This is a genomic window from Mycolicibacterium brisbanense (assembly GCF_001570425.1).
In the GTDB taxonomy this organism is placed as follows: domain Bacteria; phylum Actinomycetota; class Actinomycetes; order Mycobacteriales; family Mycobacteriaceae; genus Mycobacterium; species Mycobacterium brisbanense.
In genome coordinates, this window is the sequence record NZ_BCSX01000064.1 from 171,832 (window position 1) to 226,661 (window position 54,830).

Consider the following 54,830-nt stretch of genomic DNA (forward strand, 5'->3'; position numbering starts at 1 on the left):
TAGCCCTACGCCGGGTAGGCGATGGTCGACATGGTCGCATTCTCCGCCTGCCTGGTGTCGACTCTGGTGTGCTGCACGACAATTGGCAGATCACTGCTCACCACCACACAGTAGTCGACGCCGACCGGGATGACCTCAGGTTCGCGGAGATCGTTGATCCGTTGGTGCAGTGCACGTTGCGGCGCGATAGTCAGATGGAACGGGCCTGCCGGGTCTCGGTCGGTGAAATAGAACGTCAAGCGAAGATGCGCGGCTTCGGTGTTGGCATTCAGCATGCACAGGCTCTCGTGGCTCGTCATCGCCGGCTCGGGACCGGTACTCGTCGGTGGGATGAAACCGTCGCCGATCACCCAGCAGTGCGCGCCGGGTGAGGTGCGCACCACCGGGTTTGGTTGCGTAGCACTCATTTGGCCGGATCGGTGGTCGGGCCAACGTGATCTTCCGCGTCGTCGGGCTCCAGCTCGGCCATACTGGCGCCTGCGCGCTTGAGCCAATCCTCGCGTTTGAGCAGGCGCATCACGACCAGGATGCCGACTCCGACGACGGCCCAGATGGCGACCGCGACGGGCGCCCACCCAATCGGCTTGGCGGGCAGCGGAACCAGCGAGTAGTAGCCGACGGCGAGCAGTGCGATTGTGCTGACGACAGGCAGGATCACGTGAGTAAGGATTTTCCGGTCGGGACGTCGCCAGAAGAACCGGATCACGCCGATGTTGCCGAGGCTGTACACGAATACCATGACGACCGTCAGGGCCAGGCCGAAGAAGAAGAACTCGTTGTCCGGACCGATCAGCACGCCGACACCGGTGCCCACCACCAGCACCAGGACAGCCTGTAGGGCAACAGCATGGGTCGGTGTGCGGTATGTCTGATGAAGCTTGGCGAAGAACTGTGGCAGGGAACCCGACCTTGCCATTGCGTACCACATGCGGGTGGAGACGTTGTTGGCCGCGACGGCTACCGCCAACACCGAGTTGATCAAGGCGAACAGCACGATCACCCACGCGGGCCCCCAAAACCTCTGTGCCAACACCAGCGCGGGCGACTCCGCCGAGGAGCCGAAGCCGGCCGTGTCGTCGATACCCCAGCCGACCTGCAGACCCCAGGTGACGAACACGAAGAACATTCCGGTGACGACGACCGAGGCGACCAGTGCGCGTGGGATGTTGCGACGGGGGTCGATCGTCTCCTCCGCGGCCGGTGCGGCGCCCTCCCAACCGGTGATCGCGAAGATCGAGAAGATGATGCCGAGCAGAAGTGCGTTGGCCGAGGGTGCATGGGTCGGGGCGAGCGGCGCGAGGGAAAAGCCACCGCCGCCGGGAACGATCAGACCCCAGATGGCCAACGTGACCATGATCGTGATCTCGGCACCCGCAAGGATCATCAACGCCTTGGCGGACAGTTCGACGCCGCGCCACCCCATGAACAGTAGAAAGATGGCGCCGACGATGATGCCCAGCCACCACGGGAATCCGAATCCGAAGTGGGCTTTGAGCGTGTTGTCCAGGAGATAGCCGAGCACAGCAAGATTGAATGCGGGCGCAACCGGTGTGTAGAACAGCCACAGCCACGACACCAGGAATCCGAGGCGCGCACTCAGCGTCCGGCTGATGTAGGTGTAATAGCCTCCCGCCGATGGGATCTCTCGGGCCAACTGGCCCAGCGGGATCGCCGCAAGGAGCATCAGCAGGAAGCCGATCAGGAAAGCGAACGCGCCCGATGTGCCCGCAATGCCGACTATGAACGGGGTCGTCATAAGAGCGCCGATGGCGGGGCCGATGAGCCCGACGCTTTGTACGGTGACACCGACGACGGATACTGCGCCTGGCTTGAGTCCGCCCTGCTGGTCCGTCGTCGTCATGTGTTCGCCGTCCGAGCCGGCGCACGACGAGGTGAGATTGCTGGCCATCGACCTGTCCCTTCCCCTGCAACTTTGTCTGTGGTGGGTGAGTGGCGATAAACGCCTCAGGACGGGACGGTAACAATCAAAACTCCATCTGGCTAGACCAGTAAGGCCAAATCTGTCGGCAAAACACGACTAGCTAGTCCCAGTGTGTTCTGATCTCGTGCTTTCACGGGCACTTCTGGTATTACCAGTATTGCCGTACAGTGACGTCGGCCTGACTTCGAAAGGATCCCGCCATGATCGCGATAGACCTCGCAGGACGCTCCGCAATCGTCACCGGAGCCGCTGCCGGAATCGGAGAGGCCATTGCCCGTAGCCTCACAGAAGCGGGCGCCCGCGTGATCGGCATAGACCGCCAACCCTTTTCGACGTTCACGCCCGACGTTGCGGTCGTCGGGGACATCACGGATGCACATATCCGGGCTCAAGCCCTTGATCTCCTCGCTGAGGAGCCGCTGGCCGACGCCATCCTGGTCAACAACGCGGGCATCCAGTACGAGGAGCGGCTGTCGGTCACCTCAGAAGACCGCATGCGCGCGCTCTTCGAAGTCAACGTGTTCGCCGCACTGCGCATGACGGTGGAGTTCGCCGATCGCGTCGACCGAGCCGCGATAGTGAACACCGGGTCCATCCTCGGCTTCACCGGTGACCCATTCCTCGGGGTCTACAGCGTGTCCAAGGGTGCTGTCATCCAGCTGACCCGCTCCAGCGCGCTCGAATACGCTGGGCGCATTCGTGTAAACGCCATCTGCCCGGGTGCCATCCGCACTCCGCTGACAACGCGGGCATGGGAGGCTACCGGGGACCCTGCGGAGGCCGAGCGTCGGATGTCCGCCGTCTACCCGGCCGGTCGGATCGGGGAACCCTCCGAGGTCGGTCCACTCGCAGCCTTCCTCGCCAGTGACCTCGCTTCATTCATCACCGGCAGCTTCTTCCATGTCGACGGCGGCATCTTGGCTGCCAATCCGGAGTGGGCGCTCGAGCGGCTGTGAACCGCGTTGTACGAACGACTCACGCTCTCAACGCGAGGCTGTTCATCTCTTCAGCGCCGCCGGTGGGCTTGACGCATCTTGCCTCTCGGCGGGCTGGCCGAAGGGAAGAATCTCGATGAATGCAAGTCACGCAAGAGCATTCATCGACAACGAACAAGAAGCGAACGATGGAGAGCCGACGCCACCCGCGGGTCCAAGATCCGCGGTGACATCACCGGTAAGCTCAACGGCGCACCGAACATGCTGTCGACCCGCCAGATTGAGTGGTCGACACGCTAGAAACCAACGGCGCGAAAGGAAACGGCAACTTGGACACCGTATTCAATGCCGTGCTCGCGCACCCGCAGATCCTCCTCGGTGTTCTCGCCGGTGTCGTCATCACGGCCGTGATCCACGCCATCCGCCGCATCCGCCGGCTCATCACCACCGCGATCGTCCTGGCGGTCGCCGGAGGAGGCGCCACCGGAATCACCACCCACGCCGCTCTGCAGAATCTATTGCCCTGGCACTGAACGACCTGCCGCACGGCTCACATTGCTGTGGCCGTCACGAGGCGATGGAGCCTGTCGATTCTTCGCGAATAATCTGCCGAAGTGTCAATTCCCGGGATGCGGGCCGCCGCGCTGAGTAAACTTCGCGTGCCTGGTCTCGGCGATGGTAGGGGCGCGATGACACAAGTTCTGCCGCAAGCTCATCACGAACCGCAGCGGGTGAGCGTGGTGCGTGAAGACGGTGGCTCATGAGTCGTTGGTTGTTGACGAACGTCCCGTCGTGGTTGTTGTTGCTGGGGCTCGTTGTCCTCGTCGCGGGCGGAGCGCTGCTGCTGTTGTTCGTTGTCCGGCACCGGTTCCCGCGGCTGGAGGAGGGCGCGCACAACCATGTCACGTTGTTCGCCTTCAGCTTTATCGGATTCATGTTCGCGATCCTGGTCACCTTCTTCACCAACACGTTTTGGGGTCAGATCAACGATGCCGACTCCGAGGTGCGGACCGAGTCGGCGACCGGGCTGCAGCTGGCCGGGGACCTCGGCGTGTTCGACAAGGCCGACAGCGACCGGATTCGCGAGAGCCTTCTCGAATACCAACGCGCGGCTATAGCGGAGTGGCCAGAAGCCGCGGGTGGCAACTTCTCGCCGGAAGCCAACAGCGCTCTGGCACGGGTCTACACCGCGTATCGACAAGTCCAGCCGCACAACGATATTCAAACCAAATCGGTTGATACCTCCATAGCCAACCTGGACAGCATCCGCCTGTCGCGCACCGAGCGGATACTGCAAGCCCGGGTTGATGTCGGCCCACCCTGGTCGCTGTGGGTCGTCATCTTGCTGACCAGTGGCTTGGTCCTTGGCTGCGCGATCATCTATGGCGTCGAGAAACCCGGCATGCACTACGCAATGGTCGCGAGTTTGGGTGTGCTGATTGCTGCGGCACTGTTCATGGTCTTGGAGTTTTCGCATCCGTACATCGGCGAACTGGCGACGTCCCCGGAACCGCTGCACGAGGTCATCCAGGTGCTCTCGAACCCACCGGCGTAGTCGACGCACCGAGCGTCCACAGTGCGACGACGCGCCCGCGCTGTCCCGATTCCGCCATGGTCGGGAGCGCAGGGCAAACCCCGGTCACGTAGTTACCGGTGCGTCAGTTATGCCACACTCATCGAATGACGCACTCGGATCCGCGTACTGACGACTCGCTTCCCGCGAAGACGGCGAATCAGGATGCCAGCGAAGCGGCGGACCTGGTCGTGGCTGCCGCCGCGGGGGACCGGCAGATCAGCGCCACCGAACTCGGTCGGAGGCTCCTCGCGGTCAGCCGCACCGTCGCCGACGAGGACGAACTGCTCAGCTTGCTGCAGAATCTCGCCCAAATTGCCCAGCAGACGATTCCCGGCGCCGACAGCACCGGCGTGACCATCGATCTGGCCAGGCAAACCTACACAGCTGTGCACACCGACCAGCGCACTCTACGGGTCGACACCGAACAGTACGAATGTGGCGAGGGCCCTTGCCTGCAAGCGGCCCGCACCGGCCAGATCGTGCTCGTGGATTTCGGACAAGCCGCAGCAATATGGCCCCGGTTCGCCGCCGCCGCGCAAGCCGAGGGCATTCTCAGTTTTCTCGCCGCGCCGCTGATCACCAAGGATCAAACGCTCGGCTCCCTCAACTTGTATGGCCGGTCGCCGTCGGCGTTCGATAGCTTCGACGTCGAAATCCTGGATCTGTTGACCGAAGCGGTGTCTCGTGCGATCGGTGACTTCGCGCGCTTCCGTTCGGCCAGCGATGTGGCGACCGGACTCCAGCGCGCCTTGGAGACACGCGCGCCCATCGAACAGGCCAAGGGAATGTTGATGGCTATGCACGCAATCGATGCCGATGAGGCCTTCGCGCGGTTGCGTCGGGAAAGCCAGAATACGAACGTTCCGCTGCGCATTGTGGCCACTCGTCTCGTGCGACAGCTAACGTCGCCGCCCGTCCCGGAAACCGATGGTGAGGCCGTCTGAGCGTCCGTATCGCGCGATGTTGGCCCGCGTGCAGTGCCATGAGAATCGGGCTGTTGACAACCTCGGCGATGGAGTCGGCGACGCGGGATCGGCGCTGGGTTCTCAACGCCGAGGCTGCGGTCCTGAGCATCGCCTTGTGCAGGACCTCGATGCAGCCCGTCGTAGCCCTCACCGTCGCGTGGTGTGCCCGCTGAGCGGCTGACGCAAACGCCCGGGTGCGCTGATCGCACTGTTCGATCCAACGTGCGGCGCGATGCCGCGATCGCCCGAGACGGCTGGGCCACTGACCTGACGTACATTGCGCAACCAATGGAATCGAAGGCTTCTTGCGAACCGCCTTGTCTGCGTTGATGATCAGGACGCTCCGTTGCCGACCAGGGACCGGGCGGGTGGCATGACTGCTCAGACGCTGCAGCCCCTACGAAGTCACGATTGGCGGCATCCACGGAACTCCGGGTGAACCGACGCAGGTGAGTGGCTCAACCGAACCCCACTTGTTCCCTCTGTTCCGCTTCTGGCTGTCGTTATAGGTGGTGCCGCTCGCATAGCCGTTGTCATCGATGGTGCCGGTGTACTGGTTCCAGTCGCTCGATCCCGGGTGCGGGTCCCAATCGGCTTTGAAGTGAATAGTGTTGCCCTCAATCGCGCCGTCGGTCACCGTGCCTGTCGTCACGGCCGGTGGCTGGCCGAAGAGTGAGTAGTTCAACTTGTACTGAATGTGCTGCTGTGACGGAGCTGGTCCGTCCCACCCATCCATCTCCACCACGATGTCGTTGTCCTGGTTGATGACAAAACTTCCCGCAGGGAGCACCCACCCACCGCAGAAGGGGGCCAGTGGAACTGACGGCTTCGCGGACGCGGATGCCGGCATCGTGAGGGCCACCGTTAGACCCACTGCCGTGGCGACGGAAGCGATCCGAGTTTTGGTGAAAGTCATCAGCGCTCTCTCCTGTTATGCGGTCTCCCAACCCCCGTTCTGTCATGATCGGATGAGCTGCAGCTGGCGCATGCAGTAGTTGACTACTCCAATTGCGCCGTCACACGGTCGTCCGGCCAGACGCGTGCCCTTCGAGCCGTTCGGCGGCGCGGATTAGCGCTGCGCGGCACGCACGGTTCTGCTTGCTGGCCGACACGTACAAACGGGATCGAAAACACGATGCTCCGGTCCTAGCCCTTCGTGATCGGCGAGCTATGGCATCAGGAGTGGGGTATCGATTCGACGGCCACGCGAGGTTCTAATCGGCGCGCGAGCCTGCGATGCAAGTCGCCCTCCAGGAACCGCCGAAGCGGGCTGGCGGTCGACGTTTCCATCAGAACCCGAGTCGCGCCGCGTAGACGAACAATTCGCGTGATCGCACGGTCGGCGTGGCGGGTGACGACGATCTGACCGTCCACGTCGATACCCGCGCGACGCAGCCGGTCGACGGTCTTGGTGATCCCGGTGTTGGCCGCCGCCGATTCTCGCGCAGTGGGCATGAGACCAGGGTTGGGCATTCCGAGGGAATAACCGTGAATCTTCAGCGGCACAACAACTGTCGCGGTGCGGCCTGCGGCGCGAGCGGCTTTGAATAGTGCGTCGGACGCGGGGGCGCCGGGCCGTAGGACGACGACGACGTCGCGCGGTGATGTGGGTTGCTGATCGCCGCGGCGGCGTTTGAATAGCGTGGTCATACAGGTTCCGGTTCAGGTTCGGGCGCGATCGTTGTGATGAGTGCCTGTGCGGTCTGTGTGCGTCGGTCGGTGATGCGGCGCCACATGTGCAGGGGGACGTACGCGGCGAGGATCAGGACGCCAACGAAGAACAGGGTGTGGCTGGAGGTGCCGACGACGATGGAGGGGCTGTTCCAGCCGCCGAAGAGCCACAGCACGAGGACGAACAATCCGATGGCGAGGGAGAGCCAGCGCATGAAGCAGGGCAGTCGCACCGGGCGGTGCACCGATGGACGGGTTTGGCGGTGGGCGAAGTAGGCGAAGAACACGAGACCGGCGGAGAACAGATAGCCCATGTTGGAGAAGATGTAGATGCGCAGGGGGCTGCCGAACAACAGGACCAGGAACGAGCAGACCACGTTGAAGGCCATGGCACGGGCTGGCACGCCGTGGGTGTTGAGGCGGCCGAACCAGCGCGGCAGCATGCCGTCCTCGGACGCTTGATACAGCGAGCGGGCGCAGCCCATGATCGCGTTGAGTACCGAGAGCAGCAGGGCCACGATGAGGGGCAGGCCAAGGGCCCATTCCACCCAGCCGCCGGTGGTGCCGGTGACGCCGGTGATCAGCGCGGAGAAAATGGTGAGCGGGTCGGCGTCCTTCGCCACTCCGAGCACCGCAACCAAAGCGACAGCCATGAACACGAAGATGAAGAATCCGTAGATGCCTTCCATGGTCATGGCGATTTTTGCGTCGCGCGCCGGGTTGCGGCATTCACCGAGATAGCAGGCGGCGGCCTCCATGGCGAGCACCGACCAGGTCATGACGAACATCCAGGCGAGGATGAGGGTAGGGCTGCCGGTGACACCAGGGGCGAAGTGGAATCCGGCGAGGTTGCTGAGGTGTATCGAGCTCGGGTGGAACAGCGGCAGGAGGATGAGCAACGTCAGCGGCGCCATGGACACGATGCCCAGGATGGTGGCGAATTCCGCGCCGAGCTTGATGCCGAAGTAGGCGGGGACATACATGATGGCGATGGCGACCACGGAGATGATCAGGACCGCCAAGGAGATCGGACTACCCAATCCGCCGAACGGCAGAAACGACGGGCCCTGGGGTATGGAGAACAGTTGGGTGATGTAGGCCGACGCCAGAATCATGTTGATGGGCGCTACCGGGAACCAGCCGAGCCAGTAGGCCCAGGCCGACAGTCCGCCGAGGTGGGTGGCGGTGGTGGGGTGGACCAGTTCGAAAGATTCGGTGGTGTACGACGGCAGTCCGCCGGTGCGGTGCGGCATGACGGCGGCAAGTTCGGCGGCGAACAGACACAACAGCACGCCGATCGCGGTCGTGACGGCCAGTAAAGGTATCGCAGCGGCCCCTAGGGCCTGCACGGCCGGCGGATCGATCCCGGTGACCAGGATGGGGCCGGCCAAACCGATGACGAAGGCGCCCCACCAGTTGGTGCCTTTGTGCAGTTTGGGTTCTTGGCCAACGGGGGTCGACGTCATGTCGGAGTCCCTTCGCGGGCGCTGCGGCGTGCAGCGGACGAACGCACCTCAGCGGTGTGATGTGGAGCACAGTACCCATGTTTCGCAGCAAGAAACAGAATTTAATCTTGTGAAAAAGCTGTACGCCAGAGTCGCCCGAGATGCTGCGGCGCCCTGGCCGGCGGCGGCCGTCTTCGCCGAACCTTGACAAGGCAAAGACCTTACGTCGCAACAACCTCCAATCCGAGACCGCGGCGCGCATTCATCCCGGGCCCGCCTGGCGAGAAAAAGATGGTCGAGGTACCGGTTCTCGCTGCTACCGTTGATCGCATGTCTGTGACCCGCAACGACTATTTGCTGGCCGGGATGCATCGTGCATCTACGGCGGCTCTGTCATGTGCGGGGACGGTCGGCATTGGTGCCGACGTCCGGGTGGGCGAAAGCCTCCGCAACAGCGAAAGCCGCGCCAGGCACTTCCGGAAATCTCATAAATCTCTCACGCTGTCCGTTCGCCCTGCTAGGAACGTCGCCCGACATTCCTAGCCTTTGTTGTGCTCAATTGTGTTGCAGAGCAGCACTATTCGGTCAGAATATGGGTTTACAACCACGGCTATGCGTAGCATCATCAGAAGCCGCGCAACCCGGTGGCCGACATTGCCGACGTCGCGCAAAACTCGAAACATGCTGTCCAGCAACGTAAGCCGCGGACTGCTGTCCCGGGCAACCCACTTGCGTCCGCGACGATAACCAGAAAGGAGGCACGCGGCCATGCCGATTCAGGCCCCCAACCTGACCGTAGAGGTCTACAACGCCGACTACCGCGTGCTGTCCCGAATACCATGGCAGGACGCGATCCAGCTGATCCTGCGTGACGCCGTTTACGTCATCGATCGCCACAGCCCGGCCGTGCACATCCACGGCCCATCGCTGGTGATCGAGCTGCCCATGTCGGTTGCTTTGCGTGACTACGTGCACATTCCCTACCGGCCCAACGAACGTGCGACGCGCGAAGGGATCCTGCGCCGCGACCGCAGCACCTGTGTGTACTGCTCCGGAAGCGCTCAGACTGTCGATCATGTGCTGCCCAGAAGTCGCGGCGGATCTGACTCTTGGCTGAATTTGGTGGCTGCGTGCCAAGCATGCAACGGTCTCAAGGGCGACCGCACCCCGCAGGAAGCGGGAATGCGGATGATCAGGGAACCGTTCGAGCCTCGGCAGCGCGATAGGTTCAGGCGAGCTCCTGCACCGGTGTGAGGCTCGCACCCGGCGGGCGGGGCGGACGAGCCATGCTCAACTCCCCGCCCGCTCACCACACCACAATCATGGCGGCCGTGGTGTAACGGAAACACAGTGGCTTGTGGTGCCACAGTTGATGGGTTCAACTCCCTCTGGTCGCCCCAATACCCCTGTAGCTCAACGGATAGAGCGACAGCCTACGAAGCTGAGGATGGAAGTTCGATTCTTCTCAGGGGTACTTCCGCCGACACGTCCCGGTGGTCGTGCATTCGACGCGCGCACCGACACCACCAGCGATAGCGCTCAGACGTTGCCGAACGTCGTGACGGCGTCAGCGGTGGCGACAAACCCGTTGTACTCGTCTCCTGAGCCCATCCGGCAGGCCAGCGCGATGGTGTCGGTCCACACGCAGATCGCATCGTCGAATGCGTACGCGGTGTCCTTTGGCAGCAGATTGATCGGGTGTCCCTCGAACTGGGGAACGCCGGCCGATTGTGGTGCGTCACCGTGGCTGAATTTCACCGGGGTGACGATGTTGCCCGACTCGAAGAGGTTCACCCAGTTCGTCCCGTCAGGCGTACCGACCAGCGGCCCAGTGCAGTCCACCGCATACATCGCACGGTGATTCGACGACGTGCAATACAACCCGCTCGGCGTGCGGAATCCCCGCACCGAATACGCCACGCCGGGCCGCACCGTGTAATCGGCCTCGGCCACCTTGGGATAGGACGAGAAATCGGGAACGTCCGGCGCCGCGTGCGCGGGAACCGCGGACACCGCGCCGAGCACGACCAAACCTCCGGCCAACGCCGGCAGGATCCTATTCATACCGTCTATTCTCACTGCCTGTTCGGGCGGCGACTCGCACCAATTCGGCCGCTGACGGCGTCACACTCGAGTGGTTTCACCTCGTAGTAGCGTTCCGCGACGCTGAGCAGGCCATCGATGGCATCAACCCACACCGAGGGTGCGGCCCAGTCGCTCTCGCAACGTCGGCGCCAGATACTCCTGTGGGAAGAGCCCACGTCGTTGCAGGATGGGTACCACCTGCGTGGCGAAGTTCTCCAGGTCGACACTCGTATCGGCGGGCATGATCGTGAACCCGTCGGCGGCCCCGGCGGCGAGCCAGGCCTGCAGGTCGTCGGCGACGCGCTCGGCGGATCCCACGAGCAGCCGGTGACCGGATCCTCCGGCACTGCGGTGTACCAATTGCCTTGGAGAGTAGGGACGTTCGGCGATCAGCGCACGAGTGGATGCGTTGAATCCCGAGGAGAACGCGCGGCCCGGGGCCGCTTTCGGCAGATCGTACGCACTGATCGGATCATCTGGGCCGAAGGCGCCGTCGGGGAGGCCGAGGTTGGCAAGGAGTTCGGCGGTCAACCGTTCGATCGGCAGTGTCGCGTACAAGCGTTCAGCGCGCGCCGCGGCCTCGGCGTCGCTGTCGGCCACCAGCACGACGACACCCAGCGAGATCTTTATGTCGTCAGGATGGCGGCCTGCCCCGACGGCCCTGCGCCGGATGTCGTGGCGGAACTCGACGGCTTTGGAAGGCGTCTGGGCCACGGTGAACACGACATCGGCGAAATCGCCGGCCAGCTTGAGCCCCCCTTCGGAGCCGCCGGCCTGCACCAGGACCGGGCGCCCCTGCGGACCTGCCGGGACTGGTAGGGGCCCGGCGACCGAGAAGAACTCGCCACGGTGGGCGATCCCGTGGATCCGGGTTGGATCGGCGTACCGTCCGGAGTCCTTGTCAGCGATCAGCCAGTCCGGCTCCCAGCCGTCCCAGAGCCGGGTCACCACGTCGAGGAACTCCCACGCGCGCCGGTAGCGCGTGTCCTTATCAGGATGTTGAGGCAGACCGAAATTCGCGGCCGCCGCCGATGTCCCGGTGGTCACGATGTTGACCGCCGCGCGTCCCTTGGTGACGTGGTCGAGCGCCTGGAACCGCCGCGCCAGGTTGTACGGCGAGTTGTACGTGGTGGAGCTGGTGACGATGACGCCGAGATTGTCGGTGAGTGCCGCCACGTGGCCCAGCAGTACCAGGGGGTCGATTCCGGTTCCCGGCGCGTCGGCGATATCGCCGTGTACTGCGGGTCCGTCACCGAGAAACACCGCGTCGATGACAGCGTTCTCCGCGATACGTGCCAGCCGGGTGAAGTGGTCGATGTCGAGATGGGCCACTGGATCCGCGTGCGGTAGTCGCCAGGCGGTCCGGAAGTGTCCTGGCGTCATGAGCGACAGGTTCAGGTGCATGCGGCTGCCAGGGTTTCGGATGCCGCATGCCATCCCAATGCAGGCGCGATTTCGCGGGCTGCGGCTTCGAGCAGCCTGAGGTGTTCATCATGGTCCGGCACGCCGGGCACGAAGCTCACCAGCAAGTCGGTCGCATTCCGCAGCGCAGGATCGTCGGCGAGTTGGGCAGCCAGTTCCTCGCTGGGGCCGACAAGTGCCCGGTCGTTGTGCAGGTATTCCTCGACGGATCCGGGAGACGGGACGGCACCGGAGGTGGTCCAGCTCTGCCAACGCAGCACTCCCGGTGTGACGCGCCGGATTGCCTCTCGTCGGTCCGGGTGTGGATACACCGCGCGAGACACCTGCACTCTCGGTGCCCGCTCGGTATGCGCCCAGGCTTGCCGATAGGACTCGATGATCTCGGCCTGGTGTCGCTGTGCGTCAGCCGTCGTGCCGCCCTGCCACGCAGTGGCGCGTGAGAGCTGCAGCCCGTCACCGGCCCGCGCGGCGGCTTGCGCCGCAGGGTGCGCGTGTGTGGGATCGCTGGTGGTCGCCTGCCACAGACGTTCTCGAACTCCTGCACCCGACGGGTGCAGGACCTCGTCGAGATCGTTGACCGGTGCACCGTCGAGCACGGCGTGCAGACGACGGACCGACTCGGAGTACAGGCTGTGACGATCAGACAGTTTGCGGCCAAAGGCTTTCCACGCCCCGGCGAACGGCCCCGACCCGACACCGAGCTCCAGTCGGCCGGCGCTGAGGGCATCCAGCGTGGCGGCGTCTTCGGCAACTCTCAACGGGTCTTCCAACGGAAGCACCAGTACGCCAGTCCCCAGTCTGATCCGCCGGGTGTGCGCGGCGATGGCGGCCAGCACCACCAGTGGTGAAGCGATGTGTTCGTTGCCCTGGCGGAAATGCCGCTGGATGACCCAACCCGAGTCATATCCCAGTTGCTCGGCCGCCACGAACAATTCGATGGCCTCGCGATAGGCGGCATCCGGCGGGATGTCACGGTCCAGGTGCAGCAGGAAGCCGAGCCGGAAGGCTCGGCCGCCGGCGACACCGGCTCCGATCGTGGGCGTCCGGTCAGGCATCTCAGAGATTCGATCCGGTGCCGTGGATGCCGTGTTCATCGATGATCGCCAACTCGTCGGCCGTGAGTTCAGGAAAATCCAGCGCCTTGACGTTGTGGTCCAGCTGCCAGGTGGAGCTCGCGCCGATGAGCGCTGAAGTGACCGTCGAGCGGCGCAGCACCCACTGCAGCGCGAGTTGCGCCAATGACTGTCCGCGGGCCTCGGCGAGCTTGTTCAGCTCGGCGGTGCGCTGGCGGTAGGTGTCTGTGATCACCGAAGGATCGAGGAACGTGCTGTTGAGCGCGCGGGCTCCGTCGGGGATCGATTCGAGGTACTTGTTGGTCAGAAGACCTTGGGCAAGAGGCGAATAGACGACCAGCCCGAAGCCGTCGTCGTCGGCGAGTTGCAGGAGCCCGTTCTGTTCGATGCCGCGGTCGAAGATCGAATAGCGCGGCTGGTGGATCAGCAACGGGACGCCGGCTGCGCGCAGCAGCTCGGCGATCTGGTGAGTCTGTTCGGGCAGATAGTTGGAGATGCCGATGTAGAGCGCCTTGCCCTGCTGCACTGCTGAAGCCAACGCGCCGACCGTCTCCTCCAGCGGAGTGGAGGGGTCTGGGCGGTGGTGGTAGAAGATGTCGACGTAGTCGGTGCCGAGATCGCGCAGGCTGTGTTCCAGTGACCGCAGCAGCGATTTGCGGGACCCGCCCTTGAGGTACGGGCTGGGCCCGATGTCGTTGCCCGCCTTGGTTGACAAGACGAGTTCGTCGCGGTACGGCGCGAGATCCTTGGCCAGTACCCGGCCGAAGTTCTGTTGCGCGGCCCGATGCGGAGGGCCGTAGCGGTCGGCATTGTCGAAGTGGGTGATGCCGAGATCGAAAGCGTGAAGGATGATCTCGCGTTGTGTCTCGAACGGATAGTCGGTGCCGAACTTCTGCCACAAGCCGAACGAGAAGGCCGGCAGGTCCAGCCCTGAATGTCCCGATCGGCGGTACCCGATCTTGGTGTAGCGGTCTTCGGCAGCGGCGTAGGTCGTTTCGAAGGTGCCGTAGCTCATGGTGGAGTGCCTCTCGGTAGCAGATTTCAGGGGCGGCGACGCAGTGCGTCCGGTTGTAGTGAGGGGGTGTCGCGGCCGGTGTCGCGGTCGTGAAACTGCGTTCCGGGCTCGACGATCTCGTCGATGCGGTCCAGCACGGGATCGCTCAGCGCCACCGTGGCGGCTTTGAGGTAGGTCTCAAGATGCTCCTGGGTGCGTGGCCCGATGATGACACTGCTGACTGCGGGATGATTCAGGGCGAATCCGATGGCCAACTCGATGAGCGAGAGCCCATTATCCTCGGCGAGCCGGGCCAGCGCGTCAGCTGCCGTCAGCTTCGCCTGATTGCGTTGTGCAGCAACATCGAATCGCCCGGGAATCAGGTCGGCTCGGGCTGACGCGGGTTGTGGCGCGCCGATCCGGTATTCCCCCGACAACCAGCCGGCAGCCAACGGGCCATAGGACAGGACGCCCACGCCGTAGCGCTCGGCCACCGGGAACACTTCGCGTTCGGCGCCCCGCACGAGGAGCGAATACGGCAATTGTTCGGTATGCGGGGCGATGAGGCCGTGTCGTTCCGCCAGCCAGTGCGCTTCGACCTGCACGTGCGCCGGAAACACCGATGTGCCGTAATAGCGAATTTTGCCTTGACGGATCAGCCCGTCCAGGGTCTGCAGAGTCTCCAGCAGGCTGGTGTGCGGGTCGGGCCGATGCGCCTGGTAGAGGTCGATGTAGTCGGTGCCCAGGCGCTTCAGGCTGGCGTCGACGGCGCGGGTGATCCAGCGGCGCGAGTTGCCGGCCGCCAACGGGTCGGTACCGATCTGACCGTTGAATTTCGTTGCCAGCACGACGCTGTCGCGGCGCCCGCGGAGCGCTTTGCCGACGATCTCCTCGGATTCGCCCTGACCGTACACGTCAGCGGTGTCGATCACCCGGATGCCGGCATCGAGCGCCGCATCGATGATCCGCAGGCTTTCTCGTTCGGTCTGGTGGCGACCGAAATTCATGGCGCCCAACGTCAGTGGGGTCACCCGCACGCCGGTCCGACCCAGGATGCGGGTCGTGTCGATGGTCATCGATCTCCTTCTCAGAACAGGCCGGTGGTCGGTGGGTCCTCACCGGTCAGGTGATAGGCGCCGGCCACGGATGCTTTCCATTGCCGCGGATTGTGATTGGCCGCCGTGCGCGCGTTGCGCCAGTGCCGGTCAAACCCGAGGTGGTGGTCGGTGATGGATCCTCCGCCCACATCGAAGAGCAACTGCGCGGCACTGAGCGCGGATTCGATGGCCACAACACCGGCCTGGGCGACGCTCACCGATGCCTGCGCGCCCGCGGCCCGGGCCGTTGCCCCGGTGAGCCCGCGTATCGCGTGCAGCTCCTCGGCAGCCAGTAGGACAACAGCTTTGGCAGCTTGGGCGTGCGCGGCGATCTGGCCGACGGTTTGGCGGACGTAGGGATCATCGACGCTCCTATCGGCCGAGCTGTGTTTGATCGGGCGGGCTTTCTCCCGGACGAACCACACGGCATCGTCGAGTGCGCGCGCGGCGATACCTGCCTGCACCGCAGCAAGATACAACTGGGCGAACGATCCGGTCCACGGGTTGTCCGGCACGTGCTCGCCGGCCACCACCGCCTCGTCGTCGAATACCCGGACGTTTCGCAGTTCGGTCGTACCGCTCTGGGTGAGGCGCTGTCCGACAGCGTCGAAATCGTCGAGGTGCTCGACACCGGCCCGGTCGGTGGGCACCGTGAACCGGATGGCGCGGCCGTTCTCATCGATGGCCTGCGCCGAGAAGTAGGACGCATACAGGCCGCCCGTGGAGTAGTACTTGCGGCCGTTGACGATATAGCCGTCAGCGACGCGGCGGGCAGTCGTGGCAACGCTACCGCTGGCTCCGCCACTGCGTTCGTTGCTGGTGCCGGCGAACAGCGCGCACCGGCGCAACCGGTCCAGATTGACCTCGCGCAGCGGCAGGTCCTCGTGCCGGGCGATTTGTTCGGCGACCAGAAACGTTGTGCGAAGTGCCTGCGCCACATTGGAATCCGCCCGCGCGATGGCGATGATCAGGTCGGCCACGTCACGGACGGTGCCTCCGGCACCGCCGTCGCTCACGGCGATTCCGGTCAGTGCGATCCCGTAACCGGCCAGCTCCTGCACCTCATCGAAGGCGTAGTCACGGGCTTGCTCGCGGTCGTTCGCAGTGGCGGCCAGCCGCTGCAAGATCGGGTGGATGCCCGCCCGGATACCGGCGACGGTGATCGGTGCGGCTGCATCCGCTCTCGTGGAGGCCTCGGTCAGTGTCATGCCGCGCCTTGCCGCCGTAGTCCCAGTCCGGCGCGCAGCGTCGTGCCGACACGGACTGCGCTCGCCGTCGCCAAACTGGTTATCGCCGTGATGATCTGGTCGGCTCCGTGCGGGAAGGCGAGGACGACACCGTCGGCACCATGCGGTGCTTGGATGTCTCCGCCGCCGCTGATCCGAGCCAGCACCGCGATGTCGCTACGATGTCGTCCGACTGTCGCCATGGCCTTGCGCACTACCTCTGCGGTGGAGGCGAATTCGTGATCGTCAAGGATCACCGCGTCGGCAGCCGCGGCGATGCGCGCGGAGCCCAATAAGTCCACGTCGGTGGCCACCAGGACGGGTCGTCCCTGCACGGACGCCGGGCCGTCCAGCGGACCGGCGACTCGATAGAACCGTCCGGAGTGATCGACGGCCCGGATCTGCGTGTCGTCGATGACGATGGCGCGCTGACGATCTCCGGCCAGCGCCGACCGGGGAAATGATTCCCACAGGGCGGCCAGGACTGCCGCGTACTCGCTCCACCGCTGCGCAGGATCGGACGCGCCGGGCTCGGGCGCCGCGGCCTGGCTCACCTCGTCGCCGCTGCCGGGGCGCAGCACCAGGCCAATCCGGCCGCCGGTGGCGCGGTCGACCGAGAGGATGCGACGGGCGAGGTTGTACGGGGCGTTGCCCGTAGTGGGGCCGTCGATGAGGTAGTGCAGCGCCGGATACCTGCCGGCAAGGTGAGCCGCGGCTATCGAGGGATCGATCGCGGATTCGGTGCAGTGGTCCAGAAGCCGCAGTCCGGTGATACCAGCGTGCTGTGCGGCATCGGCGATGCGTGCCGCGTCGGTGCGTGACGTCTGCGCGTCGCCGTCACCTACGGCGAGTTCGATGAAGACACTCAATCTCGGTTCTCCTTGGACCATGAGCCACTGATTCATCCGGTAATGGCCAGCGGGTCCCGTGGCACCGCCGGCACATTCAAGCCCAGATGTCCGCGCAACGTGTTTTCTGTGTATTCGGTGCGGAACAATCCGCGCCGCTGCAGCTCCGGGACGAGGTGATCGACGAAATGGTCGAAACCCGAGGGCAGTACGTCGGGCATGACGTTGAAACCGTCGGCGGCACCGTATCGGTACCAACGTTCGATGTCGTCGGCGACCTGTTCGGGTGTCCCCACCACGATGCGGTGACCTCCGCCGCCGGACAGCGTGGTCAACAGCTGACGCAGTGTCGGCTGCTCTCGATCGATGATGCCTCGCACGACACGGTAGAACGTCTGGGAGCCACCGGCGTCGTCAGGATCGCGGAGAAGTTCGGCGGGGATCGGCTCGTCGTCGGCGAGTCCGTCCAGTGAGAAACCGAGCTGCCCACCGAGCCGTGCCCGGGCATACGCGTCGGGAAGCAGCGTGTCGAGCAGCTCGCGGCGCTCTCGAGCTTCGCGCTCAGTGCTGCCCAGCACGGTCGACAGGCCGGGTAGTACCACGATCTCTTCGGGGTTCCTTCCGAATTGCTGTGCTGCGTCACGCAGTTCGGTGCGGAAGGCGCGCGCTGTGGTGATGTCCTGTTCAGCGGAAAAGATGACCTCGCCCACCTTTGCTGCCAGATGCTTGCCGTCGCTCGACCCGCCGGCTTGCACGACGACCGGCCTACCCTGTGGTGAGACCAGACGTGTGCGGGCGTCCCAGGACGTCACCACCTGGCTGACAAAGGTCTCGGCTCTGCGGTAGCGCAGGCCGTGATCCGGTTCGCCCACGCGACCGAAATTGGCCGCAGCGGCCGGCCCGGCCGTGGTCACGACGTTCCATCCGAAGCGGCCACCCGAGAGATAGTCGAGATCGCCCAAGCGGCGCGCGAGTTCGTCAGGATCGTTATAGGACGAGGACAGCGTGCCGATCAAGCCGATGTGCTCGGTGCGAGCAGCGATGCGGGCCAGCACCGTGGACGGCTCGAGGTTGTTGCCGGGGCGGTGGCGGATGGTCGGTTCCAGCACGGGAGTGTCGGCGAGGAAAACCGCATCCAGTTTGGCCGCTTCGGCTTTCGCCGCGATCGCGGTGTAGTGCTCGATGCTGTAGCTGCCCAGCGGGTCGGTTCCGGGAAACCGCCAGGAACCGCCGAACACTCCGGCGTTGAGGATGTTGACGTTGAGATGCAGCTGTGCGGTCATGGCGTGGGTTCTTCGTCGGAGTGGGTTTTCGGCCTGTCGCGGTAATAGCCGGAGACCGGTCTGCTGTCGTTGACCAGGAAGTCGCCGATCACGCGGGGTTTGTAGATGATCGGGTTGTGTGACGCCAGGGTGCGGGCGTTGCGCCAGTGCCGATCGAGGTGCACACGGTTGCGCGCTGTCGAGGATCCGCCGGCGTTGAAGGCGATGGTTGCGGCGTCCAATACCGCATCGATGACGCCGAGTTGCGCTGCCGAGGTCTCGACATAGGCTTCGGCATAGTCGTTTTCGTGGCCGCTGCCGTGAGCGAGCTCGAGTCTCTCGGCGGCATGCCGTAGCAACGTCTCGGCGGTGATCCGGCGGGCGTACAGAGTGCCGACCACGGCAAGGACTTCCGGATCGGCGGCGGCGTCTTGAGTCAGGGCGTGTTGGCCGGTGCGGGTGCGGGCACGCACCAGGTCCACGGTCTCTGCGACGATGCTGCGCGCGATACCGGCCAGGTTGGCCAAATGCACGATCTGAACGAAGGAATCCAGCCCGCGCAGAGCGTCGGTGCGCCGCCCGATGTCGCCGTGTGGCTCTACCGGAACGTCATCGAAAATGGTCGTGCCGCTGCCAGTTTGGCGCTGGCCGATGCCGTCCCAATCATCGACGTGCGTGACGCCGGTGTGGTTTGCCGGCAGCACGGCGAAGACACGGTTGCCATCCTCGTCGAGCGCAGCCGTGCGGATGTAGTCGGCGAACCGCGCTCCGGTCGAGTAGAACTTGGTGCCTGAGACCACGCGGCGACCATCGGAGTCGCGGCGGATGCGCGTGGTCAGGGCGCCCCAGCCGGAAGGATCATCGACACCGCGGACAAGGGCCGCTGGTTCGGACTGTGCGTTACCGAACACCGCCCCCGCCGCGACGGCCTTGGACCAGCGCTGCCGCACCTCGGCATCTGTCTCCCGCCGCAGGATCTCGGTGGTGGTGAAGTGCCCGCGCCAGATCTGAGGCCGATTGGAATCGGCCTGGCCGGCCTCGGCCAGTAGCGCGAACAGTGTCGGCAGATCGATGTCGAAACCGCCGTACTCCTGCGCGATGCGCAATCGACCGAAGCCGGCGTCGGCGAGCTGCCGGACGATCTCATAGGGGTGTTCGTGGGTCAGATCTCGTTCCGCGGATCCTTTTGCGGCCGCTTGCAGCACGGCGCGTATCCGCGGTAGTGCCGCATCCAGGGTCCGTGGTTGCGTCTCGGTCACGCGGCGTCCCGGGATGATGCAAGGTCCCGCCCGGCGACAGCGCTGAGCAACTTCCGCGTGTACTCCTCTTGCGGTGCGGTGAACACGTCGTCGGGAGAACCTTGTTCGACGATGCGTCCCTGCTGCATGACCGCGACGTGGTCGGATATCGCGCGGACCACCGCCAGGTCGTGAGAGATGAACAAGTAGGTCAGGTTGCGCTCTTCTTGGAGACGCTGCAGCAGCTCGAGGATCTGCGCGGCCACAGAGACGTCGAGGGCCGAGATGGGTTCGTCGAGCACGACGATCTGCGGCTCCACGACCAGCGCGCGGGCGATGGCGACCCGCTGCCGCTGACCCCCGGACAGTTCTCGGGGGTGCTTCCGCGCGAAGTCCGCGGGCAGAGAGGCTGATTCGAGCGCTGAGATGACACGGTCGGCGTTGTTTTTACGGTGTCCTCGGCTACTGCGCTGGAAAGAACGCAGTGGTTCCTCCACCACGTCGAAGACGTCGAATCGAGGATCGAACGACGAGTAGGGGTTCTGGTAGACGATCTGCACAGCGCGGCGCAGCGGACGGAATTCTCTGCGACTCAGGGCGGTCACGTCGGTGCCCAGCAGCGATACCTGCCCGTCGGTGGCCGTGGTGAGGCCCGTGAGGATGCGGGCCGTGGTGGATTTTCCGCTGCCAGACTCACCGACGATGGAGAAGGTCTGCCCGCGAGCCACCCGGAAAGAGATGCCGTCGACCGCGGGCACCGCGCCGTAGACCTTTCGTAGACCGACCACCTCGACGACGTCGTCGGCGGGGCGTGCTGCTGCAGAGACTCGGTCCCGCAGCGTCAAGCGTTGAGGCACGGCGTCGAGCAACCGTTGCGTGTAGGCGTGGCGCGGATTGGCGAGAACCTCTGCGGTGCGTCCGAATTCGACAAGTCGACCCTGCTGCATGACGCCGAGCAGATGCGATCGGTCGGCTGCGACGCCGAGGTTGTGGGTGATGAGCACGATGCTGGTGGAAAGCTTGGTGCGCAGTCCGTCGATGAGGTCGAGTACTTGTTTCTGCACGGTGGCATCCAGCCCGGAGGTCGGCTCGTCGGCGACGATGACGCCCGGATCGCCTGCCACGGCGGCGGCCACGAGCACCCGCTGCCGCATGCCACCGGACAGCTCGTGCGGGTACTGGCGGTATCGCCGCTCGACGTCGGTGAAGCCCACCAGGTCGAACAGCTCGAGCACGCGATCACGGCGTGCTTCGCGGGTCAGGTCGGTGTGTAACCGCAGGACATCGGCGACCTGATCACCGACGCGTCGCACCGGGTCCAGCGAGACGGTCGGATCCTGGGGGATGAGACCGATCTCCCTGCCCCTGATGCCGCGCCAGTGCTTGGGACTCAGCGCGGTCAGTTCGCGTCCCTCGAAGGTGATGGACCCGGCGAGCACCTGCCCGTTGGGCGGCAACAAGCCGAGGATTGCCTGGCCGGTGGTGGTTTTGCCCGAACCCGATTCGCCCACCAGCGCCAGGACTTCGCCGGGGCCGAGGTCGAAACTCACGTCGTGCAGCACCTGGTCGATCCGATGACCTGTCGAGTATCCGACGGACAGGCCTTGCACCGACAGCACCGGTCGTTCGCTCATGAACCGCGCCTTTCGGTCAAATATCGTGAAATATGGTTGATGGACAACACCACTGCCACGATGGTCAGTGCGGGGAACAGGGTCAGCCAGCCTCGGGTTGCGATGTATTTGCGGCCGTCGGCCACCAGTAGCCCCCATTCCGGTTGTGGCGGTTGGGCACCCAGCCCGAGGAAGCTCAGTGAGGCGATCCAGATGATCGCGATGCCGAGTTGTACGGCGATCAGCGCCACGGTGGGCGCCAGAGAATTAGGAATGACGTGGCGGGCCAGGATCGCCGACGTGGTGGCACCGCTGGTGATCGCGGCTTCCACGTAGTTGCTCTCCCGTACTCGCAGGACTTCCGATCGGATCAACCGGGCGAAGGTGGCCGACGACGTGAGTCCCACCGCGATGGCTGCCGGCAGCAGTCCGGTAGAGCCCGTCTGTGCGGTGTAGAGCACGACGATGGTGATGGCGAACAGAAAGCCGGGAATGGACAGCACCACGTCGATCAGCCGCATCAACGCACCGTCGACACGGCCACCGAACCAGCCGGCAGTAGCCCCCAGCGCGGAACCGATCACGGCTGCGATTCCAACCGCCGTGCTCGCGCCCAGCAGAGAGGCCCGGGCGCCGTAGACGATGCGTGTGTACAGATCTCGGCCCAAGAGGTCGGTGCCGAACCAGTGCTGAGCAGACGGCGGTAGCAAGCGGATGGTGTTGTCCACCGCGATCGGGTCATAGTGGGTGAATGCACTGGGGACGACCGCCCAGAGCACCGCGACCGTGGACACGGCGAGCGCGGGGATCAGTCCCCATCGTCCGGTCAGCCTGCGTCGCAGCGAGGTCTGACGGGTGACCGCCGGTGGTGATACCGCAGTGACTACAGTTTCGGTGTTTTCGTCATTTGTCGGCTCGTGTACGGAGAGCGTCACGGGGTCACCGCCTCGGCGGTGACCGGTCGCCGTATGGCCGCCGCGACTGGCTCGCGGCGGACTACCCGGGTATCGCGTGCACCGTTGCGGGAGGCGAGGATGCGCGGGTCGAGGAAGGGATAGGCGAGATCCACTGCCAGATTGACCAATACGTAGGTCAACGTGGCCACCAGCACGACGCCCTGCAGTACCGGCAGGTCCTGCGTACTGACCGCGGCGACGGTCAGTTGGCCCACCCCGGAGCGTGCGAAGACCGCTTCGGTCACCACCGCCCCGGCCACGAGCTCACCGCACGCCAGCCCCAGCAACGTGAGTACCGGCAGCGACGAATTCCGCAGGACGCCTTTGGTGAAGATGTAGCGCTCATCGGCGCCGCGCGCGGACAACACGTGCACGAAGGCCTGCGTTCGGGTCTTGCCGATCGAGGTGATGAACACCTGCGCCATCGGAGCGGTGATGAGAATCCCCAGCGTCACCGCGGGCCCGATCAGCGCCGCGAACGACCCGTCGTCCGACGCTGGGATGAGATGCAGGCCAAACGAAAAGAATTGCAGTGCAAGTATTCCCACCACGAAGGTCGGTACCGAGGCGAACAGCGCCGGCAGCGTCGCGGTCAACGAGCGCGCCCAGGCTCGGGGTGCATAGTTGCTGAGCACCGCGAGAACGGCCGCCAGTGCCACAGCGATGAACAAGGCCAGGCCGGCCAGTCGCAGCGTGTTCGGCAGTGCCACCGACAGCAGTGCTGTCACGGTCTGCCCGTTGGTGAGCGAGAAGCCGAGATCGCCGCGTAGCAAGTGGCCGAGAGCCCCGAGGTACTGCTCCCACAACGGCCGGTTCAGCCCGTAATAATTGAGCAGAACCTGCGCTGCTTCCGGCGTGATCTGCGCATCAGGATTGGCGATGCGGTTGCGCACCGCGTCGCCGGGCAGGGCACTGAGCAGGATGAAAGACAGGGTGTATGCCGCCCAAAGGACCAGAACGGACTGTGCCAACCGGTTGACGGCGTAGCGACGCACGTGTGTCACCTCCTATTTGGCCAACCAGGTGTCATACAGCCAAGCCCGTCCGGTCGACTCGGTCGTGAAGCCGTGGACGGAGGGCGCCAGGCCGAACACCTGTGTTTCGTCATAGAGCGGAATCGAGTAGCCCTGACCGAAGATGCGGTCTTCGATCGCCTGGATCGCGACTTTGCGCTTGTCAGGATCGAACTCGGCGGACTGAGCGGCGAGGAGTCCGTCCAGTGTCACATCGGGAACGTGGTTGTTGGTGACGTGTTGACGGTCGGTCCCGTAGGCGGTGCGAAGCACACTGGGTTCGTCAGTGGAGGTCTGGCCCTGGTCGAAGTCCCAGTCCGGCGCGGTGGCTTCCTGCGATTCATATTCGGTCAGGGACGGGTTGGTGATCTTCACCTCGACGCCGGCTTTGCGCCACTGTGACTGGATGACCTCCAGAACCGACTGCGATACTTGGTAATAGGGAGCGACCCGCAGGTGGAAGCTCAGTCGATTGCCGTCCTTGGCCCGGATACCGTCCGGCCCTGGCACCCATCCGGCCTCGCCGAGTAGCTGGTTCGCCTTGTCGAGGTCGTAGCCCAGGTACTTGGTCGCGTCGCCACGCAGCGGTGTTCCCGCGACGAGTGCACTCGAGGGAATCGGATAGTTCGGCGACAGCACTGCCTTGTTGATGGCGGCCCGATCGGTGGCGGCCTGTAATGCCAGCCGCACGCGCAGATCCTGCACCGGTGAGTCGGGGTTCTTCAACTGGACTGTGAGATCGTTGGTCTCGCCCTTTACCGGAATGGCCACCAGCTTGCCGCCGCCATCGGTCACGGTTTGTTCATCGTAAGGGGCGATGTTTCGGGCGATCTGCGCCTCACCGGATTGCAGTGCGCCGATGCGTGTTCCGGTCTCGGGCACCGTCTTGAAGATCACCCGGTCGAGGTATGCCTTGCCGCTGTGGGTGGAACCCCCGGGCGGCCAGTTGTAGTCGTCGCGACGTTTGAGAGTCACACCGTTGGTGCCGGTCACCGACTCGACGACGAATGGTCCGGTACCGACCCAGTTTCGCAGATCGCCTTGGCCGTTGAGATCCCGCTCGACCAGAGACTTGCCCAAGATGGAACTCGCGCGGTAGTTCGAAAGGATCTGGATGAAACCGGCATTGGGCTTGGACAGCCGCACCACGACGGTGTTGGCATCGACGGCGTCGGTGCCGGCGTAGTCGGTCCAGAACGGGTCCGCGGGGATTCCGAGCTTGCTGTCGCCGCGCCCGTGCTGGTCGAAGTTCAGCTTCACCACGTCGGCGTCCAGCGGTGTGCCATCGCTGAAGGTGATCCCCGGCTTGAGCTTGAAGGTGTAAGCCAGGTGGTCGTCGCTGATCTGCCAGGACTGTGCCAGCCAGGGCTTGTAGTCACCGGACTGCGGATCTTGCCAGATAAGGCGTTCGGCGACATTGTCGGCGACCTGGCTGTTGGACCACAGCGAGTTCGTCGGCGCCCAGGCCTGATATTCGACCGGATCGTAGAAGGTGAGGGTGCCGCCCGAAACGGGAGAACCACCGGTGTTGGAAGACTGACCACCGCCACCGCAGCCCGCGACGGTCGCAGCGACCGCTGCCGTGACAACCAGCGTGGAAATCCGAAGGATTCTGTTGTGGTGCAAGCCTGTAGAACCTTTCACAGAGGCCGGGCGCGGCCGGCAATAGCACCGTCGGCAACACACGGCGGGCAGCGTCGCAGCGCAGTGATAGCGGCCTCCAGTCAATAGCCGGCCGGCCGATCCCGTCAGCTATTTGTCTCACTGTGATCGCAAGATGTTCCGTTCACGGTGACTTCAAGGCGTGACCAATGATGTTGGTCCGCAGTAGCGTTCGCTCACATGGGAATGACGCGAGTGGCCGAGCCGGTATCGGCTGCCACGGCGTCGGATGCCGGCCTGCACCCTCTGGTCGGTGTGGTGCAACGCTACGCCGACGAGGTGTTGCGGCCGTCTGCGCTGCGGACCGACCGCCATGGCATCGGGCCGCAGCGGGTCGCTGAGCTGGCGGAGCTGGGTTTGCTCAATCACCTCGCCCCGGAGGAATTCGGAGGTGCGGCAGTAGATCTCGCATCGGATCGACGTATCCGCGAAATCCTTGCCGGGGCGTGCCTGAACACCTGGTTACTGTGGGTTCAGCACGCGCCGCTGGTGGAGCTACTGGCCAAGAAGCATGCGGACGGCACGAGGTTGTCCGACCGGGCTCGCGATGTCGTCCACGGCAGGCTGCTCGTGGGGGCGGGGCTCAGTGATGTCCGCCGGTACCCCGACCATTACGTGACCGCTGAGCGGCGCACAGATGAATGGGTGTTCTCCGGCACCATCTCCTGGGTGACCGGTTGGGGCCTCAATCAGGCTCTTGCGGTCGCAGCGGTCGAACCTTTGACCGAAAACGTCGTCACCGCACTGATCCCGGTATCGGGGGACACCGTGGCCACTGCGCTCGACCTGAGCGCCGTAGGCGGCAGCAGCACGCAACGTGTCACCCTCAACGACGTTCGTGTTCCGGATCGGGACGTGATCTCGACAGAGTCCATAGCCCAGTGGCGCCGACGGGATCTGGGCATGTCCAGCGACGCGCAACCGCATCATTTCGGATTGGCGTACGCGGTGCTCGACGAGTTGGACGTGGAACCCGATGCGCAAGCCCGAGCAGTCTCTGCTGGCTGGCGGCCTCGTATCGACGCGATCCGCCGGCAGTCTTATGCCCTGGCCGACGAGGTGCTCGCCCGCGATGACGGCAGGCATCGGGTGGACGAACGGCTTGCGGCCAAGGTCGCCATCGGCGATGCACTGGCCACGCTGACCCGCGCACTGTTGGTGGCACGGTCTGGACGCGGTATCCGCTTGGACGACACAGCTCAGCTGCACGCCAGGTCGGCGCTGTTTCTTCTGGTTCAGGGCCAGAGCGCGGCTGTGCGGACCGCGCAACTCGAACATCTGACACCCCGAGAGCATCGATGAGTTCCGAATTCCTCTGGTACATCCCCAATGAGGTTCAACCGGGTCACCGCGGTGACGACGTCACGGAGGACCACAACAGCCTCGACACCCTGACCGATCAGGCTCTGGCGCTGGAAAAGTCCGGCTGGACGGGGGCGCTGATCGGCACGGGATGGGGCCGCCCGGACACGTTCAGTGTGGCGGCAGCCCTGGCAGCGCGGACCACCACGTTCGAGCCGCTCATCGCGGTGCGCCCGGGGTACTGGCGGCCGGCGAACTTCGCCTCGGCCGCAGCAACACTGGATCATCTCACCGGAGGTCGGGTGCGGGTGAACATCGTGTCGGGCAAGGACAATCTCGGTGCCTACGGTGACTCCGACAGCGAACAGATCGACCGATACGAACGCACCCGCGAGTTCATGCAACTGGTACGGGCCCTCTGGACACAGGAGAACGTGACGTACCGCGGTGCCCATTTCGCCGTGCAAGACTCGACCGTGGTGCCGCGCATCCAGGTTCGCGGGAAGCGTCGACACCCTCTGCTGTACTTCGGCGGAGCCTCCGAGGCTGCCGAGCGAGTTGCCGCGGCCGAAGCGGATGTCCAGCTGTTCTGGGGCGAGCCACTCGACGGAGTAGCTGAGCGTATCGACAGACTCCGAACGATGAGCCAGGTGATCGGACGTGTGCACCGGCCACTCGAATTCGGGTTGCGTGTAACGACATTCGTACGCGACACCACCGACCAGGCCTGGGCCGACGCCGAGGAGAAGGTCGCGCAGATGGCGGCGCGCTATGCCGGTGTCGAAGGCGAGGCGGCACAGGCGAATCCGTCCTACAACCCGCACCGGCGCACCGCAGTCGGTCAGCAGCGATTGCTCGCTCTCGCCGATCGCGGCGAGGTACTCGACGACAACCTGTACACCGCGCCAGGCAAGTACGGGGCGGGCGGTGCTGCCACCACTTGGATCGTCGGATCTGCCGAGGACGTCGCAAGCACGCTGCGCAAATACCAGAAGTTGGGCATCACTCACTTCGTCCTGTCCGACACACCGTATCTGCGCGAGATCGAGCGTCAGGGCAGTCAGCTGCTTCCCCTGCTCCGCGGATGACGGACTCGAATGCGATATCAGAACGTAGAGAACGGGACTGGCGACTGCTGACCGCGGTGTTCGTGTTCACGACCACCGCGGGCTACATCGCCATGATCCAGGTGCTGCCGGTTGTCCTGGTCCCCATGGCGCTCGATCTGGGGGTTTCGCGCACAGCGGCCGCCGCCACATCCACGATCTCGACTCTGACGGGTGCTGTTGCGGCTTTCCCCGTGGGTCGGCTGATGGACCGGCGCGGCGGCCGGATGACGATGACTGCGGGCGTAGCGGTGGGGGCGGCGGCGGTGGTGCTGTGGTCGCAGGCACATTCGTTGGTGGTGCTGTACGTGGCGTTCGTACTCATCGGTCTGTCGATCACACTGTCGACGTACGAAGCGGCGTTCGCGGTGATCGTCGTGGTGACGGAGCCGGGGTACCGCGACCGTGCCATCCTGACTGTCACCATGATCGCCGGATTGGCCACATATCTGGTGTATCCGCTACTGGGCTGGATGAACAATGAATTCGGTTGGCGCACCACGGTGGCGGTGCTTGGTGTGGCCTACGCTCTGACATGCGTTCCCGCGCATGCGATCGCCATCCCCGCGCTCGCCGCGCATCGCGACCTGCTCCGCGGCCACAGCGGAATACCGATCCGGGAGGCCTTGCGGCAGAAGCGGTTCTGGTTGCTCCTCGTGGCATTCGTCGGTCAGGCGGGCTCCGTGGCGGCGTTCCTGCTGTTGGTGGTCGCCTACCTGATGGACGTCGGCCATTCGGCAGTCGTCGCCACGGCGATGCCCATCGCCGTCGGTGTGCTGCAGATCTTGTCGCGGCTTGTCATCACGACGGTGGGGCGGCGTTGGCACCTGACGTCTGCGACCGCGGTCGCGTTCGCGGTACAAGGAGTCGGCTTGGTCGCACTGCCCTTCGTTGGGCTCTCGGTGCCGCTGACCTTCTTGTGCGTGGCTGCCGTCGGCCTCGGTCAGGGCATCGGCGTGATCGCCCGGCCGCTTCTGGTGGCGACCAGTTTCGGGGTGGCTCACTTCGCCACTGTGCTGGCGGCCATCACCGTGCCCATGGCACTGGCCAGGGCAGGCACCCCGATCGTGGCTGCGTGGTTGGGCGACTGGCGCTTCCTGATCGGCAGCGGAGCGATCGCTCTGGCAGGGGCGCTGGCTTTGATACCGCTCACCGCGGACCGCCCTCCGTGTGGCAACAGATCGTTGCGATCTGCGGGGCAGTCGTCCGCTGCGACTAGCATGCGATGTTCGTAGCGGCGACTCGATCGCCACCTGCCCGTCGGGTTACCAAGAAAGGGCATTACAGGCTCGTGCACCTCGACCACATCGTCATCGCAACGAACGATCTCGACGTGTCCGCGCGTCAGCTCGCGGACACGACCGGTCTGACAGCTGTCAAAGGCGGAGTGCACGACGGCCTGGGCACCCATAACTACATCGTTCCGTTGGGCCGCGGATACCTGGAGCTGGTCGCGGTACATGATCCAGACCTCGCTCGGGACAACCCTTTCGGACGGTTGGTGCTCGCGGCGTTGGCCGAGGCGGACGAGGCGTTTGCCGGCTGGGCAGTGGAAGTCACCGCCGAGGAACTGCGCACCCGGGCGCAACAGACCGCGTTGCCGATCGGCCGGCTGACCCGCGAGGGTGTGGGCGTCCACCATCTCGGGATGACGCGTGCCTTCGAGTCGCCTGGGCTGCCGTTTCTGCTGGCGAGGGATGCCGGCAATAAGAATCCCGGCCTGCTGACCGCTGCGCACACCGTGAGGCCGCGCGGCGTGCGGGCGCTCTCGGTTGCCGAGAGCCGATCCGACCTGGAGAACTGGTTGATGACGGGAGTCGGCGTCGAGAACCCGGAGCTGCCCGTCGTGTGCCTGTCATCCGGACGGGGCATTACCCGAGTCGACGTCGGAACCGACGAGGGCACGGTGACATTGCTTCATACCCAACCCACGGCAGGGCAGCGCCGCTGAGCCGACGGCAGTCGTCGCAGCAGCGGATGTGACCGTGGCGGCGTGTGGGTGGGGCACCACGATGTTGTGGCATCAGATGGCCACGGGCCCCTTCCGCCGCGACGGGAATGGTGGGACCGTAGTAACGGACCTCCCGGCGCGCATCGGGCGGCCCGATCAGCGGACGCATCAAATGGCTCGCCACCTACCGATGTGCACGGGAGCAGTGATGAACGAATCTCACGCCGACCTCGACCCGTACGCCGGCGTCCTGTCCACCTGTATCACCGCCGAGCGCGGCGAATATCACGTCAGTGTCGCCGCCGGGCACCACGATGTGGCGTTCGCCGACATCCGGCCCAGTTGCTCGGCCATCGAGCTCTGCATCGACATCGCTGCGGGGAATCCCTCGCCGCGGGTGCGCAGACAGCTGGTCGACGCGGTATTCCACCTCGATGTCATGCACAATCCCGTGACATTGCGGGCCACCTTGCCTCTCGGCGACGTCGACCTCCTCGATGATGTGGCGCTGCATTGCGTCGACATCCATACCAGGGCGGCCGGTGGGAGCTGCCTTGTCGACGGGCATTTGACGGCATAGCCCCGCGTCGGATGCAGCAGAATACCTGGCCGCACGTGAGGCGAATCCAAAAGCACCACAATCTGTCTCGTAGGACGGCTAGCATTACCGGTAGTGTCGCGCGGCAGTGCGCGCCACATTCGTCGTTGCGCCGGCGTAGCGACAGTGGTATTGCTGAATGATGCGGTGCCCGGCATGCGGGTCTCCGATCGTCATCATCGCCGCCGCTGCACTTGATGAACTCGACAGAAGCGAATGCAGCTCCTGCCCATGGTCGATTTATGTCGACGGATCCGTGCAAGGCAGGCACTATCCCCCCGTCGTTGCGGACTCAAACACCAACTGCGACAACAAGACGAGACGTCAGAGCCTCGTGCAACCACCAGAATTCTGACAACCAACGTGGCGCCGCTGAATTGATTCCCGCGGAACGGCTGCAGTGCCTGGTCTACCGAGGCGCGAATTCTGGTTGCGCCGCATAGTGTTCGGCGCCACCGGTGAACGAGTTACGGCGGTTTGACCGCCACGCCAACTTGGGTAGCCATACGCTTGGACGTCCAGGTTGACGTTCGGAAGGAGACCACTGTGAGCGATCACGTCTACCGTGTCATCGAGGTTGTAGGCAGTTCACCAGACGGCATCGATGCGGCGATCCGCAACGCCATCTCACGCGCTTCGCAGACTGTGCGCGACCTGGACTGGTTCGAGGTGCAGAACGTTCGAGGACACCTCGACGCCGGCGAGGTGAAACACTTTCAGGTCACCCTCAAGGTGGGATTCCGGTTGGAGTCCGCGGCCGACTGAACGCTGAGGCAGTTATCCGGCGGGCGATACGTCAGTGCCGGCCCCCTTCACCGAAGCCTTCGCGCGCTTCTCCGCGCGTACCGCCCTGCCGTTGCGCACATAGCCGGTCGGGGAGATCGAGGCCGCAAGCACCGCGTCCTCGCCGCCGACAAACGGGTGGAACCCGACACCCGCGCCACCACGGCCCTTCACCGGGATGTCGGCGACTTCGGTGACCTTCCAACCCTTTTCGGAGATCGACAGGATGGCCTCGCCGTTTTCACAGCTGACCGGCAGCGCGGCGATGACCTCGTCGCCGTCGCCGGCAAGCTTCACTCCGGCCACGCCGTTACCGGCCGCGCCCTGCGGGTTCACCGCGGCGGGGTCGATACGCAGGATCTTGCCCCGTCGCGTCACCAGGGCCAGGTGGTAGCCCGGTGTCAGCACGCCGGACCGCAGCAGCCCGGTGATGTCGGGTGCCACCGGAATGTCGCGGATCTTGAACGGCAAACCGTTGCCGGTGGTGAACTTGACGCGTCCGTCGGTCCAGACCGCCCAGCCCAGGCCCGACGTGAGGAGGTCGCCGTGGCTGTCGGAGAACACACCCCGGTCGTCGAGGCGCCAAGCGGTATTGACTTTGCGTTCACGGGGGCCGTCCTCGTCGGCGCTCGATGCCGTCGGGGTGGCGTCGAAGTCCAGGACGGTGCGGCGGTCGAACTCGGGCCCCTTGAACAGCTTTGCCGTCTCGATGAGTTCGTTGTCGATGACCACCCGCCGCGCGTCGGGGTTCGATACCAGCTCGGTCAGTTCGGCAAACTCGGCGTCCAGCTTCTCTGCTTCTGCTTGCAGCTCGATGACGTCGAGCCGAGTCAGGCGCCGCAGCTGCAGTGCCAGCACATAGTCGGCCTGGTCGGAGTCGATCTCGAACCGCTCCTGCAGTCCCGTGCGGGCCTCGTCGACAGTGTCGGAGGCTCGGATGATCGCGACAGCGGTGTCGATATCCAGGTGAATCTTCATCAGGCCGGCTACCAGATGCCGGCGCGCGGTGACCTTCTCCAGCCGATACTCGCTGCGGCGCACCACGACTGAGTCACGCAGGTGCAGGAACGCGCTGATCAGCTCACGCACCGACCACCACCGCGGCACACGGTCCTCGTCGAGGGCGACGAGGCTGGCGGCGAACGTCGACTCCAGCGGTGTCAATGCGAGCAGTTGCTCGCGGATGGTCTCGGCGCTGTGGCCGCGTTTGGCGGTGACCACGATCCGCAGCCCGTTGCGGCGGTCGGTCAGGTCGGACATATCGGCCACACCGGACAGTTCACCGGACTCGACCAGGGCCCGGATCCGGTCCTGCACAGTGTTACTCGCGACACCGGGCGGTAGTTCGGTGATGACGACGTTCTTTCCGTCGACCGTCAAGGTGCCGCGTACCGTGAATGCGCCCCGGCCGGTGGTGATGTACTCCCGCAGTCCGGTGGTGCCGACCACGGTGGCGCCGCAACCCCAGTCGGGGCCGGGAATGAGTTTCACCAACCTGTCGTCGGTCATGTTCGGGGTCTTGAGCAGCGCCCGGCAGGCGGCCATGACCTCGCGCGGATTGTGTGCGGGCACCTTGGTGGCCCAGCCTTCGGCGATGCCCACGGCGCCGTTGCACAACAGCACCGGCCACCGTGCCGGCAGCACCGTCGGCTCGATCCACTCGCCGTCGAACGTGGACACCATGGGCACCGCGTGATCGTCGAGTTCGGCGGTCAGCGCGGCACCGGGCGCCGACAACCGCATCTCGGTGTACCGGTCAGCGGCCGGGATGTCGCCCTGAATGCGCGGAAATGCGCCTTGTCCGTCAATGACTTTCACGCGCTGGAACTCGGCGGCCATAAGCGCGGCTGCGCCGTACATCGATGCGCCGCCGTGCGGATGCAGGTTGCCGGTGACGGCCGAACACACCTTCGAGGACTTCTGCGGCTTGTTGCCAGGCAGCAGCTTCGAATCGTGCATCTGATAGAGCAGGCGCCGTTGGCCGGGCTTGAGCCCGTCGAACGCCGAAGGGATGGCGCGATCGCTGACGCTGTAGAGCGCAAAGGTCAGCTGATAGTGATTCCAGTAGTCGTCGGCGCTCTGGTCGAGGACCAGATCCGGGTTCTGTTCGGGAACGTCCAGGGTGGCGGTCACTTCGTACTCCTAGTCCAGGTCCAGCGCGGAGGTGTCGACGCGGGAGGCGACATCGGCCATCCACGTGCGCCGGCCCTCGGGCGGCCCGCCGAACAGCGTGTGGTGCAACTTCTTCTCGCCGTCGTCGAGGTGTACCCGAATCACGGTGCGCCGCTGCGGATCCAGCACGGTGTTCCAGAAGTCGTCGGCATCCATCTCGCCGAGACCTTTGTTGCGCTGCACCTCTACCTTGCGTTTGGAGGTGGCGCGCATCTGCGCGACCGCGGCGTCGCGCTCGGACTCGTCCTGGCAGTAGATCCGCTGCGTTCCATCCTTGACCACGAACAGGGGCGGCAGCGTCACGTAGACCATCCCGGCCTCTACCAGCGGGCGGTAGAAGTCCAGGAACATCGAGATCAGGCTCGAGTTGATGTTGCCGCCGTCGGGGTCGGCGTCGGAGGCGAACAGGATCCGGTCGTACCGGCACTGTTCCGGATCACAGTTGTCGCGCAACCCGCAGCCCAGGATGCGTTCGATCGCGTCGAACTCGTCTTTGACCCGCGCCTTGCTCACGGTGAACCCATAGACGTTGGGCGGCTTCCCTTTCAGCGGGAACGCCGCTTGGAACGTGGCGTCGCGCGCCGCCTTGATGGTGCCCAACGCCGAATCACCCTCGCACAGGAACAGCTCGGCGCCCGACCCGCGGCCGGTTTCCCGGCTCGGCAGCAGCTTCGGCGGGAGCGACAGATTCGTCCCCAGCCCCTTGGCCTTCGACGCCGCGCGGGAGCGGGCCTTGGCGCCTTCGGCACTGCGCCGTGCTCGGGCCGACTCCAGCGCCAGCTTCGTCCACAGCGACACCGCGTCGGTGTTACCGGGGTTGGCCGCCCAGATGGTGACGCTGCGGGCCACATCGGGGGCCATGGCCAGGTTCAACGACCGTGACGACACCGCGGTCTTGGCCTGGGAATCCCATGCCACGTCGGGTGCGCGAGTGTCCACGGCCAACGCGGTGACCGCGGCGAAGTCCTGCGGCTCCGGGCCGTCCTCGCCTTTGGCCAGGCCCAGATCGCGGATGCGCGACGCGCGGTCGGCCAGGGCTTCGGACAGCCCCTTCATGGCGGCCGTCAGATGCGATCCCCCGCCAGGGGTGCGCACGGTGTTGCAGAACGCGGCAACCGTGGCCGGTTCGGCAGGCCCGGCAGTCAACGACCAGCGGAACGGGGTGGGACCGCGGCCGGTCGTGTACTCACCACGACCCTCGACGGCTGCTCGCACGTCGGGCAGGGGAGTGCCGCCGGCGGTGCACATGAGATCGAGCAGGGTGTCGGTGCCCCACGGGCCGTTGAACGGTTCCATCAACGTGGGCGGTACGTCCTCGCCGGGCCAGCCTTCGTCGACGACGTGGAGGTGCACTCCGGGCGACATGCGCGCCGCCGCGTGGGCGCGCAGCAGGACTTCGCCGATGTCAACGCTCGAATCCGGCACCACGGCCGGGTCGAACAGGATGCGCACCGTGGTGCCGTGCGCGTCGGGTTTGCGATTGCCTGTACCGCGGAGCTTGTGCGTGTCGGCGCGGGTGAAGGGCGCATCGGGGTCGAACTCCTTGCCCTCGAACACGCCCGGGTAGCCGCGACCGAAACTCTGCAGGTAGGTCTTGCCCGCGCGGCGCACCGTCACATCGGTGCGGGCGGAGATGAACACGGCCGCCGCGGCACCGATGCCGTTCAACCCGGCACCGGTGCTGGCGGCGTCGGAGTGGGCGGAGAACTTGCCTCCGGCCCGTGCGGTGCCGAGGGTCTTGACGATGCCGTTCTTCCCGGTGACGGGGTCGGAGTCGACGGGCAGGCCGCGGCCGTCGTCGGCGACGCTGACCGATCCGTCGGCATGCAGGGTGATGGTCACCGTGGATCCGCCGTGGCTGGGGTCGGCGACCTCTTCGATCGCGTTGTCGACCAGCTCACGCAGCGCGGTGTTGAGCACGTCGAGGCCCAGGTTCACCGCGGGCCGCAGGCGCGTGTGCTGGACATCGTCGAGCTCGGTGATGTCTGCGGCGTTGTAACTCACTGCTGGTCCTTCCCACCGCGGCCGGCGTCAGGGCGATCGGGGTCTCGTCAAAGGTGTGCCGGTGGAATCGTAGGCGGCATCACCGACAGCTCTGGGTATGCCGCTCGGGGGATGCGGCAAGTGCCGTGTCCTGGAGCGACTCGGCGGCCGCGTACCAGGACGTTCCTGAACCCCGTTGTCCGCTCGACAGAGCAGTGATGCCCCCTGGGGGGAATTCCGATCTCGCTTTTGACGGCGCGGTGGGCGCGACCTGCACTCCTACAATTCCGCGTATGTCGTTCTCGCTCGATCCCGAGGCCAGGCCCTACTTCGAGGAGACGATCAAGAAGTCACGCTTCATCGCCCGGCTCCGCCACTGCGGCGGCGAGGAAGAGGCCAACGCATTCGTGGCGCTCGCCCATGAACTGGAACGTGGAGCGGGTCACCACTGCTTTGCCTACGTCCTCGGGGACGACGTCGAGACTCGCGTCGAGCGGTACAGCGACGACGGCGAGCCGAGCGGAACCGCAGGTGCGCCGATCCTGTCTGTGCTCAAGGCGCGAGAGTTGGTGAACGTGGTTGCGGTGGTATCGCGGTACTACGGCGGTATCAAGCTCGGGACCGGCGGGCTCACGCGCGCGTATTCGGGCACGGTCACGTCGGCACTCGAATCGACGCCGCTGCAGGCACGTGTGCGATTGCACATGTTCACCCTCGCGGTCGATCACGCCGAGGCGGGGTGGGTCGAGGCCGAACTACGGCGGCGGGGGTTCGAGGTCGACGGAGTCGACTACGGGCAGAAGGCGGTTATCAGGGTGCTGTGCGCAGAGGCGACGACTCTGGATTCCGCGGTGGCCGAAATAACTTCGGGCCGTGGGGAACTCGTGCACATGGGGCACCTGTGGGGCAACGGGTGACGTCCTCCTAGGGAGGGCTTCCCGCCGGTTGCCAGCCATGCATCGCCGTATCCATCTGGTCGTCTTTCAGCGCGTCCACGCGCAGGCCTGGTTGGTCGTCGCGCTGCCGCATGCCGTCGAGCAGCAGTGCGACGTAGCGCCGCCACAGGTCGGGTTGGACGTGACCGGCCCATTCACTGACGGTTCCGGCCAGCAGGCCAAGGATCGGCATGTCCGAGCCTTCGACGTCAGGCCGCAGATACCCGTCGGCGCGGGCCCGCTCGACGAGTTTCGTGACCGACGGGGATAGCCGCAGGCGCGCGCATTCGACTCCGTGGCCGCCGTAGGCTCTGCTGTAGACCATCTCGCGCAGCCCTCGGTCGGTCGCGGTCAGCTCGCATTGCTGCTCGACGAACCACACGAATCCGTCCCACGAATTGTCTTTCTGCAACGCGGTTTCCGCGAGGGCGACGACCTGGTCGATGCCGTCCTCGAAGACGGCGTCGAGCAGCTCTTGCTTCGTGGCGAAGCGCCGGTACACGGTGCCCACCCCGACATTGGCGTGCCGTGCCACGTCGTTGAGGGTCGCTTCGAGACCCTTTTCGGCGAACAGTTCCCGCGCGGCGTCGAGAACACGCTGCCGATTGCGCTCCGCATCCTTGCGCAGTACGCGGCGAGTTCCGTCGGTCATATCTCCCAGCTTAAGTGATCGGCGTCATAAGTGGATTGAACTTATCCACTTATTAGGTTAGCTTGCTTAACGGAACTGAGCAGGCAGTCGCGCACGAGGTCGTCGCGAAACCACCGAACGCTGAGAGGCCCACAATGACCAAGGCGCTGCGACGTATGTGGCTCCCGGTGTTGATCATCGTCGCCGTTGTGGCCGGCGGGCTGGTCGTGATGAACGTGCGGAAGGTTTTCGGTTCGAATCCCGTTGTGGTGACGGATAAATCCTCGGATAACGCCGAGGACTTCAACCCCAAGATCGTCAAATACGAGATCTTCGGCTCGGGCTCGACGGCAGTGATCAACTACATGGATCTCGAAGGCAAACCTCAACGCGTGCCCAGCACGCCCTTGCCGTGGACGTTGACTCTGCAGACCACCCTGCCGTCGGTGATGCCCAACATCATGGCCCAAGGCGACGGCGACAGCATCAGCTGCCGCGTCAGCGTTGATGACGAGGTCAAACAGGAGAGGACCGCTACCGGCATGAATGCCGAAACCTTCTGCTTTGTGAAGGCCGCATGAGCGCGCCGACGGAGGACGCGCCGACCGACGCGATCCCGACCGCTCGCCACGCGGCGCCGCCGCGTCCGTGGCTGCCCCGGTTCATCCGAACATTTGCGGTGCCGATCATCTTGGCGTGGATTGCGATCGTCGCCGTTCTCAATACCGTTGTCCCGCAGCTCGAGGAAGTCGGCAAGCTGCGTGCGGTGTCGATGAGCCCGAACGACGCACCGTCGATGATCGCCACCAAACGCGTCGGCAAGGTCTTCCAGGAGTACGACACCAGCAGCTCGGTGATGATCGTGCTCGAAGGCGACCAGCCGCTGGGTGCCGACGCACATGACTTCTACGACAAGATGGTTCGCGATCTGCGTGCCGACACCACGCACGTGCAGCACGTCCAAGACTTCTGGGGCGACTCGCTCACGGCCAAAGGCGCTCAGAGTGCCGACGGCAAAGCCGCGTATGTCCAGGTCTATATCGCCGGTGACCAAGGGGAAACCCTCGCCAACGAGTCGGTCGATGCGGTGCGCCACATCGCCACCGAAAGTCCCGCTCCGCCAGGCATGAAGGCCTACGTCACGGGGCCCGCGGCGACGAGTACCGATCAGAACGCCGTCGGCGACAAGAGCATGGAAATGATCGAGATGGTCACGTTCGCCGTGATCGCCGTCATGCTGTTGGGGGTCTACCGCTCCGTCATCACGATGCTCATCGTGATGGTGATGGTCGTGCTCGAGCTGTCCGCTGCCCGGGGACTGGTGGCATTCCTGGGATTCCACAACGTCTTCGGTCTGACGACCTTCGCGACCAACCTGGTGGTGACGCTGGCCATCGCCGCGGCCACCGACTACGCGATCTTCCTGATCGGTCGATATCAGGAGGCGAGGCGAGCCGGCGAGGACCGAGAATCGGCCTACTACACCATGTTCCACGGCACTGCGCATGTCGTGCTGGCCTCCGGTCTGACCATCGCCGGTGCGACGCTGTGCCTGCATTTCACCCGGCTGCCGTACTTCCAGACGATGGGCATCCCGCTGTCGATCGGCATGGTGATCGTCGTCGCGGCGGCATTGACCATGGGGCCCGCCGCGATCGCCGTGCTCAGCCGTTTCGGCCGGATCCTGGAGCCCAAGCGGACGACTCAGTCCCGCGGGTGGCACAAGATCGGCACTGCCACCGTGCGGTGGCCCGGCGCAATCCTGGTGTGCGCCATCGTCGCATCGCTGATCGGCCTGATCGCGTTGCCCGGTTACCACACCACCTACAACGACCGCATCTACCTGCCCGAGGACGTCCCGGCGAACGTCGGATACTCGGCCGCCTTCCGGCATTTCTCCGAGGCCAAGATGAACCCGGATCTGATGATGATCGAGACCGATCGCGATCTGCGGAACCCGGCCGATTTCCTGGTCATCGACAAGATCGCCAAGGCGCTCAAGGCGGTTCATGGCATCGCGCAGGTGCAGACCATCACGCGTCCCGACGGGGATCCGATCAAGCATTCGACGATCCCGTACTCGCTGGGCCAGAACGGCAATAGCCAGATCATGAACAACGACTACATGCAGACCAATCTGGAGAACATGCTCAAGCAGGCTGACGACCTGCAGATGAGCATCGACGCCATGACCGAGATGATGAACATCCAGACGGACCTCGCCGCGGTGTCGCAGCGTATGGCCGACAAGATGAAGACGACCTCCGGGGACATCTCGCAGGTTCGGGATCACCTGGCAGATTTCGACGATCAGTTCCGGCCGCTCCGCAACTATCTCTACTGGGAGCCGCACTGCTTCGACATTCCGATGTGCTGGTCCCTGCGGTCGGTCTTCGACAGCCTCGACGGAATCGGCACCATGTCCGACGACTTCCAGGACCTGGTTCCCGACATGCAGCGCATGGCCGATCTGATGCCGCGCATGGTCGCCGTGATGCCGGCGCAGATCCAGTCGATGAAGAACCAGAAGCGGACGCTGCTCAACCAGTACCAGGTGCAGAAGGCGCAGCAGAACCAGGCGATGGCGATGCAGGAGAACTCCACCGCGATGAGCGAGGCGTTCGACACCGCCAAGAACGACGACTCGTTCTACCTGCCACCGGAAGCGTTCCAGACGGCCGACTTCCAGCGCGGGATCAAGCTGTTCATGTCACCCGACGGACATGCGGTGCGGTTCACGATCATTCATCAGGGTGACCCACTGACCCAGGAGGGCACCTCACGCATCGAACCGCTCAAGATCGCGGCGGCCGACGCGATCAAGGGGACACCGTTCGAAGGCGCCCGGATCTACCTCGGCGGCAGCGCGGCCATGTACAACGACATGCAGCTCGGGGCCAATTACGACCTGGTCATCGTCGCGTCAGCAGCGCTGATCCTGATCTTCATCATCATGATGGTCCTCACGCGAGCCGTCGTGGCCTCGGCGGTGATCGTCGGGACAGTGGTGTTGAGCCTGGCCTCGGCATTCGGTTTGTCGGTACTGCTGTGGCAACACATCGTGGGCATCCCGCTGCACTGGATGGTGCTGCCGATGTCGGTCATCGTGCTGCTGGCCGTGGGCGCGGACTACAACCTGCTGCTGGTCTCGCGGATCAAGGAAGAGATCCATGCGGGATTGAGGACCGGCATCATCCGCGCCATGGTCGGCACCGGTGCCGTCGTCACGGCCGCGGGCTTGGTCTTCGCCTTCACGATGGCGTCGATGGCGGTCAGCAATCTGATCATCATCGGGCAGGTCGGCACCACCATCGGTCTCGGCTTGCTGTTCGACACCCTCGTGGTCCGCACGTTGATGACACCGTCGATCGCTACGCTGCTCGGCCGCTGGTTCTGGTGGCCGCAGCGGGTCCGTCAACGCCCGGTGCCGCAACCGTGGCCGAAGGCGCTGCAGCGGAACCCCGAAGAGGCGCTGGCGTGATGAGTCGGGGTGAGAAGGGAAAAGCGTTGTCTACGAAACTGATTCGTTGTGCGGTCGCAGCTGTCGCGATGGCTGCGACAGTGGGAGCGGTTCCGGTGGTCGCGTCGGCCGACGCAACCGACGACTACCCGATTCCCAATCGCATCCTGAAGACACCGTGCACGGCGGAGCAGATCATGGCCGCCGCGCGTGATGTCGAACCGGTGTATTACGAGCGCTACATGATCGACTACAACAACAAGCCCGCAGCCGATCAGCAGGGCGCCCAGGACCGGATTCACTGGTTCTTCTCGTTGGACTACGCCGGACGACGCCAGTATTCCGAGGACACCGCCACCAATGCCTTCTACGAGAACATGTCCTGGCGGTGGCCGAACTGGGCCAAATTGTTCTTCAACAACAAGGGTGTCGCCGCCCGCACCACCGACGTCTGCATGAACTACCCGGCAGACGACATGTCGGTGTGGAACTGGACCTGATTTCCGCACCCGGTCGGGAATTTCCGCGGGCGAAAATTGCCGACCGGGTTGCGCGTCCTGTGGAATCGCTGAATTCGCCCTGAGGCGACTCGCATACGGTTCGACCGGCCAAACCCGGCACGTCCCCGCGGCAAACGTTTTACAGTTCCGATCGTGTCCGAGACGGTTGAGCACGTCGATGACCAACGGCGTGCTGCCGTCGACTATCTGGCGCGGCTCGGCGCCGCGATGCTCGCCGCCGATTATTCGGTCGACTACGTGCGGATGGTGATCACGCGGGCCAGCGACCGCTTCCAGCTAGAGCCCCGCTTTTTCATCCTGCCGAACTACATTCAGGTCGGCGAATCCTGTCACAGCCGCATCGAGCATGTCGGTGGTGACCTGCGCTATGACCAGGCGTTCCAACTCGGCGCGCTGGTGCGCAGAACGTATCGGAACTCCATCAGTCCTGCGGACGGGTCCGCCGAGCTCGATCGGATCCAGGCGCTACCGCGGCCGCTTCCCTGGTGGGTCAACATGATCGGGTATGCGGTGCAGAGCGCGGCATACGGGTTGATCTTGCAGCCGACACCGGCGGGGCTGGTCGCGGCGACCGGGTTCGGGCTGGTCGTCGGAGCTCTCGACATCGTCGCGCGTTACAACGCCGCCTTCCTGCGGCTCCTGCCGTTCATCAGCGCCTTCATCGTCACGTTTGCAGCGTTCAGCATCGGACGGTTGCTGCACATGGGCCAGGACAGCCTGCGAGTCCTCATCCCGCCGCTCACGTTGTTCCTGCCCGGAGTGGGCATCACGCTGGCAATACTCGAGGCCTCTACCGGCGAAGTCGTCTCGGCCGCAGCTCGCCTGACCCAAGGGTTCACTCGCCTGGCGCAGCTTGCGCTCGGGATCGTGCTCGGCATCCAGGCCCTCGGCATCACGCAATGGGAACTGACCGACACGCCACGCAACATGATCGGGCCATGGGCACCTTGGGTCGGAGTTGCGGTGTACGGCGTGGGAATCATGCTCTACCACGGTCCGCCCCGACGGTTCCTGCCCTGGCTTCTGCTCATCCTCTACGTCAGCTACACCGCCCAGTACGCGACCGCTCAGCTTTTCGGCGCGTACACCAGCGGTTTCGGCGGCGGCCTGGCACTCATGTTGTGCACCTTGGCGCTGGGTGAGCTGCGCTCGACGCCGTCCTCACGAGTTCTGCTGGTACCCGGTTTCTGGCTCATGGTGCCGAGCTCGATCGGCCTGGTGGGCATCACGGAGATCGTCGGCGGCGACGGGGGCAGCACCACCGCGATCATCCTGATGTTGGTGTCGATGCTGTCGATCTCTCTGGGATTCCAGGCCGGACGGGCCATCTGGGCGCTCATACCGCCCCGCATTCGCTTGCGGGACGACGGCGGGTACTGACGGCTCGCGCACAGAGAGAGGCCTCATCATGGAAAGAACTGCTCAGTCCTGGCTGGAAGCCGGTAGCCACTTTGAGTGGACCCCGACCGAACCGATGCGGCATACCCGCACGCTGAACATCTTCCATGCCGAGTTCGGCGATCCCGAGGCGCCGATGTTGTTGATGGTGCACGGGTTTCCGACCAGCAGCATCGACTGGCAGGACGTCGTGGAGGAACTCAGTGCCGACTATCGGGTGTGCGTCCTGGACCTGCCCGGCTTCGGATTCTCGGACAAGCCGAAAGGCGAGAGCTACACCCTGAAGCGGGACAGTGAACTGCTCGGCTACTACCTGCTCGACGTCCTCGGTGCGCACGAGGGCGCAGTCGTCGCCCACGATCGCGGCGACAGTGTTGCGCTGGCGTTCGCCCGCCGCTGTAGCGCCGGCGAGACGCCGTTCGCGGTGTCCAACCTCGTGCTCAGCAATGGCAACATCTTTCTGCCCCTGTCGAATCTGAATGAATTTCAGCGCCTCGTCCTGCATCCCGAGTCGGCTCCAGCGACCGTCGCGGCCATCACACCCCAGCTCCTCGCCGCCGGCTTGGGACAGACGACGTTCACGCCGCGGCGGACACTCGACGATCCGGCGATCACCGCGTTGGCAGAGACCTTCGCCGTCAACGACGGCATCGGCGTCATCCACGACACCATTCAGTATCTGGTGGAACGTTCCGAGCACGAGGAGCAATGGCTGCAGGCGCTGGCCGCCATGCCGGTGAAAACCACTGTGGTGTGGGGGTTGTACGACGAGATATCGCCCCTGCGGGTCGCGGCATACGTGTGGAACAACTACCTCGCGACCAAACCGGGGGACAACGAGTTTTGGTTACTGCCGGGCGCCAACCACTACCTGCAGAATGATCAGCCCGCTCAATTCGTACATGTCCTCAAGGCCACTCTGTCGAACAGCTCGCCCGTCGTACCAGGTGCGGTGAGCGCCGATCCGGGGGCGCCGGTGTTTCTCGACCGGTCACGGCCGCAACTGCCCACGGCGCAGGAGGTGCTCGCCGGAGCCTAGATTCGGCATCGCCCGGCGTAAGGTTCAACCTGTGACTGACTTAGGTCACGCGATGGTGGTGCGGGCAGCGACGCGGCGTCTGGTCTGCGTTGCGGTGACCGGCCTCCTTGCCACGGCGGGGTGTGCTGGTGGCCCGGCCGGTCCGCAGTCCCTGCCATGGCAACAGGTGTCGGCGCTGGATTTGACCGGTGGCACAGGGCGTTTCGATTATGCGGCACTCGACGCTGGAAGAGGTCTGCTCTTCCTGGCGCATATGGGGGCTGGCCAACTCGTCGAGGTCGATCTGACTCACCAGCGGGTGCTGCGTACCGTGAACGACCTGCCGGATGTGCACGGCGTGATCGTGGTGCCCGAGCAGAGGCGCATCTATGCGACCGTGACCGCGCGCAACCAGCTGGTGGCGCTCGACGAGGACAGCGCTGCCACTGTCTTCACTGCTCCGACTGCCGCCTATCCGGATGGCCTGGCCTATGACCCGCGACGGCATACGGTGTGGAGTACCAACGAAAGTTCAGGAAGCGAAACCGTTGTCGACGCGGGCGCCGGTGCGGTAGTCGCGACCATGCCGCTTGGCGGCGACGTCGGCAACGTTGTCTACGACCCAGCCATCGACCGTATGGTGGTTGCCGTACAAGGCCGCGGTGACCTGGCGGTCATCGATCCCGCCTCGAAATCGGTCGTCGACCGCATTCCGACTCCGGGATGCAACCACCCACACGGCCAAGCGCTCGACAACGTTCACCAGGTCATGTTCGTCGGCTGCGAAGGCAATGCCACCCTGGCCACAGTCGATCTCGCGGGCCGCAGTGTCGTCGACAGGCTCACGGTCGGTGATTCGCCTGATGTGCTCGCCTACGATCCGTCGAGAGATCGGGTTTACGTCGCGTCTGAAAGCGGCTGGGTCAGCATCGCCGACCACGACCGCGGACATCTACACGCGCGGGGATCGGCTCACATCGCCGACGGAGCTCATACCTTGGCCCTGGACTCGGTAACCGGCCAGGTCTATCTCCCAATCGCCGACAATGGCCACGGGACACCGCAGTTGTGGGAATACCGATAGGCAACGGCGCCGGCGCGCTCAGCGTGGCAGTTGATCGAGCCAACCGGAATTCCCGTCGACCGCCTTGTTGTCGATAACCACAAGGGGCACACCGGGATCCGGGAATTGACTGAGCAGCGCATGGTTGTTCGTCGCGATGGTGTGCGCGTCGTAGGGAATGGGCAGCCCCAACCGGATCATGTCTTGTGCGGATTGCGGCGCGCCGACGCGGTCAGCCAGGCCGGCGAGTTGATCGTTGCTGAGATCTGACGGGCCCTTTTCTCTCGGTTGCTGATCAGCGGAATAGATCTGCTCGATGAAGCGCCACGTGGTGTCGCTGGATTGCGAATGGTCGGCGACGAGGTAGGCGGCGTAGATCGCTCTGCTGTCATAAGTGCCACTGGCCGAATACTTTTCGAGGAAATTGACGAAGCGAAGGTTGACATGGAGCTTGCCGGCCTCGATGCGTCGGCCGATCTCGGCGCCTTGTTCTCGCACCATCTTTCCGCTGAAGGGGCACAGCGGATCGAGATAGAGCTCGACCTGACCAGGCGCCGCCGGGTTGCCGAGGGAGATGACATCGCCTGCGGCCGACGCCTCGGCGGCGTACGCATTCCCGGCGCTGGGACCCCACACCACCAGCAGCGCTGCGAGCAAGCCCATCAACGCGATGTGAATCGATCGAAATGCCGGAAGCTTGACCGAGCCGGCCCCAGTCTGGTTCACATTCATGATCACCATCATGGCGCAGCGGCGCGTGGCAACATGTGGCTGTGCGCTCGAACGATCGACGGTCGAAACCGGGGTTGGCCGGATGACGACGTTCTTGCTCATCCCAGGCGGTGGTGCCGACCCGTCTTGCTGGCGGTTCGTGGTGGCCGAGTTGGCGGATCGTGGGCACCATGGAATCGCGGTTGACCTGCCGTGTGAGGACGATGCGGCGGACCTGCATACCTATGCGGAGGCAGTGGCTGCCCAACACGCCCAACAGCGTCGCGACAACGAGCGCCCGGTCGTCGTCGCGCACTCATTCGGTGGCTTCACCGGAGCCCTCGCCTGTGCGCGGGTCGACGCGTCCGCCATGGTCTACGCATCGGCGATGATCCCGCGTCCGGGCGAACGTCCCGACGATTGGTGGGCGGCGACCGGGTGGAAGAAAGCGCAGCGAGCTGCAGCCGTATCGGGCGGGTACGACCCCGACGACATGGATGCGTTGTTCTACAACGGCGTCGACGCCGCAGTGGTCGCAGACGAGGTCGAGCGTGCGCAGTCAGATACGCCGTCGATGTTCCCGTGGCCGTCACCCGAGCTTCCTCAGCTACCCACCCGGTTCGTGCTGTTCAAGGATGACCGCTTCTTCCCGGAGCCGTTCATGCGGCGCGTCGTGGCCGAACGCCTCGGCGTAGAACCTGACGTCATCGCCGGCGGGCACATGGCGATGCTGTCGCATCCGGTTGAGCTCGTCGACCAACTCGTCTCGGTGGCCCAAGTCTGAACCTGTTTGGCGGGTGATGTAACGCCGGGCAGCCCCGGCGCCGATACGGGAATGTGACCGCTCACACGTCTGCAGCGAACCCGCCCTATGAATCGAGCGTGGCACGTTGCTCGAGGTGACGACGCCGTCCGCCGTGCCGCGTCGGCGAGGTCGCCCACCGACAGCTACGGCAGCAGGGACCAGGGGCCGGATCTTGCAGGCGGCCCGCGAAGTGTTCAGCGAGTGCGGCTACGAGGCCGCGACGTTCCAGACCATCGCGCGCCGTGCCGGTCTGACCCGACCAGCCGTTTGTCATCATTACGCCGGCAAGTCACAGCTGTACAGCGCAGTGGTCGAGCAGACGACGGCCACGGTGATCAGCCCGGCCGTCCTCAAGGCGCAGCATCAACCGACCTTGTTGGCCAAGTTGTCGACCTTCTTCGCGTCGGTCATGAGCGCCGAGTCCGCTGCCGCCGCATTTCTGGTGACCACGGTGTTCGAGTCGCGTCGGCACCCTGAGTTCGCCGACTCCACGCCCGATGCGTTGCAGGCCTCGCGGGAGTTCGTCGCGTGGGCCCTCGACGACGCCGTGAGCCGTGGAGAGGTGGTGATCAACACCGACGTCGGTGAGACGGTGGAAATGTTGCTCGCGGCCATGTGGGGGATGGGTTTCTACGTCGGCTACGTCAGCGCCGGTGGCCTACTCGGTGACATGGTCGACCAGTTCGAGCGGCTGATGGCCAGCAAACTCTGGCAGCTGGGCAGCCCAGTGGCCGACCAGGTGTAGTCGAGGCAGTCTGCGGCTCACGGCTGTCGCGTCCTACTCGTGCCGGTTGATGATCTCCCGCAGTTCGGAGTTGTCGTCTTCGAGGTCGAGGATGCGGGCAATACCGGCGATGTTGACACCGGCGGCCACCAATGTCGTGATGCGCCGGATGCGGGTGAGGTCATCCGCGCTGTAGCGGCGGGTACCTCCTTCGGTGCGACTCGGGGATAGCAGCCCGTGGCGCTCCCACAGCCGCAGCGATTGGGTGGGGACGCCGGACAGCTCGGCGGCCACGGAGATGCCGTAAACGCCGTGGTCAGGGGCGGGCGCGCTGTGGCGCCGACCTGCTGATCCGCGGCTTGCGGTCTCTGGGAAATCTTGGGGCGGCAATCTACTTGCCTCTCATCTGTCGTGGTGCTATATAAAAACTTGTGCCGACGAACACAGATTATCAGTCGGCTCCCGTTCAGAACAGGAAAGGATATGTGGAGGTGGCCACCATGCTGATGCGTACTGATCCCTTCCGGGACCTGGACCGCTTCGCCCAGCAGGTGCTCGGTACGGCAGCGCGCCCGGCGATCATGCCGATGGACGCCTGGCGTGATGGTGAAGAGTTCATCGTGGAGTTCGATCTGCCCGGTATCGCGGAGGACTCGCTGGATCTGGACATCGAGCACAATGTGGTGACGGTGCGTGCGGAGCGTGCACCGGTAGACCCCAACCGGGAGATGCTCGCCACGGAACGGCCCAGGGGAGTGTTCTCGCGCCAGTTGGTGCTCGGAGACAACCTGGATACCGCCAAGATCGCCGCGAAGTATCACGACGGCGTGCTACAACTACGAATCCCGGTGGCCGACAAGGCGAAACCCCGCAAGATCGTCGTCGACCGGCCCCGCGAGAACGTGGTCGTGGACGCGGATTCCTCGTCGCCCAGAGAATCCATCAACGCCTGATCGGCTGCGCACGCGTCAAACGATGTCGCGGTGCGCGGCGCCCCGGGGAGCTGGACGGTCCCCACTTCTTCAGGCCCGGCGCCCCGGTAGACCGCTGAGTAACCACCCGCATCGGGAGGGGGTGAAACCACCACGAGGTAGCGAGAAGAGGGGGTGGCGGCAGCGCCGCCGCCCCCTCGGTTCCAAGGTTTTCGGTCGAAAGGTGCTGGAGCGAAACGTGCTGGGTAACTTGGATTCCGATATGAAATAGACCTTGCATCATCGAAGGTATTTAGGATGGGACCATGGCAGGGGCTGGTGAGGGCACCATGTCCGGAGTTGAAGTCTCCGGGACTGCAGGCGGTGCGCAGGTCGACATGATCGAGGCCACGAAAGGGGACCCTGCCGAACAGACGCCGTCCTCGATGGGGTGGTTCCGCTTCTATTTCGATGAACAGCGGTGGGAGTGGTCAGAGCAGGTTGCCCGGCTGCACGGCTACAAGCCCGGCACGGTGGCGCCGACGACCGAACTGGTCCTGTCGCACAAGCATCCCGACGACCGCGAAAAGGTCGCCGACACCATCGAAGCCATCATGAACACCCGCGGCGCACTCAGCAGCAGGCACCGCATCATCGACACCGCCGGTGCCGTGCACTGGGTGATGGTGATCGGAGATCAGTTCTTCGACGAGCACGGCGCGGTTATCGGCACGCATGGTTTCTACGTCGACGTGACGCCGGCCGAGCGTGAGCGCCTGGACGCCGAACGTCAGAGACAGGACCTTGTCACCGCACGGGTAGCCGAGATCGCCACCAATCGGGCCAGTATCGAGCAGGTCAAGGGCATGTTGATGCTCATCTACAACGTCAATGAGGATGTCGCGTTCGACGTGCTGAAGTGGCTGTCTCAGGAACATAACGTCAAGCTGCGGGTCCTCGCCGAGCAGCTGCGCGACGATCTGCGGGAAAAGGCCAGGGAAACCGTTGACCAATCAACGTATGACCACGTGCTGCTGACGGTGCATCAACGCCTCGCAGACAACCCCGAAGCACGCGCCTAAGGCCAGACCTGTTCAGTCGGCGCTCTCGCGCTCTTCGAGGCCCACTGCCGCCCGCAGTTCCTTCGCATCGTTCTCGGCGTCGGGGTCGTCGCGCACATGCTGCATGAGATCGGCCAGCGCTTCGGCGATGGCATTCAGTTTCTGCTGAAGCGCATCGTCGGCCCGGCGCTCGGTGTTCTGCAGCAGGGCCACCAGCAAGAATGTGATGATGGTGGTGACCGTGTTGATGATCAGCTGCCACGTGTCGAGCTGCAGAAAAGCAAACGTCGGAGCCCAAACGACCACGAGCAGCACACAACCCAGGAAAAACCAGGCACGGGATACGAATGAACTCGCGCCGGTGGCGAACCGGTCGAACAGCGACAGGCCCGGCTTGCTGTCTGACGGCATGACATCCTGTTCATCAGCGGAGCGCTTCTCGTTACGCTCGGCCGAATCCTCGACCGCCACCATGTCCAATCCCTCCGCACGCGATCCAACGAACGCTGTCAGCGCTGCCGCTCGTGATTTCCCTACATCTGGCGAAATAAACCTGTACACAGGTGTCCGCCGGCCGCCGCAGCGTGGCGATAGCATCGACCAATGAATCGACCGACCGTCGGAGAGTCTCTCCGGGCCGAAAAGCTGATCGAGGCCCAGGACATGGCCGCGAAGCTGTTCGCGGAAATCAACGACCGGCGCTTGGTCCGCGCCGGTATCGGTGAGCGCGCCCTCTCTGACGAGATTCACGACTTGGCGGCCACCATGTTCGGCGTCACGCGACACTGGCACAAGCGCATTGTGCGGTCGGGGATCAACACATTGGAGACTTTCCGGGGCAACCCGCCCGATCGGTTGTTGTCGGAAGACGATGTCGTCTTCCTCGATTTCGGACCCATATTCGAGGAATGGGAAGCCGATTTCGGCCGAACGTATGTGTTGGGCGACGACCCACGCAAACTGGAACTGCTCGACCATCTACCCCAGGTCTGGCAGGCCGGTCGTGAGTTCTTTCGCAGCGAACCGGAAGTCACGGGGGAGCAGCTGTACGACTTCGTCGTCGCGTCCAGCCGTGAGGCCGGATGGGACTTCGGCGGGGTCATCGCCGGGCACCTGGTCGGTGAGTTTCCGCACGAGAAGATCGACGGCGAGGACATCGAGTCGTATGTCGCGCCCGGATCGACCCGGCCGATGCGGCGAAAAGACCGCGCCGGCAATGAGTGTCACTGGATCCTCGAAGTACACCTCGTCGATCGTGACCGTGGATTCGGCGGCTTCTACGAAGAGCTTCTCGACCTGCCGTGACCTGGCGGGCGTGTGAATTGATGATGACGAACACTCCTGGCGACCCTGCAGGCGTAGAGATCCCGTTGGTGACGGCACTGGTCGATCGGCACTACGGTATGGAAGTCCACGAGCTGGCCTTCCTTGGCGGGGAGATCGACCGCAACTACCGGTTGTCGACGACCGACGGTACGAACTATCTGGCCAGGCTCCAACTGCCCGTGCACAACGCCGCCGAATTGCAATGGCAGGAAGCCATTTTGATGCACCTGGTCGGCAAAGACATCGGCGCCGCCGTGCCCACCATCGTGCGCGCGACCGACGGCAGCCTGCACGTGCCGTTCGAGTCTGGCTCCGAGCACGGCGTGCTCCGGGTGCTCAAATGGGTCAGCGGGACTGAACTCAACAAGATTGCGCACCATTCGCCGGCATTGCTGCACCAGCTAGGTGCCACTGCCGCTCGGGTAACTTTGGCCCTCGACGGTTTCACCGCGCCGAATTTCCCCGCCACACACCACTGGGATGTCACGCGCTCGGGCGAAGCGATCCATGAATGCCTGACTGCGAGTCCCGAACTGGTCGACAGCCACGGTGCCACCACGGTGCTCGGCTGGTTCGCCGAGATCGAGCCTGTGCTGCGCGACATGCCGCGGGTGATGGTGCACCAGGATCTCAACGACAACAACGTCTTGGTCGAACTGCGTGATGGTGTGCAGGTGATCTCCGGCGTGCTCGATTTCAACGATGCGCTGTGCGGCCCGCGGGTCGCCGAGCCCGCGATCGCCGGCGCGTATGCGATGCTGCGCAAGGATGATCCGCTGCAGGCGCTTGGTCATGTGGTCGCCGGCTACCACGCCGTCACCCCATTGGCGCCGACGGAAATCGACGTCATCTATCCGCTGGCGGCGGCGAGATTGTGTGTGCAGGTGTTGACCTGGACCGTGCGGGGCCGCACCAACCCGACCGCATACGGCAGCATGCGGATGCGGCATACGTTGCCGACCCTCGAGCGCCTGCTGGCCATCGACCCTCGGTCGGCCGGCGCGCACCTGCACGCACTGTGCGACGCCGAACCGCGGAGGAAGCCGAAATGAGTTCGCAGCCAATGCATATGGCGAATGCATACGACGGCAGCGGGGCAGATGAGCTCGACCCCGAAAGTCGAGCTCTCGCCGCGCGCCGGGACGCGGTGCTGGCGCCGAGCTACCGCCTGTTCTATCGGCGTCCGGTTGCGTTGGTGCGCGGCTCCGGCGTCTGGCTCTACGACGCCGACGGCAACCGGTATCTCGACGCCTACAACAATGTTCCGGTGATCGGGCACAGCCACCCGCATGTGCAGGAGCTGGTCAGTGCGCAGCTGGGAGTCCTCAATACCCACACGCGCTATCTCACCGAACCTCTCGTCGCCTACTCCGAACGGCTGCTGGCGCTGTTCCCCGCGGAGCTGTCGAAGGTGGTCTACACGTGTACCGGCAGCGAAGCCGTCGACCTCGCCCTGCGCACGGCACGCTATGAGACCGGGGCGCAGGGCATCATCTGTACCTCGCACGCCTATCACGGCTGCACGGCCGCCGCCGCGGAGATCTCGCCGAGTCTTGGACCCAACAACGAGATTCCTCCGCACGTCGTGCGTGTCGAGGCCCCCGACTTCTATCGCGAATCGCCACTCGAGGCGGGCGAGCGTTTCGCGCAGCGGGTCCGAGAGGCCATCGCGGTGCTTGCTGAGCGCGGATTCGGGCTTGCCGGCATGATCGTCGATTCTGTGTTGTCCAGCGACGGCGTGCAGGCCGACCCTGCCGGGTTCCTCCGGCCGGCCGGCGATGTGGTCCGTGCGGCCGGCGGCTTGTGGATCGCCGATGAAGTGCAGCCCGGGTTCGGGCGCCTGGGTGCCGGCTGGTGGGGCTTCACCCGCCACGAGTTGCGCCCCGACCTCGTGGTGCTCGGTAAGCCCATGGGCAACGGCATACCGATTGCCGCCGTGGTGGGGCGCGAGGACGTGATGGCTCGATTCGGTCGAGATATCCGGTATTTCAATACCTTCGGTGGCAATCCGGTCAGCATCGCGGCCGCGACCGCGGTGCTCGACGTCATCGAGGACGAGGAGTTGATCGACAACGCCCGTGCGGCCGGCGCGCGGTTGATGGCGGGGTTGCAGGAGTTGGCGGGACGCCACCGCGTGCTGGGCGATGTCCGCGGTGCAGGACTGTTCGTCGCCGCCGAGATCGTCGGGGACCGCGATAGCCGGTCACCCGACGCCGATACCGCCGCGGTGGTGGTCAACGAGCTGCGCGAGCGCCGCATCCTGATCAGTGCGTCCGGTCGGGAGCAGAACGTTTTGAAGATCCGCCCGCCGCTGCCGTTCACCGCCGAGCACGCCGACCTGTTTGTCGCGGCCCTCGATGAGGTTCTGACGAGCGTGGCGCCCGCCTAGATCACCTCGGTGCGTTCCGCGCCACTCAGCGTGCCGTCAGCCAGAGCAAGCTGCCGAGCCCGGCGATGACGCAGTAGATCGCGAACGGCGTCAGGGTGCGCGTTTCGAAATAGCGCGTGAGAAAGCGCACGGCCAGGTAGGCGCTGACGAACGAGGCGATGCTGCCCAGCAGCACCTGCCCTCCGATGCCGCTGCGCTGCGGGCCGAACAGCTCAGGGATCTTCAGCACGCCTGCCGCCAGGATCACGGGCGTCGCGAGCAGGAACGAGAACCGTGCGGCGTCCTCGTGCGACAGGCCGCGCAGGAGCCCGGCCGCCATGGTCACACCGGAGCGGCTGATCCCCGGCAGCAGCGCCAAAGCCTGCGCCGACCCGATCATCACGCCACGCGCCATGGGCATCTTGCTGATCCGCACATCGGCTTCGGTGAGCAGCCCGCCTCCGCTGGCCGCGGCGGGCCCGTCGGTGGCGGTCGGCGTGGCTGCGCGACGGCGTAGCAGCTCAGCCCCGTAGAGCACGGCACCGTTGATGGCGAGGAACACCGCGGCAGGCACCGGCTTGCCGAGCGTCGTGCGGAACAGATGGTCGAGAGCGAGGCCGGCGATGCCCACGGGAATCGTCGCGGCGATGATCATCCACGCCAGCCGCTCGTTGGACTCGGTGATGCGCCGGTGACGGATGGACGTGACCAGGCCACGCACAATGGCAACCCAGTCCCGCCAGAAGAACACGAGCAACGCCAGCGCGGTCGCGACGTGCAACCCGACGATGAATGCGAGATAGGGCGATTCCGGTGCGGACACGTCGAGGTCACGGCTCCACTGGCCGCCGACGAGCGCGGGGATCAGGATCGAGTGGCCGAGGCTGGACACCGGAAACAACTCGGTGACACCCTGCAGTGCCCCGACGACGAGCGCCTCCAGATAGCTGAGGTGTGCTGACACGCAGATTCCCTTCGGTCGACGCCTCGCCGGCGCTCGACGGTGGGGCCATGCCCAGGCGCTGAGTTGATCTCGGTGCGATCGGTGACCGCAACCCGAACCACCGTAGGTGGCCCTTGCTGAGCTTTTGCTGAAGGGAACCGGTGAACTGTCTGGACGCCGGATCGCTACGGATCAGACCGTGGTCGTCACACCGACATAGGACAACACGACATCGGAGTCATCGGTCTTGCGGGTCAGCGTCGCGTATGAGCGGATGAACGACTGGCCGACGCAACCGTCGATCTTGACGTGAAAGTTGCTGATCATGATCCAAGGTCTGGCGCTCTTGAATTCCTTCTTGTCGACCGGCACGACGATGATGATGCCGGGTTTGAGGCCTACCGTGATGACGCCGTTGACCGGCGTGCCGAGCACGGGCACCATCGTCGTCGGAAGTGCACCAACGGGACCGGAGAGCCCGATCGACGGGGTGAGCCCGGCGCTGCCTGCCATCGTCACGCCGTTGGACGTGCTCATGTCGACGCCACAACCGATCTCGTAGCCGACCTCCAACAATCCTTGAGGGTCGCCCGGGCCGGCCAACGTTCCGGTGAACGTACCGCTGGCAAGGTATTCACGCGATGAGACGGCAGTCGTCAACGGAGGCACCGGAACCTGAGCCTCGTCCATGGCCCCGAGGGTCAGGAACCAGCCGTCGGGTGTGTGAACGCTGACCGTCTCACCCGACGTCACCTTCCCGTCCGCGCCGGGGGCTGCGGCCGGTGGCGGGGCGGCGGGGTCGGGATCGGCGCCCGCAGGAGGTGTGATGGTCGCGGCGAGGGCAATGCACACGACGAAAGCCGCGACGCGACGGAAACCCATGGCCGCTGGATTCACGGCCGATACGCTAAACCCGCGGTGGTCCACCGGTGACCGACGCTCGACACGGAAATCAGAGTCGTTACGGCGTCGTGACGGATATGGGATATGACTCTGATGCGTCGCCGCGCAACCCGTGTGCGCGATCACCGGGCGCGCCCTATCGTGGAGTGGAACGCCTGGTCGGGCGGGTCACCGAAGGAGAGGCGATGGACGGTCGCAGGTGGGCGCTCGCGCTGCTGGTCAGTGGCGCCCTGGCCGTCACGACGGGCAGCGGTCTGGCGCACGCACAGCCCGACCCCGCAGTGCCGGTGATCCCGTCGATCATCGACCAGTTGGTCACGTCGAGTCCTGCGTTGGACGTCGATCCGAGCGACCAGGGCGGTCGGTCAAAATTCTCCGACGACGTCGGGATGGTCTGCCAGAACCTGACGGTCCACTGTCGTTGAGCGGCGCTGTGCAGTTGACGAGCGATCGGCTATTGCTGTCGCCAGTGTGAACTCTCTGCGAAATACGCGCCTCAAAGTCAAGTAGTTAATGCAACGCGGTTCTATGCAGCTTGGTTGAGCAGGGCGGCTAAGCGTTGGGCTGGGGTGTTGTAGTCGAGGGTGGGTCGGGGTCTGGTGTTGAGTTTGTCTTGGATGCGTTTGAGGTCGGCTTTGGTGTAGCCGCTGAGGTCGGTGCCTTTTTCGAACCAGAACCGCAGGAGTCGGTTGGTGTTCTCATTGCTGCCGCGCTGCCAGGGTGAATGGGGATCGCAGAAATAGACCGGGGCCTGCAGGGCCAGGCTGATGTCGCACCAGCCGGCCATCTCACTGCCGCGATCCCAGGTGAGACTGCGGCGCAGGTGAGCGGGCAGTTCGTTCATCGCCTCGATCATCGCGGTGGCCACCGAGTCGGCGGTGTGATCGACCGGTAGGTGCAGCAAGATGGTGAATCGGGTGCTGCGCTCGACCAATGTGCCGATCGCACTGCCACATGCGGTGCCCAGGATCAGATCACCTTCCCAGTGTCCGGGCACCGCTCGGTCATCGATCACGGCGGGCCGTTGGCTGATGGTGATCACATCACTGAGCTTGCCACGGCGCTCGGTGTGGCCCCGGGGCTTGCGAGCGGTGCGTTTGGTCGACAAACACTTGTTCAGATCGGCGCGCAACT

At 64.7% G+C, this 54,830-nt stretch carries 54 protein-coding genes and 2 tRNA genes; 29 read left to right on the plus strand and 27 right to left on the minus strand.

Features of this window, described 5'->3' with window-relative positions:
* Positions 1-5: 5 nt before the first annotated feature.
* Together RMCB_RS35015 and RMCB_RS35020 are read right to left on the minus strand one after the other, a co-directional pair.
* Positions 6-407, minus strand: coding sequence for a sensory rhodopsin transducer (locus RMCB_RS35015; protein ID WP_062832416.1), 402 nt, complete (start codon positions 405-407; stop codon positions 6-8).
* Positions 404-1,909, minus strand: coding sequence for an APC family permease (locus RMCB_RS35020; protein ID WP_062832417.1), 1,506 nt, complete (start codon positions 1,907-1,909; stop codon positions 404-406). The genes RMCB_RS35015 and RMCB_RS35020 overlap by 4 nt, the downstream gene beginning before the upstream one ends.
* Positions 1,910-2,142: 233 nt before the next feature.
* Here RMCB_RS35020 and RMCB_RS35025 point away from each other — a divergent pair, with 233 nt between their 5' ends.
* The 5 genes from RMCB_RS35025 to RMCB_RS36230 all read left to right on the plus strand — a co-directional run bounded on the left by RMCB_RS35025 (position 2,143) and on the right by RMCB_RS36230 (position 5,591).
* Entirely contained in the window at positions 2,143-2,898 is a 756-nt protein-coding gene (locus RMCB_RS35025) for an SDR family NAD(P)-dependent oxidoreductase (RefSeq protein WP_062832418.1), read from the plus strand.
* Between the two features lie 308 nt (positions 2,899-3,206).
* The gene (locus RMCB_RS35030) at positions 3,207-3,410 is read left to right on the plus strand and encodes a hypothetical protein (protein WP_109784533.1); all 204 of its coding nucleotides are present in this window, start codon (positions 3,207-3,209) and stop codon (positions 3,408-3,410) included.
* 227 nt (positions 3,411-3,637) lie between these two features.
* Positions 3,638-4,432, plus strand: coding sequence for a bestrophin-like domain (locus tag RMCB_RS35035; RefSeq protein WP_062832420.1), 795 nt, complete (start codon positions 3,638-3,640; stop codon positions 4,430-4,432).
* A 125-nt stretch (positions 4,433-4,557) separates the two neighbouring features.
* Complete coding sequence (locus RMCB_RS35040) at positions 4,558-5,397, plus strand: GAF and ANTAR domain-containing protein (protein WP_062832421.1); 840 nt, start codon at positions 4,558-4,560, stop codon at positions 5,395-5,397.
* A gap of 53 nt (positions 5,398-5,450) precedes the next feature.
* Entirely contained in the window at positions 5,451-5,591 is a 141-nt protein-coding gene (locus tag RMCB_RS36230) for a hypothetical protein (RefSeq protein ID WP_165606376.1), read from the plus strand.
* 224 nt (positions 5,592-5,815) lie between these two features.
* On the opposite strand, the gene RMCB_RS35045 is transcribed toward RMCB_RS36230, so the two are convergent.
* The 3 genes from RMCB_RS35045 to RMCB_RS35055 all read right to left on the minus strand — a co-directional run bounded on the left by RMCB_RS35045 (position 5,816) and on the right by RMCB_RS35055 (position 8,555).
* Positions 5,816-6,334, minus strand: a complete 519-nt coding sequence (locus tag RMCB_RS35045) for a hypothetical protein (protein WP_131805616.1) — start codon at positions 6,332-6,334, stop codon at positions 5,816-5,818.
* Between the two features lie 260 nt (positions 6,335-6,594).
* Positions 6,595-7,068, minus strand: a complete 474-nt coding sequence (locus tag RMCB_RS37035; RefSeq protein ID WP_062832423.1) for a universal stress protein — start codon at positions 7,066-7,068, stop codon at positions 6,595-6,597.
* Entirely contained in the window at positions 7,065-8,555 is a 1,491-nt protein-coding gene (locus tag RMCB_RS35055; protein WP_062832424.1) for an APC family permease, read from the minus strand. The genes RMCB_RS37035 and RMCB_RS35055 overlap by 4 nt, the downstream gene beginning before the upstream one ends.
* A 747-nt stretch (positions 8,556-9,302) precedes the next feature.
* Between RMCB_RS35055 and RMCB_RS35060 the strand changes: the two genes are divergently transcribed.
* From RMCB_RS35060 to RMCB_RS35070, 3 genes are all read left to right on the plus strand, one after another.
* Positions 9,303-9,788, plus strand: a complete 486-nt coding sequence (locus RMCB_RS35060; RefSeq protein ID WP_062832425.1) for an HNH endonuclease — start codon at positions 9,303-9,305, stop codon at positions 9,786-9,788.
* A gap of 71 nt (positions 9,789-9,859) precedes the next feature.
* Positions 9,860-9,934, plus strand: a tRNA-His gene (locus tag RMCB_RS35065).
* Between the two features lie 2 nt (positions 9,935-9,936).
* Positions 9,937-10,008: transfer RNA gene (locus RMCB_RS35070), tRNA-Arg, on the plus strand.
* Between the two features lie 65 nt (positions 10,009-10,073).
* Here the strand turns inward: RMCB_RS35070 and RMCB_RS35075 are convergent.
* The 13 genes from RMCB_RS35075 to RMCB_RS35135 form a co-directional block, all read right to left on the minus strand.
* Positions 10,074-10,598: a hypothetical protein gene (locus tag RMCB_RS35075; RefSeq protein ID WP_062832426.1), complete on the minus strand. Its 525-nt coding sequence runs from the start codon at positions 10,596-10,598 to the stop codon at positions 10,074-10,076.
* Between the two features lie 123 nt (positions 10,599-10,721).
* A complete protein-coding gene (locus tag RMCB_RS35080) occupies positions 10,722-12,002 on the minus strand; it encodes an NtaA/DmoA family FMN-dependent monooxygenase (RefSeq protein WP_234792363.1) in 1,281 nt (426 codons plus the stop codon).
* An 11-nt stretch (positions 12,003-12,013) separates the two neighbouring features.
* Complete coding sequence (locus tag RMCB_RS35085; RefSeq protein ID WP_062832428.1) at positions 12,014-13,096, minus strand: LLM class flavin-dependent oxidoreductase; 1,083 nt, start codon at positions 13,094-13,096, stop codon at positions 12,014-12,016.
* Position 13,097: 1 nt separating this feature from the next.
* Positions 13,098-14,129, minus strand: coding sequence for an aldo/keto reductase (locus RMCB_RS35090; protein ID WP_062832429.1), 1,032 nt, complete (start codon positions 14,127-14,129; stop codon positions 13,098-13,100).
* A 26-nt stretch (positions 14,130-14,155) separates the two neighbouring features.
* Positions 14,156-15,184: an aldo/keto reductase gene (locus tag RMCB_RS35095; protein WP_062832430.1), complete on the minus strand. Its 1,029-nt coding sequence runs from the start codon at positions 15,182-15,184 to the stop codon at positions 14,156-14,158.
* 11 nt (positions 15,185-15,195) lie between these two features.
* Entirely contained in the window at positions 15,196-16,413 is a 1,218-nt protein-coding gene (locus tag RMCB_RS35100; protein ID WP_062832431.1) for an acyl-CoA dehydrogenase family protein, read from the minus strand.
* Positions 16,410-17,300: an LLM class oxidoreductase gene (locus RMCB_RS35105; protein ID WP_063979717.1), complete on the minus strand. Its 891-nt coding sequence runs from the start codon at positions 17,298-17,300 to the stop codon at positions 16,410-16,412. Before RMCB_RS35105 ends, RMCB_RS35100 begins: the two co-directional genes overlap by 4 nt.
* A 32-nt stretch (positions 17,301-17,332) precedes the next feature.
* Positions 17,333-18,562: an LLM class flavin-dependent oxidoreductase gene (locus RMCB_RS35110; protein ID WP_062832433.1), complete on the minus strand. Its 1,230-nt coding sequence runs from the start codon at positions 18,560-18,562 to the stop codon at positions 17,333-17,335.
* A complete protein-coding gene (locus RMCB_RS35115; RefSeq protein WP_062832434.1) occupies positions 18,559-19,800 on the minus strand; it encodes an acyl-CoA dehydrogenase family protein in 1,242 nt (413 codons plus the stop codon). The genes RMCB_RS35110 and RMCB_RS35115 overlap by 4 nt, the downstream gene beginning before the upstream one ends.
* On the minus strand, positions 19,797-21,413 hold the full coding sequence (locus RMCB_RS35120; protein ID WP_062832435.1) for a dipeptide ABC transporter ATP-binding protein: 1,617 nt from the start codon (positions 21,411-21,413) through the stop codon (positions 19,797-19,799). Before RMCB_RS35120 ends, RMCB_RS35115 begins: the two co-directional genes overlap by 4 nt.
* A complete protein-coding gene (locus RMCB_RS35125) occupies positions 21,410-22,234 on the minus strand; it encodes an ABC transporter permease (RefSeq protein ID WP_072278615.1) in 825 nt (274 codons plus the stop codon). The genes RMCB_RS35120 and RMCB_RS35125 overlap by 4 nt, the downstream gene beginning before the upstream one ends.
* Positions 22,235-22,323: 89 nt before the next feature.
* On the minus strand, positions 22,324-23,343 hold the full coding sequence (locus tag RMCB_RS35130; RefSeq protein WP_062832437.1) for an ABC transporter permease: 1,020 nt from the start codon (positions 23,341-23,343) through the stop codon (positions 22,324-22,326).
* Between the two features lie 12 nt (positions 23,344-23,355).
* Entirely contained in the window at positions 23,356-24,987 is a 1,632-nt protein-coding gene (locus RMCB_RS35135; protein WP_084388699.1) for an ABC transporter substrate-binding protein, read from the minus strand.
* A 216-nt stretch (positions 24,988-25,203) separates the two neighbouring features.
* On the opposite strand from RMCB_RS35135, the gene RMCB_RS35140 reads away from it, so the two are divergent.
* The 6 genes from RMCB_RS35140 to RMCB_RS35165 all read left to right on the plus strand — a co-directional run bounded on the left by RMCB_RS35140 (position 25,204) and on the right by RMCB_RS35165 (position 30,745).
* Positions 25,204-26,325, plus strand: a complete 1,122-nt coding sequence (locus RMCB_RS35140) for an acyl-CoA dehydrogenase family protein (RefSeq protein WP_062832438.1) — start codon at positions 25,204-25,206, stop codon at positions 26,323-26,325.
* The gene (locus tag RMCB_RS35145; RefSeq protein WP_062832439.1) at positions 26,322-27,413 is read left to right on the plus strand and encodes an LLM class flavin-dependent oxidoreductase; all 1,092 of its coding nucleotides are present in this window, start codon (positions 26,322-26,324) and stop codon (positions 27,411-27,413) included. Before RMCB_RS35140 ends, RMCB_RS35145 begins: the two co-directional genes overlap by 4 nt.
* On the plus strand, positions 27,410-28,666 hold the full coding sequence (locus RMCB_RS35150; RefSeq protein WP_062832440.1) for an MFS transporter: 1,257 nt from the start codon (positions 27,410-27,412) through the stop codon (positions 28,664-28,666). The genes RMCB_RS35145 and RMCB_RS35150 overlap by 4 nt, the downstream gene beginning before the upstream one ends.
* A 56-nt stretch (positions 28,667-28,722) precedes the next feature.
* Positions 28,723-29,382 (plus strand): VOC family protein, encoded by a 660-nt coding sequence (locus tag RMCB_RS35155; RefSeq protein WP_062832441.1) that lies wholly within the window; start codon positions 28,723-28,725, stop codon positions 29,380-29,382.
* A 208-nt stretch (positions 29,383-29,590) separates the two neighbouring features.
* Positions 29,591-29,962, plus strand: coding sequence for a hypothetical protein (locus tag RMCB_RS35160; RefSeq protein WP_062832442.1), 372 nt, complete (start codon positions 29,591-29,593; stop codon positions 29,960-29,962).
* A gap of 564 nt (positions 29,963-30,526) precedes the next feature.
* Positions 30,527-30,745, plus strand: coding sequence for a dodecin (locus RMCB_RS35165; protein WP_029368718.1), 219 nt, complete (start codon positions 30,527-30,529; stop codon positions 30,743-30,745).
* A gap of 12 nt (positions 30,746-30,757) precedes the next feature.
* Here the strand turns inward: RMCB_RS35165 and RMCB_RS35170 are convergent, their stop codons facing one another.
* Both RMCB_RS35170 and RMCB_RS35175 read right to left on the minus strand, forming a co-directional pair.
* Positions 30,758-32,896, minus strand: coding sequence for a DNA gyrase subunit A (locus tag RMCB_RS35170; protein ID WP_062832443.1), 2,139 nt, complete (start codon positions 32,894-32,896; stop codon positions 30,758-30,760).
* A gap of 9 nt (positions 32,897-32,905) precedes the next feature.
* On the minus strand, positions 32,906-34,939 hold the full coding sequence (locus RMCB_RS35175; protein WP_062832444.1) for a toprim domain-containing protein: 2,034 nt from the start codon (positions 34,937-34,939) through the stop codon (positions 32,906-32,908).
* Positions 34,940-35,211: 272 nt separating this feature from the next.
* Between RMCB_RS35175 and RMCB_RS35180 the strand changes: the two genes are divergently transcribed.
* A complete protein-coding gene (locus RMCB_RS35180; protein ID WP_062832445.1) occupies positions 35,212-35,835 on the plus strand; it encodes an IMPACT family protein in 624 nt (207 codons plus the stop codon).
* 7 nt (positions 35,836-35,842) lie between these two features.
* Here the strand turns inward: RMCB_RS35180 and RMCB_RS35185 are convergent, their stop codons facing one another.
* On the minus strand, positions 35,843-36,505 hold the full coding sequence (locus RMCB_RS35185; protein WP_062832446.1) for a TetR/AcrR family transcriptional regulator: 663 nt from the start codon (positions 36,503-36,505) through the stop codon (positions 35,843-35,845).
* Between the two features lie 134 nt (positions 36,506-36,639).
* Here RMCB_RS35185 and RMCB_RS35190 point away from each other — a divergent pair, with 134 nt between their 5' ends.
* From RMCB_RS35190 to RMCB_RS35215, 6 genes are all read left to right on the plus strand, one after another.
* Positions 36,640-37,065 (plus strand): MmpS family transport accessory protein, encoded by a 426-nt coding sequence (locus RMCB_RS35190; RefSeq protein WP_029368710.1) that lies wholly within the window; start codon positions 36,640-36,642, stop codon positions 37,063-37,065.
* Positions 37,062-39,965 (plus strand): MMPL/RND family transporter, encoded by a 2,904-nt coding sequence (locus tag RMCB_RS35195; RefSeq protein WP_062832447.1) that lies wholly within the window; start codon positions 37,062-37,064, stop codon positions 39,963-39,965. The genes RMCB_RS35190 and RMCB_RS35195 overlap by 4 nt, the downstream gene beginning before the upstream one ends.
* Before the next feature lie 68 nt (positions 39,966-40,033).
* On the plus strand, positions 40,034-40,444 hold the full coding sequence (locus RMCB_RS35200; RefSeq protein WP_072278610.1) for a DUF5078 domain-containing protein: 411 nt from the start codon (positions 40,034-40,036) through the stop codon (positions 40,442-40,444).
* Positions 40,445-40,597: 153 nt separating this feature from the next.
* Positions 40,598-41,845: a threonine/serine exporter family protein gene (locus RMCB_RS35205; RefSeq protein ID WP_062832448.1), complete on the plus strand. Its 1,248-nt coding sequence runs from the start codon at positions 40,598-40,600 to the stop codon at positions 41,843-41,845.
* A gap of 28 nt (positions 41,846-41,873) precedes the next feature.
* Complete coding sequence (locus RMCB_RS35210; RefSeq protein WP_084388701.1) at positions 41,874-42,902, plus strand: alpha/beta fold hydrolase; 1,029 nt, start codon at positions 41,874-41,876, stop codon at positions 42,900-42,902.
* Between the two features lie 31 nt (positions 42,903-42,933).
* Entirely contained in the window at positions 42,934-43,965 is a 1,032-nt protein-coding gene (locus RMCB_RS35215) for a YncE family protein (protein ID WP_201028397.1), read from the plus strand.
* An 18-nt stretch (positions 43,966-43,983) separates the two neighbouring features.
* Here the strand turns inward: RMCB_RS35215 and RMCB_RS35220 are convergent, their stop codons facing one another.
* Complete coding sequence (locus RMCB_RS35220) at positions 43,984-44,607, minus strand: DsbA family protein (RefSeq protein WP_062832479.1); 624 nt, start codon at positions 44,605-44,607, stop codon at positions 43,984-43,986.
* Positions 44,608-44,758: 151 nt separating this feature from the next.
* Here RMCB_RS35220 and RMCB_RS35225 point away from each other — a divergent pair, with 151 nt between their 5' ends.
* Together RMCB_RS35225 and RMCB_RS35230 are read left to right on the plus strand one after the other, a co-directional pair.
* Positions 44,759-45,439 (plus strand): alpha/beta hydrolase, encoded by a 681-nt coding sequence (locus RMCB_RS35225; protein WP_062832451.1) that lies wholly within the window; start codon positions 44,759-44,761, stop codon positions 45,437-45,439.
* 115 nt (positions 45,440-45,554) lie between these two features.
* Positions 45,555-46,205: a TetR/AcrR family transcriptional regulator gene (locus tag RMCB_RS35230; RefSeq protein ID WP_234792365.1), complete on the plus strand. Its 651-nt coding sequence runs from the start codon at positions 45,555-45,557 to the stop codon at positions 46,203-46,205.
* A 33-nt stretch (positions 46,206-46,238) separates the two neighbouring features.
* Here RMCB_RS35230 and RMCB_RS35235 read toward each other — a convergent pair whose 3' ends face one another.
* The gene (locus tag RMCB_RS35235) at positions 46,239-46,484 is read right to left on the minus strand and encodes a MerR family transcriptional regulator (RefSeq protein WP_234792369.1); all 246 of its coding nucleotides are present in this window, start codon (positions 46,482-46,484) and stop codon (positions 46,239-46,241) included.
* 200 nt (positions 46,485-46,684) lie between these two features.
* On the opposite strand from RMCB_RS35235, the gene RMCB_RS35240 reads away from it, so the two are divergent.
* Entirely contained in the window at positions 46,685-47,137 is a 453-nt protein-coding gene (locus RMCB_RS35240; protein ID WP_062832481.1) for an Hsp20/alpha crystallin family protein, read from the plus strand.
* A 356-nt stretch (positions 47,138-47,493) separates the two neighbouring features.
* Positions 47,494-48,177, plus strand: a complete 684-nt coding sequence (locus RMCB_RS35245; protein ID WP_407662179.1) for a PAS and ANTAR domain-containing protein — start codon at positions 47,494-47,496, stop codon at positions 48,175-48,177.
* A gap of 12 nt (positions 48,178-48,189) precedes the next feature.
* Here RMCB_RS35245 and RMCB_RS35250 read toward each other — a convergent pair whose 3' ends face one another.
* Complete coding sequence (locus tag RMCB_RS35250; RefSeq protein ID WP_029368699.1) at positions 48,190-48,630, minus strand: low affinity iron permease family protein; 441 nt, start codon at positions 48,628-48,630, stop codon at positions 48,190-48,192.
* A gap of 129 nt (positions 48,631-48,759) precedes the next feature.
* Here RMCB_RS35250 and RMCB_RS35255 point away from each other — a divergent pair, with 129 nt between their 5' ends.
* Genes RMCB_RS35255 through RMCB_RS35265 form a run of 3 tightly spaced genes read left to right on the plus strand, consistent with a single transcriptional unit; the run spans position 48,760 to position 51,871 of the window.
* Positions 48,760-49,461: a M24 family metallopeptidase gene (locus tag RMCB_RS35255; protein WP_062832453.1), complete on the plus strand. Its 702-nt coding sequence runs from the start codon at positions 48,760-48,762 to the stop codon at positions 49,459-49,461.
* A 23-nt stretch (positions 49,462-49,484) separates the two neighbouring features.
* A complete protein-coding gene (locus RMCB_RS35260; protein ID WP_165606378.1) occupies positions 49,485-50,534 on the plus strand; it encodes a phosphotransferase in 1,050 nt (349 codons plus the stop codon).
* Positions 50,531-51,871 carry an aspartate aminotransferase family protein gene (locus RMCB_RS35265; protein ID WP_201028398.1) on the plus strand — a complete coding sequence of 447 codons (1,341 nt, stop codon included), beginning with the start codon at positions 50,531-50,533 and terminating at the stop codon, positions 51,869-51,871. Before RMCB_RS35260 ends, RMCB_RS35265 begins: the two co-directional genes overlap by 4 nt.
* 25 nt (positions 51,872-51,896) lie before the next feature.
* Here the strand turns inward: RMCB_RS35265 and RMCB_RS35270 are convergent, their stop codons facing one another.
* Together RMCB_RS35270 and RMCB_RS35275 are read right to left on the minus strand one after the other, a co-directional pair.
* Positions 51,897-52,814, minus strand: a complete 918-nt coding sequence (locus tag RMCB_RS35270) for an undecaprenyl-diphosphate phosphatase (RefSeq protein ID WP_062832456.1) — start codon at positions 52,812-52,814, stop codon at positions 51,897-51,899.
* A gap of 171 nt (positions 52,815-52,985) precedes the next feature.
* Positions 52,986-53,675, minus strand: a complete 690-nt coding sequence (locus RMCB_RS35275) for an MspA family porin (protein ID WP_062832457.1) — start codon at positions 53,673-53,675, stop codon at positions 52,986-52,988.
* A gap of 206 nt (positions 53,676-53,881) precedes the next feature.
* Between RMCB_RS35275 and RMCB_RS35280 the strand changes: the two genes are divergently transcribed.
* Positions 53,882-54,121 carry a hypothetical protein gene (locus RMCB_RS35280; protein ID WP_131805618.1) on the plus strand — a complete coding sequence of 80 codons (240 nt, stop codon included), beginning with the start codon at positions 53,882-53,884 and terminating at the stop codon, positions 54,119-54,121.
* 101 nt (positions 54,122-54,222) lie between these two features.
* Here RMCB_RS35280 and RMCB_RS35285 read toward each other — a convergent pair.
* On the minus strand, positions 54,223-54,830 hold a 608-nt coding region (locus tag RMCB_RS35285), incomplete at its 5' end, for an IS30 family transposase (protein ID WP_109784529.1).

What these genes read in the sequence shown, in the direction of transcription:
- RMCB_RS35015 (WP_062832416.1), bottom strand. Translation starts at nt 407, where the DNA reads ATGAGTGCTACGCAACCAAACCCGGTGGTGCGCACCTCACCCGGCGCG.
- RMCB_RS35020 (WP_062832417.1), bottom strand. Translation starts at nt 1,909, where the DNA reads ATGGCCAGCAATCTCACCTCGTCGTGCGCCGGCTCGGACGGCGAACAC.
- RMCB_RS35025 (WP_062832418.1), top strand. Translation starts at nt 2,143, where the DNA reads ATGATCGCGATAGACCTCGCAGGACGCTCCGCAATCGTCACCGGAGCC.
- RMCB_RS35035 (WP_062832420.1), top strand. Translation starts at nt 3,638, where the DNA reads ATGAGTCGTTGGTTGTTGACGAACGTCCCGTCGTGGTTGTTGTTGCTG.
- RMCB_RS35040 (WP_062832421.1), top strand. Translation starts at nt 4,558, where the DNA reads ATGACGCACTCGGATCCGCGTACTGACGACTCGCTTCCCGCGAAGACG.
- RMCB_RS35045 (WP_131805616.1), bottom strand. Translation starts at nt 6,334, where the DNA reads ATGACTTTCACCAAAACTCGGATCGCTTCCGTCGCCACGGCAGTGGGT.
- RMCB_RS37035 (WP_062832423.1), bottom strand. Translation starts at nt 7,068, where the DNA reads ATGACCACGCTATTCAAACGCCGCCGCGGCGATCAGCAACCCACATCA.
- RMCB_RS35055 (WP_062832424.1), bottom strand. Translation starts at nt 8,555, where the DNA reads ATGACGTCGACCCCCGTTGGCCAAGAACCCAAACTGCACAAAGGCACC.
- RMCB_RS35060 (WP_062832425.1), top strand. Translation starts at nt 9,303, where the DNA reads ATGCCGATTCAGGCCCCCAACCTGACCGTAGAGGTCTACAACGCCGAC.
- RMCB_RS35075 (WP_062832426.1), bottom strand. Translation starts at nt 10,598, where the DNA reads ATGAATAGGATCCTGCCGGCGTTGGCCGGAGGTTTGGTCGTGCTCGGC.
- RMCB_RS35080 (WP_234792363.1), bottom strand. Translation starts at nt 12,002, where the DNA reads ATGACGCCAGGACACTTCCGGACCGCCTGGCGACTACCGCACGCGGAT.
- RMCB_RS35085 (WP_062832428.1), bottom strand. Translation starts at nt 13,096, where the DNA reads ATGCCTGACCGGACGCCCACGATCGGAGCCGGTGTCGCCGGCGGCCGA.
- RMCB_RS35090 (WP_062832429.1), bottom strand. Translation starts at nt 14,129, where the DNA reads ATGAGCTACGGCACCTTCGAAACGACCTACGCCGCTGCCGAAGACCGC.
- RMCB_RS35095 (WP_062832430.1), bottom strand. Translation starts at nt 15,184, where the DNA reads ATGACCATCGACACGACCCGCATCCTGGGTCGGACCGGCGTGCGGGTG.
- RMCB_RS35100 (WP_062832431.1), bottom strand. Translation starts at nt 16,413, where the DNA reads ATGACACTGACCGAGGCCTCCACGAGAGCGGATGCAGCCGCACCGATC.
- RMCB_RS35110 (WP_062832433.1), bottom strand. Translation starts at nt 18,562, where the DNA reads ATGACCGCACAGCTGCATCTCAACGTCAACATCCTCAACGCCGGAGTG.
- RMCB_RS35120 (WP_062832435.1), bottom strand. Translation starts at nt 21,413, where the DNA reads ATGAGCGAACGACCGGTGCTGTCGGTGCAAGGCCTGTCCGTCGGATAC.
- RMCB_RS35140 (WP_062832438.1), top strand. Translation starts at nt 25,204, where the DNA reads ATGGGAATGACGCGAGTGGCCGAGCCGGTATCGGCTGCCACGGCGTCG.
- RMCB_RS35145 (WP_062832439.1), top strand. Translation starts at nt 26,322, where the DNA reads ATGAGTTCCGAATTCCTCTGGTACATCCCCAATGAGGTTCAACCGGGT.
- RMCB_RS35150 (WP_062832440.1), top strand. Translation starts at nt 27,410, where the DNA reads ATGACGGACTCGAATGCGATATCAGAACGTAGAGAACGGGACTGGCGA.
- RMCB_RS35160 (WP_062832442.1), top strand. Translation starts at nt 29,591, where the DNA reads ATGAACGAATCTCACGCCGACCTCGACCCGTACGCCGGCGTCCTGTCC.
- RMCB_RS35180 (WP_062832445.1), top strand. Translation starts at nt 35,212, where the DNA reads ATGTCGTTCTCGCTCGATCCCGAGGCCAGGCCCTACTTCGAGGAGACG.
- RMCB_RS35185 (WP_062832446.1), bottom strand. Translation starts at nt 36,505, where the DNA reads ATGACCGACGGAACTCGCCGCGTACTGCGCAAGGATGCGGAGCGCAAT.
- RMCB_RS35190 (WP_029368710.1), top strand. Translation starts at nt 36,640, where the DNA reads ATGACCAAGGCGCTGCGACGTATGTGGCTCCCGGTGTTGATCATCGTC.
- RMCB_RS35195 (WP_062832447.1), top strand. Translation starts at nt 37,062, where the DNA reads ATGAGCGCGCCGACGGAGGACGCGCCGACCGACGCGATCCCGACCGCT.
- RMCB_RS35200 (WP_072278610.1), top strand. Translation starts at nt 40,034, where the DNA reads ATGGCTGCGACAGTGGGAGCGGTTCCGGTGGTCGCGTCGGCCGACGCA.
- RMCB_RS35210 (WP_084388701.1), top strand. Translation starts at nt 41,874, where the DNA reads ATGGAAAGAACTGCTCAGTCCTGGCTGGAAGCCGGTAGCCACTTTGAG.
- RMCB_RS35220 (WP_062832479.1), bottom strand. Translation starts at nt 44,607, where the DNA reads ATGGGCTTGCTCGCAGCGCTGCTGGTGGTGTGGGGTCCCAGCGCCGGG.
- RMCB_RS35225 (WP_062832451.1), top strand. Translation starts at nt 44,759, where the DNA reads ATGACGACGTTCTTGCTCATCCCAGGCGGTGGTGCCGACCCGTCTTGC.
- RMCB_RS35240 (WP_062832481.1), top strand. Translation starts at nt 46,685, where the DNA reads ATGCTGATGCGTACTGATCCCTTCCGGGACCTGGACCGCTTCGCCCAG.
- RMCB_RS35245 (WP_407662179.1), top strand. Translation starts at nt 47,494, where the DNA reads ATGATCGAGGCCACGAAAGGGGACCCTGCCGAACAGACGCCGTCCTCG.
- RMCB_RS35250 (WP_029368699.1), bottom strand. Translation starts at nt 48,630, where the DNA reads ATGGTGGCGGTCGAGGATTCGGCCGAGCGTAACGAGAAGCGCTCCGCT.
- RMCB_RS35255 (WP_062832453.1), top strand. Translation starts at nt 48,760, where the DNA reads ATGAATCGACCGACCGTCGGAGAGTCTCTCCGGGCCGAAAAGCTGATC.
- RMCB_RS35260 (WP_165606378.1), top strand. Translation starts at nt 49,485, where the DNA reads ATGACGAACACTCCTGGCGACCCTGCAGGCGTAGAGATCCCGTTGGTG.
- RMCB_RS35265 (WP_201028398.1), top strand. Translation starts at nt 50,531, where the DNA reads ATGAGTTCGCAGCCAATGCATATGGCGAATGCATACGACGGCAGCGGG.
- RMCB_RS35275 (WP_062832457.1), bottom strand. Translation starts at nt 53,675, where the DNA reads ATGGGTTTCCGTCGCGTCGCGGCTTTCGTCGTGTGCATTGCCCTCGCC.
- RMCB_RS35280 (WP_131805618.1), top strand. Translation starts at nt 53,882, where the DNA reads ATGGACGGTCGCAGGTGGGCGCTCGCGCTGCTGGTCAGTGGCGCCCTG.